The 56771-nt window shown below is 64.8% G+C and carries 51 protein-coding genes, 2 pseudogenes and 1 riboswitch (2 of these 54 only partly in view); of the genes and pseudogenes, 22 read left to right on the plus strand and 31 right to left on the minus strand.

The annotated features are described in order from the left end of the window. The 10 genes from ACFSCT_RS11045 to der all read left to right on the plus strand — a co-directional run. On the plus strand, positions 1-782 hold the 3' portion of the coding sequence (locus ACFSCT_RS11045) for a sarcosine oxidase subunit beta family protein (RefSeq protein ID WP_379142723.1). It extends 511 nt beyond the left edge of the window; 782 of the gene's 1293 nt are visible here — the last part of the coding sequence; its start codon lies off the left edge, out of view; the stop codon is at positions 780-782. After that, complete coding sequence (locus tag ACFSCT_RS11050) at positions 782-1114, plus strand: TfoX/Sxy family protein (RefSeq protein ID WP_379142725.1); 333 nt, start codon at positions 782-784, stop codon at positions 1112-1114. The genes ACFSCT_RS11045 and ACFSCT_RS11050 overlap by 1 nt, the downstream gene beginning before the upstream one ends. Positions 1115-1123: 9 nt before the next feature. Then, positions 1124-1447 (plus strand): sarcosine oxidase subunit delta, encoded by a 324-nt coding sequence (locus ACFSCT_RS11055; RefSeq protein ID WP_379142728.1) that lies wholly within the window; start codon positions 1124-1126, stop codon positions 1445-1447. Beyond that, positions 1444-4401, plus strand: coding sequence for a sarcosine oxidase subunit alpha family protein (locus tag ACFSCT_RS11060; RefSeq protein WP_379142730.1), 2958 nt, complete (start codon positions 1444-1446; stop codon positions 4399-4401). The genes ACFSCT_RS11055 and ACFSCT_RS11060 overlap by 4 nt, the downstream gene beginning before the upstream one ends. Continuing rightward, positions 4394-4912, plus strand: a complete 519-nt coding sequence (locus tag ACFSCT_RS11065) for a sarcosine oxidase subunit gamma (RefSeq protein ID WP_379142731.1) — start codon at positions 4394-4396, stop codon at positions 4910-4912. Before ACFSCT_RS11060 ends, ACFSCT_RS11065 begins: the two co-directional genes overlap by 8 nt. Positions 4913-5025: 113 nt before the next feature. After that, positions 5026-5451 carry a hypothetical protein gene (locus tag ACFSCT_RS11070; protein WP_379142733.1) on the plus strand — a complete coding sequence of 142 codons (426 nt, stop codon included), beginning with the start codon at positions 5026-5028 and terminating at the stop codon, positions 5449-5451. Between the two features lie 85 nt (positions 5452-5536). Next, complete coding sequence (locus ACFSCT_RS11075; RefSeq protein ID WP_379142734.1) at positions 5537-6136, plus strand: superoxide dismutase; 600 nt, start codon at positions 5537-5539, stop codon at positions 6134-6136. 198 nt (positions 6137-6334) lie between these two features. Next, positions 6335-7090 carry a tetratricopeptide repeat protein gene (locus ACFSCT_RS11080; RefSeq protein ID WP_379142735.1) on the plus strand — a complete coding sequence of 252 codons (756 nt, stop codon included), beginning with the start codon at positions 6335-6337 and terminating at the stop codon, positions 7088-7090. A gap of 30 nt (positions 7091-7120) precedes the next feature. Beyond that, positions 7121-8476 (plus strand): PQQ-like beta-propeller repeat protein, encoded by a 1356-nt coding sequence (locus ACFSCT_RS11085; protein WP_379142736.1) that lies wholly within the window; start codon positions 7121-7123, stop codon positions 8474-8476. Then, entirely contained in the window at positions 8473-9960 is a 1488-nt protein-coding gene (gene der, locus ACFSCT_RS11090) for a ribosome biogenesis GTPase Der (protein ID WP_379142738.1), read from the plus strand. The genes ACFSCT_RS11085 and der overlap by 4 nt, the downstream gene beginning before the upstream one ends. Before the next feature lie 10 nt (positions 9961-9970). Here the strand turns inward: der and ACFSCT_RS11095 are convergent, their stop codons facing one another. The 4 genes and pseudogenes from ACFSCT_RS11095 to ACFSCT_RS11110 form a co-directional block, all read right to left on the minus strand. After that, positions 9971-10831: a hypothetical protein gene (locus ACFSCT_RS11095; RefSeq protein ID WP_379142739.1), complete on the minus strand. Its 861-nt coding sequence runs from the start codon at positions 10829-10831 to the stop codon at positions 9971-9973. A 148-nt stretch (positions 10832-10979) separates the two neighbouring features. Next, positions 10980-11156, minus strand: a pseudogene (locus ACFSCT_RS11100) (serine--tRNA ligase); the annotation flags it as partial. 80 nt (positions 11157-11236) lie between these two features. After that, positions 11237-12529, minus strand: coding sequence for a serine--tRNA ligase (gene serS, locus ACFSCT_RS11105; protein ID WP_379142741.1), 1293 nt, complete (start codon positions 12527-12529; stop codon positions 11237-11239). A 101-nt stretch (positions 12530-12630) separates the two neighbouring features. Then, positions 12631-13074 (minus strand): thioredoxin domain-containing protein, encoded by a 444-nt coding sequence (locus ACFSCT_RS11110; RefSeq protein WP_379142742.1) that lies wholly within the window; start codon positions 13072-13074, stop codon positions 12631-12633. 467 nt (positions 13075-13541) lie between these two features. Here ACFSCT_RS11110 and ACFSCT_RS11115 point away from each other — a divergent pair, with 467 nt between their 5' ends. Both ACFSCT_RS11115 and phnN read left to right on the plus strand, forming a co-directional pair. After that, complete coding sequence (locus ACFSCT_RS11115) at positions 13542-14141, plus strand: HAD family hydrolase (RefSeq protein ID WP_379142744.1); 600 nt, start codon at positions 13542-13544, stop codon at positions 14139-14141. A gap of 191 nt (positions 14142-14332) precedes the next feature. After that, entirely contained in the window at positions 14333-14884 is a 552-nt protein-coding gene (gene phnN, locus ACFSCT_RS11120; RefSeq protein WP_379142745.1) for a phosphonate metabolism protein/1,5-bisphosphokinase (PRPP-forming) PhnN, read from the plus strand. Here phnN and ACFSCT_RS11125 read toward each other — a convergent pair. Next, positions 14872-15579 (minus strand): DUF1045 domain-containing protein, encoded by a 708-nt coding sequence (locus ACFSCT_RS11125; protein WP_379142747.1) that lies wholly within the window; start codon positions 15577-15579, stop codon positions 14872-14874. The genes phnN and ACFSCT_RS11125 overlap by 13 nt on opposite strands. Positions 15580-15635: 56 nt before the next feature. On the opposite strand from ACFSCT_RS11125, the gene ACFSCT_RS11130 reads away from it, so the two are divergent. Next, positions 15636-16820, plus strand: a complete 1185-nt coding sequence (locus ACFSCT_RS11130) for an alpha-D-ribose 1-methylphosphonate 5-triphosphate diphosphatase (protein WP_379142749.1) — start codon at positions 15636-15638, stop codon at positions 16818-16820. A 118-nt stretch (positions 16821-16938) separates the two neighbouring features. On the opposite strand, the gene nrdF is transcribed toward ACFSCT_RS11130, so the two are convergent. From nrdF to ACFSCT_RS11200, 14 genes are all read right to left on the minus strand, one after another. After that, positions 16939-17910, minus strand: coding sequence for a class 1b ribonucleoside-diphosphate reductase subunit beta (gene nrdF, locus ACFSCT_RS11135; RefSeq protein WP_379142751.1), 972 nt, complete (start codon positions 17908-17910; stop codon positions 16939-16941). A gap of 8 nt (positions 17911-17918) precedes the next feature. Continuing rightward, positions 17919-20051, minus strand: a complete 2133-nt coding sequence (gene nrdE, locus ACFSCT_RS11140) for a class 1b ribonucleoside-diphosphate reductase subunit alpha (RefSeq protein ID WP_379142754.1) — start codon at positions 20049-20051, stop codon at positions 17919-17921. Continuing rightward, complete coding sequence (gene nrdI / locus ACFSCT_RS11145; protein WP_379142756.1) at positions 20033-20449, minus strand: class Ib ribonucleoside-diphosphate reductase assembly flavoprotein NrdI; 417 nt, start codon at positions 20447-20449, stop codon at positions 20033-20035. Before nrdI ends, nrdE begins: the two co-directional genes overlap by 19 nt. A 4-nt stretch (positions 20450-20453) precedes the next feature. Further along, the gene (gene nrdH / locus ACFSCT_RS11150; RefSeq protein WP_379142758.1) at positions 20454-20675 is read right to left on the minus strand and encodes a glutaredoxin-like protein NrdH; all 222 of its coding nucleotides are present in this window, start codon (positions 20673-20675) and stop codon (positions 20454-20456) included. Positions 20676-21057: 382 nt separating this feature from the next. After that, a complete protein-coding gene (locus tag ACFSCT_RS11155; RefSeq protein ID WP_379142760.1) occupies positions 21058-21813 on the minus strand; it encodes an ABC transporter ATP-binding protein in 756 nt (251 codons plus the stop codon). Then, entirely contained in the window at positions 21810-22787 is a 978-nt protein-coding gene (locus ACFSCT_RS11160; protein ID WP_379142761.1) for a FecCD family ABC transporter permease, read from the minus strand. Before ACFSCT_RS11160 ends, ACFSCT_RS11155 begins: the two co-directional genes overlap by 4 nt. Then, positions 22784-23590, minus strand: coding sequence for an ABC transporter substrate-binding protein (locus ACFSCT_RS11165; protein ID WP_379142763.1), 807 nt, complete (start codon positions 23588-23590; stop codon positions 22784-22786). Before ACFSCT_RS11165 ends, ACFSCT_RS11160 begins: the two co-directional genes overlap by 4 nt. Next, the gene (locus ACFSCT_RS11170; protein ID WP_379142764.1) at positions 23584-25479 is read right to left on the minus strand and encodes a TonB-dependent receptor plug domain-containing protein; all 1896 of its coding nucleotides are present in this window, start codon (positions 25477-25479) and stop codon (positions 23584-23586) included. The genes ACFSCT_RS11165 and ACFSCT_RS11170 overlap by 7 nt, the downstream gene beginning before the upstream one ends. A 123-nt stretch (positions 25480-25602) precedes the next feature. Further along, a riboswitch (cobalamin riboswitch) is annotated at positions 25603-25801 on the minus strand. A gap of 135 nt (positions 25802-25936) precedes the next feature. Beyond that, entirely contained in the window at positions 25937-26845 is a 909-nt protein-coding gene (prpB, locus tag ACFSCT_RS11175; protein ID WP_379142766.1) for a methylisocitrate lyase, read from the minus strand. 2 nt (positions 26846-26847) lie between these two features. Further along, positions 26848-28026, minus strand: coding sequence for a bifunctional 2-methylcitrate synthase/citrate synthase (gene prpC / locus ACFSCT_RS11180; RefSeq protein ID WP_379142767.1), 1179 nt, complete (start codon positions 28024-28026; stop codon positions 26848-26850). Continuing rightward, on the minus strand, positions 28026-29525 hold the full coding sequence (locus ACFSCT_RS11185) for an MmgE/PrpD family protein (protein ID WP_379142769.1): 1500 nt from the start codon (positions 29523-29525) through the stop codon (positions 28026-28028). The genes prpC and ACFSCT_RS11185 overlap by 1 nt, the downstream gene beginning before the upstream one ends. Next, a complete protein-coding gene (locus tag ACFSCT_RS11190) occupies positions 29497-29919 on the minus strand; it encodes an acyl-CoA thioesterase (RefSeq protein ID WP_379142772.1) in 423 nt (140 codons plus the stop codon). Before ACFSCT_RS11190 ends, ACFSCT_RS11185 begins: the two co-directional genes overlap by 29 nt. Then, positions 29897-30136 carry a hypothetical protein gene (locus tag ACFSCT_RS11195; RefSeq protein ID WP_379142773.1) on the minus strand — a complete coding sequence of 80 codons (240 nt, stop codon included), beginning with the start codon at positions 30134-30136 and terminating at the stop codon, positions 29897-29899. The genes ACFSCT_RS11190 and ACFSCT_RS11195 overlap by 23 nt, the downstream gene beginning before the upstream one ends. Before the next feature lie 138 nt (positions 30137-30274). Next, positions 30275-31885, minus strand: a complete 1611-nt coding sequence (locus ACFSCT_RS11200) for an isocitrate lyase (RefSeq protein WP_379142776.1) — start codon at positions 31883-31885, stop codon at positions 30275-30277. A gap of 245 nt (positions 31886-32130) precedes the next feature. On the opposite strand from ACFSCT_RS11200, the gene ACFSCT_RS11205 reads away from it, so the two are divergent. From ACFSCT_RS11205 to ACFSCT_RS11215, 3 genes are all read left to right on the plus strand, one after another. After that, the gene (locus ACFSCT_RS11205) at positions 32131-33498 is read left to right on the plus strand and encodes a short-chain fatty acyl-CoA regulator family protein (RefSeq protein WP_379142779.1); all 1368 of its coding nucleotides are present in this window, start codon (positions 32131-32133) and stop codon (positions 33496-33498) included. Between the two features lie 179 nt (positions 33499-33677). Beyond that, a complete protein-coding gene (locus tag ACFSCT_RS11210) occupies positions 33678-34910 on the plus strand; it encodes an aromatic ring-hydroxylating oxygenase subunit alpha (protein ID WP_379142781.1) in 1233 nt (410 codons plus the stop codon). Positions 34911-34974: 64 nt separating this feature from the next. Next, the gene (locus tag ACFSCT_RS11215) at positions 34975-35985 is read left to right on the plus strand and encodes an FAD-binding oxidoreductase (RefSeq protein WP_379142895.1); all 1011 of its coding nucleotides are present in this window, start codon (positions 34975-34977) and stop codon (positions 35983-35985) included. A 323-nt stretch (positions 35986-36308) separates the two neighbouring features. Here the strand turns inward: ACFSCT_RS11215 and metH are convergent, their stop codons facing one another. The 5 genes and pseudogenes from metH to ACFSCT_RS11235 form a co-directional block, all read right to left on the minus strand. Continuing rightward, positions 36309-40079, minus strand: coding sequence for a methionine synthase (gene metH, locus ACFSCT_RS11220; protein ID WP_379142782.1), 3771 nt, complete (start codon positions 40077-40079; stop codon positions 36309-36311). Between the two features lie 202 nt (positions 40080-40281). Continuing rightward, a complete protein-coding gene (locus ACFSCT_RS11225; RefSeq protein ID WP_379142784.1) occupies positions 40282-41238 on the minus strand; it encodes a substrate-binding domain-containing protein in 957 nt (318 codons plus the stop codon). Positions 41239-41266: 28 nt separating this feature from the next. Next, complete coding sequence (locus ACFSCT_RS11230; protein WP_417629388.1) at positions 41267-42256, minus strand: ABC transporter permease; 990 nt, start codon at positions 42254-42256, stop codon at positions 41267-41269. After that, positions 42245-42421 (minus strand): annotated as a pseudogene (locus ACFSCT_RS19545) (ABC transporter permease subunit); the annotation flags it as partial. The gene ACFSCT_RS11230 and the pseudogene ACFSCT_RS19545, both read right to left, overlap by 12 nt. Before the next feature lie 128 nt (positions 42422-42549). Next, positions 42550-44109 (minus strand): sugar ABC transporter ATP-binding protein, encoded by a 1560-nt coding sequence (locus ACFSCT_RS11235; RefSeq protein ID WP_379142787.1) that lies wholly within the window; start codon positions 44107-44109, stop codon positions 42550-42552. Positions 44110-44279: 170 nt separating this feature from the next. Between ACFSCT_RS11235 and ACFSCT_RS11240 the strand changes: the two genes are divergently transcribed. Continuing rightward, positions 44280-45320 carry a LacI family DNA-binding transcriptional regulator gene (locus ACFSCT_RS11240; protein ID WP_379142789.1) on the plus strand — a complete coding sequence of 347 codons (1041 nt, stop codon included), beginning with the start codon at positions 44280-44282 and terminating at the stop codon, positions 45318-45320. A 31-nt stretch (positions 45321-45351) separates the two neighbouring features. Here ACFSCT_RS11240 and ACFSCT_RS11245 read toward each other — a convergent pair whose 3' ends face one another. The 3 genes from ACFSCT_RS11245 to ACFSCT_RS11255 are packed head-to-tail and all read right to left on the minus strand — an operon-like array spanning position 45352 to position 48192. Then, positions 45352-45975 carry a DUF1349 domain-containing protein gene (locus ACFSCT_RS11245; RefSeq protein ID WP_379142792.1) on the minus strand — a complete coding sequence of 208 codons (624 nt, stop codon included), beginning with the start codon at positions 45973-45975 and terminating at the stop codon, positions 45352-45354. Positions 45976-46010: 35 nt separating this feature from the next. Continuing rightward, positions 46011-46760, minus strand: coding sequence for an IclR family transcriptional regulator (locus tag ACFSCT_RS11250; RefSeq protein ID WP_379142794.1), 750 nt, complete (start codon positions 46758-46760; stop codon positions 46011-46013). 16 nt (positions 46761-46776) lie between these two features. Next, complete coding sequence (locus ACFSCT_RS11255) at positions 46777-48192, minus strand: formimidoylglutamate deiminase (RefSeq protein WP_379142796.1); 1416 nt, start codon at positions 48190-48192, stop codon at positions 46777-46779. A gap of 244 nt (positions 48193-48436) precedes the next feature. Here ACFSCT_RS11255 and ACFSCT_RS11260 point away from each other — a divergent pair, with 244 nt between their 5' ends. From ACFSCT_RS11260 to ACFSCT_RS11270, 3 genes are read left to right on the plus strand one after another with little or no spacing between them, the layout of a single operon-like run. Next, positions 48437-49417, plus strand: a complete 981-nt coding sequence (locus tag ACFSCT_RS11260; protein ID WP_379142798.1) for a TAXI family TRAP transporter solute-binding subunit — start codon at positions 48437-48439, stop codon at positions 49415-49417. Then, the gene (locus tag ACFSCT_RS11265) at positions 49417-49920 is read left to right on the plus strand and encodes a DUF1850 domain-containing protein (protein ID WP_379142800.1); all 504 of its coding nucleotides are present in this window, start codon (positions 49417-49419) and stop codon (positions 49918-49920) included. Before ACFSCT_RS11260 ends, ACFSCT_RS11265 begins: the two co-directional genes overlap by 1 nt. Further along, positions 49917-52151 carry a TRAP transporter permease gene (locus ACFSCT_RS11270; RefSeq protein ID WP_379142801.1) on the plus strand — a complete coding sequence of 745 codons (2235 nt, stop codon included), beginning with the start codon at positions 49917-49919 and terminating at the stop codon, positions 52149-52151. Before ACFSCT_RS11265 ends, ACFSCT_RS11270 begins: the two co-directional genes overlap by 4 nt. 117 nt (positions 52152-52268) lie before the next feature. Here the strand turns inward: ACFSCT_RS11270 and speB are convergent, their stop codons facing one another. Beyond that, the gene (gene speB, locus ACFSCT_RS11275; protein ID WP_379142803.1) at positions 52269-53240 is read right to left on the minus strand and encodes an agmatinase; all 972 of its coding nucleotides are present in this window, start codon (positions 53238-53240) and stop codon (positions 52269-52271) included. 358 nt (positions 53241-53598) lie between these two features. Next, positions 53599-53790: a hypothetical protein gene (locus tag ACFSCT_RS11280; protein ID WP_379142805.1), complete on the minus strand. Its 192-nt coding sequence runs from the start codon at positions 53788-53790 to the stop codon at positions 53599-53601. A gap of 25 nt (positions 53791-53815) precedes the next feature. Between ACFSCT_RS11280 and ACFSCT_RS11285 the strand changes: the two genes are divergently transcribed. Beyond that, positions 53816-54196: an RraA family protein gene (locus ACFSCT_RS11285; protein WP_379142807.1), complete on the plus strand. Its 381-nt coding sequence runs from the start codon at positions 53816-53818 to the stop codon at positions 54194-54196. A gap of 514 nt (positions 54197-54710) precedes the next feature. After that, positions 54711-55718: a tRNA dihydrouridine(20/20a) synthase DusA gene (gene dusA / locus ACFSCT_RS11290; RefSeq protein WP_379142809.1), complete on the plus strand. Its 1008-nt coding sequence runs from the start codon at positions 54711-54713 to the stop codon at positions 55716-55718. On the opposite strand, the gene ACFSCT_RS11295 is transcribed toward dusA, so the two are convergent. Together ACFSCT_RS11295 and mazG are read right to left on the minus strand one after the other, a co-directional pair. After that, positions 55702-56610: a phosphotransferase gene (locus ACFSCT_RS11295; RefSeq protein ID WP_379142812.1), complete on the minus strand. Its 909-nt coding sequence runs from the start codon at positions 56608-56610 to the stop codon at positions 55702-55704. The two genes, dusA and ACFSCT_RS11295, sit on opposite strands and share 17 nt — an antisense overlap. After that, positions 56594-56771, minus strand: the 3' end of a protein-coding gene (gene mazG / locus ACFSCT_RS11300; protein WP_379142814.1) for a nucleoside triphosphate pyrophosphohydrolase. Its footprint extends 620 nt past the window's final position; only the last 178 of its 798 coding nucleotides appear in the window; the start codon falls outside the window, past its right edge; the stop codon is at positions 56594-56596. The genes ACFSCT_RS11295 and mazG overlap by 17 nt, the downstream gene beginning before the upstream one ends.

The raw sequence follows: 56771 nt of genomic DNA on the forward strand, positions 1-56771 counted from the left end.
TGGTCCCGATCATCAACATCGACGGGCCGCGCTATCCGGTTCTGGGGGCGCTGTATCAGGCGCGGGGCGGCACCGCGCGGCACGACGCGGTGGCTTGGGGCTATGCCCGCGCCTGCGCCGAAATGGGCATGCATATCATCCAGAACTGCGAGGTGAACGGCATCCGCACCGAGGGCGGCCGCGTCACCGGCGTCTCGACCACGCGGGGCGAGATCGGCTGCGAGAAGCTGACGCTGGTCGCGGCCGGCCATTCCTCGGTTCTGGCCGAGATGGCCGGATTCCGCCTGCCGATCGAATCGCTGGCCCTGCAGGCGCTGGTCAGCGAACCCATCAAACCCTGCATGGATGTCGTGGTCATGGCCAACACGGTCCACGGCTATCTGTCGCAATCCGACAAGGGCGAGATGGTGATCGGCGGCGGCACCGACGGGTTCAACAACTATACCCAGCGCGGGTCGTGGCAGCATGTCGAGGAAACCGTCCGCGCGCTGGTCGAGACGTTTCCGATGATCTCGCGGCTGAAGATGCTGCGGCAATGGGGCGGGATCGTCGACATGACCGGCGACCGCTCTCCGATCCTGTCGACCACGCCGGTCGGGAACATCTTCGTCAACTGCGGCTGGGGGACGGGCGGGTTCAAGGCGATCCCGGGTTCCGGCTGGGCCATGGCCGAACTGGTCGCGAATGGCGCGCCGGGCCCCTTGGCGGCCGATTTCGGCATGAACCGGTTCCGCGAGGGGCGGTTCATCGACGAATCGGTTGCCGCCGGGGTGGCGCACTGATGGCGCGGGACGCGGGGCTTGAGGAAATGATGCGCGCCGATCTGGGCGACCTGCCGAACCTGCGCGAGCAGGCCATGTTCGGGGGGCTGTGCTTCATGATGAACGGCAACATGGTCGCCTGCATCCACAAGGGCACCGGCCTTTACCGCGTCGGCGATGCGGGCATGGCGCAGGCGCTTGCGGTGCCCGGCACCACGCAGGCGATGATGGGGCAACGGGTGATGAAGGGCTATGTCTATCTGGACGTGGATCACCTTGACGACGATGACACCCGCGCCGCGCTGACCGGCATAGCGATTGATTTCGTGCGCGGACTGGACCCGAAGGAATAGGCGGACACCATGCTGACACTCACCTGCCCCTATTGCGGCGTGGCGGCCGAGGAAACCGAGCTGTCCCCAGGTGGCGAGGCGCATCTGAAACGCTTCGGCCCGGGATCCTCGGATGAGGAGTTCGAGGGCTATATGTTCGCCCGCGCCAACCCGAAGGGCGTGCATTTTGAACGCTGGCGCCATGCCTATGGCTGCGGCAAGTGGTTTCTGGCGGCGCGCGACACCGCGACTTTGCAGGTGTTCGGCACCTATGCCGCGCAGACCCCCGGCCCGACCCCCGAAATCCTCGCGGCGATCCGCGCTGTCCGTCCCGACTGGAACCCCGAGCTATGAGTGACAAGGTCAATAACCGGAATACGCGCGGCGCCCATCGTCTGCCCGGCGGCGGGCGGCTTATCGACCGGCGGCATGTCCTGACGCTGTCCTTCAACGGCCGTCCCCTTACCGGCTATCGCGGCGACACGCTCGCCTCGGCGCTGATCGGGTCGGGGCAGATGCTGATGGGGCGGTCGTTCAAGTATCACCGGCCGCGCGGTCCGCTGGCCTCGGGCGCGGAAGAGCCGAATGCCCTGGTCGGGCTGGGCGTCGGGCCAAGGTTCGAGCCGAACCAGCGCGTCACCACCACCGCGTTGCGCGACGGGATGCAACTATTCAGTCAGAACCACTGGCCCACACTGGAATTCGACGTGGGCGCGATCAACGCGCGGCTGTACCGTTTCCTGCCGGCGGGTTTTTATTACAAGACCTTCATTCATCCGCGGTTTGCGTGGAAGCATGTGTTCGAACCGGTGATCCGCCGGTCCGCCGGTCTGGGGCGCCCTCCGGTCAGCCCCGATCCCGACCATTACGAGCAGGCCTATGATTTCGTCGATACGGTGGTCGTCGGCGGCGGCGTGGCCGGGCTTGATGCGGCGGCCAAGGTGGCCCGGCAGGGTGGCCGGGTGCTGGTGCTGGAGCAGAACGATTGGTGGGGCGGCCGCGCGCCGGTCGATCAGGGCGAGGCGGGGGCTCAGGTCGTCGAGGCGCTGCTGGCCGAGTTGCAGGGCATGGCCAATGTGACCTTGCGCCGCAACACCATGGCGACCGGTCTTTATGATCACGGCTATCTGCTCGCCGCCGAAAGGATTGCCGATCATGACCCCGATTCGGGGCTTCCCCGGCAACGGCTTTGGCGGATCCGCGCGGGTCATGTCATCACCGCCACGGGCGCGCTGGAACGTCCGCTGGCCTTCGTCGGAAATGACGTGCCGGGCGTGATGCTGGCCAGCGCGGTCCGGGATTATCTGGTGAACTGGGGTGTGGCGCCGGGCGCGCGGATCGCCGTTGTCACCAATAACGACGACGCCTATCGCACCGCGCTTGCGGCGCTGGACGCGGGTCTTGAGGTGCCGGTCGTCGTGGACGCGCGCCCGAACGCCAGCGGCGCCTTGCCCGAAATGCTGCGCGCCCGGGGGGTGACCGTGCTGACCGGCAGCGCCGTGGCCGGCGTCCGGGGCGGCAAGGGGGTGACCGGGATCACCATCTGCGCGCAGGACGGTGACGGCAAGACCATCACCCAGACGCTGGAATGCGATGCGCTTGCCATGTCGGGCGGCTGGTCCCCGGTCGTGCATCTGTGGAGCCATTGCGGTGGCAAGCTGAACTGGGACGAGACCGCGGCGATGTTCGTCCCGGACCCCGCGCGCCCACCGCTTGGCGCCGACGGGCGCGGCATGGCAAGCGCGGTCGGGGCCGCCGCCGGCGATCTGGCCCTGGCCGGTCTGATCGCGCAGCCTGACGAACAGCCCACCATGCCGGTCTGGGTCATGCCGGCCCGCGCGCCGGTCAAATCGCGCTTCAAGATGTGGCTGGATTTCCAGAATGACGTGAAGGTCAGCGATGTCGAGCTTGCTGCGCGTGAAGGCTATGCCAGCGTCGAACACACCAAGCGCTATACCACGCTGGGCATGGCGACGGATCAGGGCAAGACCAGCAATATCAACGGGTTGGCCATTCTTTCGCAAAGCCTGAACCAGCCGATCCCGGCCACCGGCACGACGACCTTCCGGCCACCCTATACGCCGCTGACCTTCGGCACCATCGCGGCCGATGCGCGGGGCGATGTCTTTCAGCCGCTGCGCAAGACGCCGATGGACGCCTGGCACACGGAGCACGGCGTCAAATGGGAACCCGTCGGCCATTGGCGCCGGCCCTATGCCTATCCGGCGCGGGGCGAGGCGGTGCATGACGCCGTTGCCCGTGAAATCGGCGCGGTGCGGGGTGGTGTCGGCACGCTCGACGCCTCGACACTGGGCAAGATACTGGTCAAGGGCCCAGATGCCGGGCGTTTCCTCGACATGATCTATACGGGTCTGGTGTCCGGCATCCCGGTCGGCAAATGCCGCTATGGGCTGATGTGCAGCGAAAACGGCTTTCTGATGGATGACGGCGTGGTCGTGCGCCTGTCCGAGGACAGCTGGCTGTGCCACACCACCACCGGCGGGGCCGAGCGCATTCACGCGCATATGGAAGACTGGCTGCAATGCGAATGGTGGGACTGGAAGGTCTATACCGCCAACCTGACCGAACAATTCGCCCAGATCGCCATCGCCGGCCCCAAGGCGCGCGAGGTGCTGGAACGGCTGGGCGGCATGGATGTGTCAGCCGAGACCCTGCCGCATATGGGCTGGGCCGAGGGTATGCTGGCGGGCGTGCCGGCGCGGATCTATCGCATCAGCTTTTCGGGCGAATTGTCGTTCGAGATCGCGGTCCCGGCGCGGCAGGGTCTGGCGCTGTGGAACAAGATCCACGAGGTCGGCGCCGACCTGGGCGTCACCCCTTACGGCACCGAGGCGATGCATGTGATGCGCGCCGAAAAGGGCTTCATCATGATCGGGGATGAAACCGACGGCACGGTCATTCCGCAGGATCTTGGCCTGAACTGGGCGATCTCGAAGAAGAAGGCGGATTATATCGGCAAGCGTGCGCAAGAGCGGTCGTTCATGGCCAGCCCTGAGCGCTGGCGGCTGGTCGGTCTGGAAAGCATGGATGCGCGGATGATCCCCGATGGCGCCTATGCGGTGGCGGATGGGCATAACGCCAACGGCCAGCGCAACACGCAAGGGCGCGTGACCTCGACCTATCATTCACCCACACTCGGGCGGCCGATCGCCATGGGGCTGGTCCGGCGCGGCCCCGAACGTATCGGCGAGGTGCTGGAGTTTCCGCAGCCAAACGGCGAGTCGGTGCGGGCGCGGATTGTCGATCCGGTGTTCTACGACAAGGAAGGGACCCGCGCGAATGGCTGAACCGTTAGCGAATGTCAGCGATTGGCTGCCCCCGGCGATGATCCAGATCCGGGCCGATCTGTCGCGCGCCGGCGACGCCATCGCCGAGGCTGCGGGCGTCGCGGTGCCGGGGCCGACCCGCTATGCCACCGGCGGCGACCGCTGGCTGGGCTGGATGTCGCCCGATGAATTGCTGTTCATCCTGCCCGCCGATCAACGTGCGGCGGCACTGGCGGATCTGGGCGACGCGCTGGCGGGCGAACCTGCGCTGGTCGCCGATGTGACAGATATGCGGGTGGGCTTCGCCATCGACGGTCCCAAGGCCGCGCAGGTGCTGGCCAAGCTTTGCCCCGTCGATTTCGCCGCGCTACCCGCGGACGGCCTGCGCCGCACCCGCGCCGCCCAAACGGCCTGTGCGCTGTGGCCCGAGGGGCAGGGGTATCGGCTGATCTGTTTCCGCTCGGTCGGGGATTACATGCGGACCGTCTTGACCAATGCCGCCATGCCGGGCACCGATCTGGATCCGCGCTGAGCTTTGCGGCCCCCGGGTCCCGCGTCCCCGCTCCCGCGCCCCCGACCGACGGCCTTGCGTCCGGACGATCAGCGTGATCTGTTGCCGCATCTGCTGAGCCGCAAAGGTCCAAGATGCTGCGCCGGATCGTCGCCACAACCGCCCTGACCACGATGTTTTTCCTTCACGGCCAGTCCGTTACGGCGGCTTCCGCGCGTCCGCTGGTTTATTTTTGCCAGTTGGTCGAACAGGGGCGCAGCGGTTGGGTGCCCGATTTTCTTGCGGTCAGCCACACGCCCAACGGCCGCATCGTGGTGCAGGACCCAATCATCCAGTACTATCAGAACGCCCCCATCGAGGCGCGCATCGTCGTTGATAACACCGTGCGCCGCACCTATGCGTGGAGCCTGCGCGGCACCCGCGACGACACCGGCCAGCGTGCGACCAGCCTTGATTATCGGCTGACCATCCAGAAGGCCGGGGGGGCCGCAAGTTTATCCGTGATTCCACGGGGCTATGACAATTCCATGCAAGGACGTGGCAATTGCATTGCACAATGAGCAAGGAACTACCCCCCATGCCCGGCGTTTGCCTTGGGAACCCGCCGCGGCGTAACTTTTCATCCCAGACCCGAAAGGACATATCATGGCTTTCACGCTTCCCGATCTTCCCTATCCTCACGATGCGCTTGCAGCGGGCGGCATGTCCAAGGAGACGCTGGAATATCACCACGACAAGCACCACAAGGCCTATGTCGACAAGCTGAACGAGCTGATCGCCGGGACCGAGTGGGAAAACAAGTCGCTGGAAGACATCGTCACGGGCACCTTCCAGAAGGGCGCCGTGGCGCAGAACGGCATCTTCAACAACGCCAGCCAGCATTGGAACCACAGCCAGTTCTGGGAAATGATGGGTCCGAATCCGGAGCCGATGCCCGAAAAGCTGGAAAAGGCGATCGTCGACAGCTTTGGCTCGGTCGATGAGTTCAAGAAGAAATTCGCCGAGGCCGGCGTCGGTCAGTTCGGTTCCGGCTGGGCCTGGCTGGTCCAGAACCCCGATGGCAGCCTTGCGATCACCAAGACCGAAAACGGCGTGAACCCGCTGACCTCGGGCCAGAAGGCGCTGCTTGGCTGCGACGTGTGGGAGCATTCCTATTACATCGACTTCCGCAATGCCCGGCCGAAGTATCTGGAAAACTTCCTGAACAAGCTGGTGAACTGGGAAAACGTCGCCAGCCGCATGTAATCCAGCCGCATGTAAATCGAACGCACGCGCGATTCTGGGGCCTGCCGGTGTCGAACCGGCGGGCCCTTTGCATACGGGGGCGAAGTCTTTGGTGTGCGGTCGTTTTGCGCGCGGCATTGGCAAAAGCCGCTGGTCAAGTATAAGGGGGAAAAGAGTCGGTGTTTCAGCCGGCAGCTAGACTATGGACGGCGGAAACGGATGGCGAACCAGAACGACAGTTTCATCGACGAGGTGACCGAGGAGGTCCGCCGTGACCGTTTGTATGCGCTTTTCCGCCGTTACGGCTGGATCGCTCTGGTCGTGATCCTGGCCATCGTCGCCGGATCGGCCTGGTCGGAATGGTCCAAATCGCGCGCCCGCGCCGCGGCACAGTCATGGGGCGATGCGGCGGTGACCGCGCTCGAATCATCCGACCCCGCGACGGCGCTGGCCGGGCTTGACGCGTTGGACGGCAAGGGGCGGCGGACGATGGGCGAGTTGTTGGCCGCAGGCGCGGATGTCGATGCGGACAAGACAGCCGACGCGGCCGCCAAGCTTGAGGCGCTGGGCGCCGACGCCAATAGCGATCCGCTGCTGCGCGAACTGGCGCGGCTGAAGCTGGTGATGATGAATGGCGAGACCATGGACCCGGCCGAACGCGACCGGATCCTGACCGAGCTTTCGGCGCCGGGTCAGCCCTATGCCCTTCTGGCGCTGGAGCAAAAGGCCGTGGCGCTGACCGCCGCCGGCCGCACCGATGATGCGGTGACGCTGCTGCGCCAGTTGCGGAACATGGACGGCCTGACCCCCGGCCTGTCGCGCCGGGTGAACGAACAGCTTATGGCGCTTGGCGCCAATGATGCACCCGATGAAACCGCGGATGCCGCCGATGGCACCGGTCCCGACGTGGTCACGACCTCTGGCGCGCCGATCGACGGCTCGGCGACCGCGCCCGCACCCAAGAACACCCCCTGACCATCCGCCCGATCCGAGGAAACCCTCCAGATGAGTCCCGTGTCCATGTTCAAGTCCCGCAAGCTTCTGCACTCTCCGGCGCTTTTGGCGGGGTTTGCGGGTGTTGTGCTGTTGTCCGCCTGTCAGGAACGCGAGATCATCCTGCCGGGGCAACGGCTGGATCCCCGCACGGTGACCTCGCCCGACGGGCCGCCCGTCGAGGGCGCGGCGGCCGCCCCGATGACCCAGGCGATGCTGCCGGCGGCGCAGAACGCACCCGACGCGGTCAGCCGCGCCGGCACGCCGTCGCATGTGGCGGGCAACCGCGCGATCGGCGGCGGGGCACAGTTGATATGGTCCGCGCCGGTCGGGCAGCCGGATGACCGCCGTCACCGGATCACCGCCGATCCGGTTGTGGCGGGCGGCATCGTTTATGCCATGGACAGCCGCGCCCGCGTCACCGCGACCGCGACCAATGGCGGCCGGGTCTGGCAGACCGATCTGACGCCTACGGGCGAAAACCCCGACAGCGCCTCGGGCGGCGGGCTCGCCTATGAAAACGGCCGGGTCTTCGCGACGACCGGCTTTGGTGAGCTGGTGGCGCTTGATGCCCGCTCGGGCGGGATTGCCTGGCGGCAGCGCACCGGATCACCCATCGGCGGCGCGCCGACCGCCGAACGTGGCACGGTCTATGCCGTGGCGCGCGATTCAAGCGGCTGGGCGGTGCGTGAGGCCGATGGCAAGGTTCTGTGGCAGGTCAGCGCCAGCCGCGCCCAGTCGGGTGTGACAGGCGTGCCGGCGCCTGCCGCCGATGGCGATCTGGTGGTCTTTCCCTTCTCGACCGGTGAGTTGATGGGCGTCGGCAGCGACGGCCAGCAGCGGTGGGTCGCCGATGTCGCGGGCTCGCGCATCGGACGCGCGATCTCGCTGTTGCGCGACATGACGGGTGAGCCGGTGATCAGCGGCGGCCGGGTTTACGCCGCAACCTCGTCGGGCCGGATCTATGCGTTTGACCGGCAGACCGGCGAAACCATCTGGACCGCACGCGAGGGGGCGAATAGCGCGCCGCTGGTGACCGGCAACGCGGTCTATGTCGTCAACGATCAGGCGCAGCTTGTCCGGCTTGACGCCGCCACCGGCGGCCGGGTCTGGGCGATCGACCTGCCCTATTACACCGATGCGCGGGTCAAGAAGCAGGACCGGATAACCGCCAGCTATGGCCCGATTCTGGCCGGGAACAGGCTGTTCGTCGCCTCGTCTGACGGGCAGTTGCGGATCTTCGACCCGACCAGCGGCGCGCCATTGGGTGCCGCCGCGATCCCCGGCGGCGCCGCCACCGCGCCGGTCGTGGCCGGACAGACGCTTTACGTAACCGGCCGGGACGGCAACCTGCACGCCTTCCGATGAGCTTCACCCTTGCCATCGTCGGGCGTCCCAACGTCGGGAAATCCACCCTTTTCAATCGGCTGGTGGGCAAGAAACTGGCGCTGGTCGATAACCAGCCGGGCGTCACCCGCGACTTGCGCGAAGGCGCGGGGCGGTTGGGCGACCTGCGGTTCATCGTCGTGGACAGCGCCGGGCTGGAGATGGTCGACGACGACAGCCTTCAGGGCCGGATGCGGCGGCTGACCGAGCGTGCCGTGGACGAGGCCGACGTTTGCCTGTTCGTGATCGACGCGCGGACCGGGGTCACCGCGGCGGACGAATATTTCGCCGAAATCCTGCGCCGCCGTGCCCGCCATGTCATCGTTGCCGCCAACAAGGCCGAGGGCAAGGCGGGCGAGGCCGGCGCGCTCGAGGCCTATGCGCTTGGTCTGGGTGAGCCGCTGCGGATCAGCGCCGAGCATGGCGAGGGCATGGACGACCTGTATCGCGCGCTGGTCCCGCTTGCCGATCGGTTCGCCGCCGACAACGTCCTGCAGGAACCTGAAACCGACGTCGATCTGCCCGAGGGCGGTGATTTCGATGACGAGGACGATTCCGAGGCGTGGCGTCCCACCGCCGACCGCCCCCTGCAACTCGCGGTGATCGGGCGCCCGAACGCGGGCAAATCGACCCTGATCAACAAGATCATCGGCGAGGATCGTTTGCTGACCGGGCCCGAGGCCGGCATAACCCGCGACGCGATCAGCGTCACCACCGATTTCATGGGCACGCCCATGCGGATCTTCGACACGGCCGGCATGCGCAAAAAAGCGCGGGTGGTGGACAAGGTTGAAAAGCTGTCCGTCGCCGACGGCCTGCGCGCCGTCCGCTTTGCCGAGGTGGTGGTGGTCCTGCTGGATGTCGAGGTTCCGTTTGAACAGCAGGATCTGCGCATCGCCGACTTTGCCGAAACTGAGGGCCGCGCGGTGGTGGTGGCCGCCAACAAATGGGATCTGGAAGAGGACAAGCCGCAAAAGCTGAACGAGCTGCGTGAGGCGTTCGAACGGCTTTTACCGCAGCTTCGCGGTGCGCCCCTCGTGACCGTCTCGGCCCGCACCGGCAAGGGGCTCGACCGGCTGCACAGCGCCATTCTCAAGGCTTACGAGGTGTGGAACCGCCGCATCTCGACCGCGAAGCTGAACCGCTGGCTGGAGGCGATGACCGAGGCGCACCCGCCGCCTGCGCCGGGCGGTCGGCGGATCCGGTTGAGGTACATGACGCAGGTCAAGACCCGGCCGCCGGCCTTCGTGGTCATGTCCACCCATGTGGACAAGCTGCCGGAAAGTTATGAGCGCTATCTGATCAACGGACTGCGGGCGGATTTTGACATGCCGGGCACGCCGATCCGGCTGCATTTCCGCGATCAGGGAACGAAAAACCCCTATAAGGCCAAGGCCAACAAGATCAGCCAGTCCGGCGCGCTGTCAAAGCACAAGGACCGGCAAAAGCCCAAGGGCAGCGGCTGACGGTCGCCGCCTAGCTGCTTTCGCGCACCAGCACGACACCCATCGCGGCAACCCCAAGCACGGCGGCGGTGGCTTGGGTAGGGTCCGTCTGCATGGTGGCGGCGGCGATGACCACCAGCACCAGCATCACGGTGATGATGATGCTGGGCACGCCGCCGGTCAGGATCTGGGACAGGATCACGCAGATCGTTGCAAGAGCGACGCAAGCCATGATCGCGATATTCGTGTCAACGCCCATCCGGGTGATCATCAGACTGGCCAGCGCGGCAAAGCCGACGACCACCGTCCAGCCGGCGAAAATGCCGACGCTGATCGTGTGCCGTGCCTCGGTGTCGGTGCGGACGCCGCGGATCGCCGCCGCCAGCGCGAAGGTCATCGCCACCATCGCCAGCACGGTTCCCAGCACGTCATAGCCGTTCATCGCCACGCCGGGCCATAGTGCGGACAAAAGCATCGCGACGACGAACTGGGCGTTTTTCGCCTGGGCATGAAAAACCCCGCCGAAGCCCTGCCGGATGCCCTCGACCGAATTGCTGAACCAGGTTGAAAGCGAGGGGTTGGGCGAGGCCGATTTCCGCGCGGCCGAGGCGACGGGCAGTTCGACCTCGGTCCAGTTCCGGGCGGCACGCCACAGAACCGCCACATGCGTCGCCAGCAACAACAGGATGAACGCGCCTTGCGGGCGAAGGAACAGGTTCCAAAGCTGCGGATCGGCGGTGCCGCTTTGGTGGCCCCCGCCCAGATCGCTCATCAACAGGCCGCTTTGCGTCGGCGTCATGATGATTTCAAGCTGATCGGTGCTTAGACCTTCGGGCGGTGCGGTGGCATAAAACAGCCCGCTGACCGTAAAGATCAGCGCCGCTATGATCATCAGAAGTGAGTCCCATCTGCCCATCCCACGAAACGCCGGCCCGGCAGTTCGGGTTTCGCCGTTCCGAAGGAAAAACTAACATAGATTAATTCACATTATTTTGTGACCGGATTGCCGCAGGTTGCGAAGGGTCGTTAGCGCGGCACATTCAGGCCAGCGCACCCTCGGACATCAGGGTGGTGGCCCCGCCCAGATAGGGGTGCAGCGCCGCCGGCAAGGCGACCGAACCGTCGGCCTGCTGGCCGTTTTCCAGCACCGCGATAAGCGTGCGTCCGACCGCCAGCCCCGAGCCGTTCAGCGTGTGGACGAACTCGGGCTTGCCGCCGGCCGAGGGGCGATCGCGGGCGTTCATCCGCCGCGCCCACGGATTGCCGCAGGTTGCGAATGGCCGTGGGCGCGGCGATTTCAGGCCAGCGCGCCCTCGGCCGTCAGGGTGGTGGCCCCGCCCAGATAGGGGTGCAGCACCGCCGGCAAGGTGACCGAACCGTCGGCCTGCTGGCCGTTTTCCAGCACCGCGATAAGCGTGCGTCCGACCGCCAGCCCCGAGCCGTTCAGCGTGTGGACGAACTCGGGCTTGCCACCGGCCGAAGGACGATAGCGGGCGTTCATCCGCCGCGCCTGAAAGTCACCGCAATAGCTGACGCTGCTGATCTCGCGATAGGTGTTCTGCCCGGGCAACCAGACCTCCAGATCATGGGTGATGCGGGCGCTGAACCCCATATCGCCGGTGCACAGGACCATGGTGCGATAGGGCAGCTCCAACGCTTCCAGCACATCCTCGGCGCAGCGGGTCATGCGGGCGTGTTCGGCCTGACCCGATTCGGCATCGGTGATGGACACCATTTCGACCTTTTCGAACTGATGCTGACGCAGCATGCCGGCGGTATCGCGTCCGGCGGACCCCGCTTCCGATCGGAAGCATTGGCTGTGCGCGGTCATCCGGCGCGGCAGGCTTGCCTGATCGACAAGATCGCCGTGCACGGTGTTCGTCAGCGTGACCTCGGAGGTCGGAATAAGCCACCAGCCTTCGCGGGTCTGATAGCTGTCTTCGCCGAACTTGGGCAGTTGGCCGGTGCCGCGCATCATCTCTTCCAGCACCAGAACCGGCGCCCAGGTCTCGGTCAGGCCGTGGCGGGTGATGTGCATATCCAGCATGAACTGACCCAGCGCGCGATGCAGCCGCGCAACCGCGCCTTTCAGCACCACAAAGCGCGCGCCGGACAGTTTGGCGGCGGTGGTGAAATCAAGGCCGGGCACCGCGCCGGGAATTTCGTAATGCTCAAGCGGAGTGAAATCAAAATTCCGCGGCGTGCCCCAGCGGCGCAGCTCGACGTTGTCGCTTTCGTCCTGTCCCACCGGGACCTCCGGCAGCGGGGCGTTCGGGATCTCCATCAGCCGGTCGGTCAGCTCGGCGTCAAGCGCGGCCGCTTCGGCCTGCATGCGGGCGATGGTGTCCTTCTTCTCGGACACCTCGGCGCGCAGCCGTTCGAACGCCGCCTCATCGCCGCGACCCTTGGCCGCGCCGGCTTCCTTGCTGAGACGGTTCTGATCGGCCTGCGCGGTTTCGGCGGCGTTGATCCGTGCCCGCCGGTCCTGATCCAGCGCCAGCAACCCGGCGGACATCGGCGAAAGACCGCGGCTGGCCAAGGCGGCGTCGAAAGCGGCGGGGTTTTCCCGGATGGCGCGGATATCGTGCATGACAGACCTTTCAGTTCCCGTTGCCTGCGCAATAGCGCAAGGATAGCCGGGGAAAAAGGGGGCAGGCGGCCTTGGCCGCCTCTGACCGCGCCTGACCGCCCCTAGCCACCCCGGCGCGCGCGCGGCAGGGCCGCGCCGGATTCGACCAGCATCTGGTCCAAGAGCGGCCAGAACCGCTTTTTGCCGACGTAACCCTCGATCCGCGAGACCTCCATATTGTTGCGCAGCAGGATGAAGGTCGGGGTGATCCACGGGCGCGAGGCAAGCACGATCCCGTCCGGCCACGGCCCGTCCAGATCGACGCGGCGCAACGGGGCGATCCTGCCTTGGGCCGAGCGCGGATAGTCCGGGCCGATCTCGGCCTCCCACCGCAGGCAATAAACGCAGCCGCGCCGATCGACCATCAGCAATTGCAGGTCCGTTTCGGCGTTCTGGGTGGCCGGTGGCGTCGCCCGGTCCCTTGCGGCAAGCGGATGCGGCCAGACGGCCAGAAGCACGGCGAAGGCTGCGGCGAAAACGGTGACAAACGGGATTGGGCGCGGCATGAGACGGTCCTGACGGATGCGCTGCACCATAGGCCGGTGACCGATGTCGTGCAAGCAAGCGGTGTCGCGCCTTGGGGGGCGGTCGCAGGTTCATGACCCACGGGGCCGGCCCGTGCGTTTGCTGCGCTTGCCCGGTATGGCAGTGGGCGGTCTGCCCTGCCGTCCTGTCGGCCGGGCCCCAAGTCCTGCCGCGCATATCAAAGCTGCGCACGGAACGGATCGCCGGGGCGCATGACGGGCGGGGCCCCGGGGTGGCGCGTTGGGGCGTCAGCCTGATGACGCCCCCGCACCCAACTCACCGCTTACCGGCACAGAATAAGCGTAACTCGTTACGGGAATATAAACGCCGCCGGAATTCTGAAACAGTATTAACAAATCACCAACGTCGGCCGGGACGTATTGCCGCACCCCGTTACCGGCACGTAAGGTGCGCTCATCGCAGCGTCGGGCAAAAGGAAAACCGGTCGATGAACATCGTTTTCGATATCGGCAACGTGCTGATCAAATGGGACCTGCACCGCGCGTTTCAGGACCATTTCGAGACACCGCAGGCCATCGACCTTTATCTGGCGGAAATCGGCTTTGCCGACTGGAACCTTGAACAGGACCGGGGCCGAAGCTGGGCCGAGGCGAATGCCGATCTGCGTGCCCGCCATGGCGAACGCGCCTTTCCCGCCACCGAATATTCAAGCCGGCACGCCCAGACCATTCAGACCCCGGTCGCCGGGACATGGGCGCTTTTGGATCGGTTGGCGGCGCGCGGTCATCCCCTTTACGCCATCACCAACTGGTCGGCCGAAAGCTGGAAAGACGCCGAGACGCTTTATCCGCGCCTGAAGGACGTGTTCCGCGACGTGGTGATCTCGGGGCGCGAGCGGCTGGTCAAGCCGGATCCGGCGATCTATCGGGTTCTGCTCGACCGGAACGGCCTGAACGCCGCGGAATGCCTGTTCATCGACGACAGCGCAAAGAATGTCGCCGGCGCCAAGGCCGTGGGCATGGATGCGGTTCAGTTCACCACGCCCGAGGTTCTGGAGGATGATCTGAAGCAGCGGGGTCTGCTGTGATCGCGGTCGCGCTTGCCGCGCTGTCCGGCGTCCGTGTCCCGATGCCGGAATGATCCCGTGCCCGAACGCCGCATGATGACCCAGACGCCCCGTAACATGGGCCTGCCGAACCCGGCGCCCCTGTTCACCGGGATCGCAGACGATCGGTCTGTCATGCGGCGGTTCCGGGCCAGTCCCGCGCCGGGGGTCCGGTGACCGCGCCGGGCCGCTCCTTCGCCATCGTCGGGCCGTCCGGCGTCGGCAAGGATACCCTGCTGGCGCGGGTGGCGCCGCTTTGCCCCGATCTGATCATCGCGCGCCGGGTGATCACCCGTCCCGAATCGGCGGGCGGAGAGCCGTTCGAGGGCGTCTCGCAGGCCGAGTTCGACCGCCGCCGCGCTGGCTTTGCCCTGACCTGGGCCGCGCATGGGCTATGTTACGCGATTCCGGCCGATCTGCGCCGGGCGCAACTGGCGGGACACCGGATCGCCTTCAACGGATCGCGGCGGATGCTGGCGCAGGCGGCGGTGACATTCGCGCCCCTGACCGTGATCGCCGTCACCGCCCGCCCCGAGGTGCTGGCCGCGCGGCTGGCGGCGCGCGGGCGCGAGGATGCGGCGGCTATCGCCCAAAGGCTGGAACGCGCGGACATGCGCTTGCCGGATCTGCCCGGGGTTCCGGTCGTCAACATCGACAACTCGGGCGACGTGGACGCGGCGGTTCGCCAGATGCGGCTGGCAATCGACGGGGATCATGCGGGATGAGCGTTCCCGCCCTCCAAATTGAACCGCTCGATCAGGTGAAAGCGCCCCGCGGTGTCCTCGCCCATCAGGCTGACGGCGCTGATCGGGTGGGGGTCGGGCAGCATCGGGCGCAGGATCGGCGCCAGTGCCCGCGCCACGCGCTCGCCGGTTGCGGCGCTGACCGGGCCGGTCAGGGTCATATGAAACTGGAACGCCTCCATCACATAGGGATAGCCCCATTCATCCAGATAGGCGCGTTGCCGGGCGCTGAGCCGTTCGGGATCGCGCCGCGCGATCTCGGCCTTTGTCAGGGGCGCGCGCAGATGGTCGAGGTCGCGGACCAGATCGGCCGCCAACGCCTGCAACGCCGCGCTTTCGCGGGCCGGGATAAGCGCCAGAAAACCCTCGATCTGCGCAAGGTGCAGCCCGCCATGAAGTGCTACGGGCGAAAGCCCTGCGCAAACTTTGGCCATGGCGGCGATGACATCAGCGGCGGTGATACCTTCCGCCGGCCGGAACGGTGCCTTCAGCGTGGCGTGGAAACCGTATTTGCGCGGTGTGGCCGTCAGATCGGCGATCGGCGCCGGCAGCGCGGCGATATCGGGATGCGCGGCGGACCTGCCGTTTTGGGCGTCCCACCCCAGCCAGGCGGCGCCGAAATTCGCCAATGCACCCGGCGGAGGGGTGTAGTAAACCGCAAGCCGCCTATAAGTCATGTCATGCTCCGCCCGTCGGATCGTGGATAAGTCAATTGCTGCCCAAGGATGCCGCTATGCCAGACCAACGTCCCGTCAATTCCGCCGGCAAGGACGAGACCGTTTTTGCCAACGCCCGGCTGGTCCTGCAAGACCGGGTGTTGGACGGGGCGGTGACGATCAGCGATGGTCTGATCACCGACATCCGCAAGGGCGGCGCGGTGCCGCCGGGTGCGGTCGATTGTCAGCGCGATTTCATCGCCCCGGGCATGGTCGAGTTGCACACCGACAACCTTGAGCGTCACCTTCAGCCCCGGCCCTCGGTCCACATGCCGCATGCCGCCGCGATTCTGGCCCATGACGCCGAACTGGCCGGGGTCGGGATCACCACGGTTTTCGACGCGATGCGGGTCGGATCCATGAACAGCGGTGGCCGGGCCGCCAAGACCGATTATGCGAAATACGCCCGCGGGCTTGCCACGGAACTGTTGGCGGTGCGGGCGACCGGCGCGCTGCGGATAAGCCATTTCCTGCATCTGCGGGCCGAGGTCTGCTCGGAAACCCTGGTCGAGGAGCTTGACGAATTCACCGCCGAGGACCGGGTCGGCCTGATCAGCCTGATGGATCACACCCCGGGCCAGCGTCAGTATCGGGACGTCTCCAAGCTGGCCCAATATGTGCAGGGCAGGTTCGGGCTGAACGATGAGGAGTTCGAGGCGCACGTCGGCTTTCTGCATGGGTTGCGCAAAACCTATGGCGACGCGAATGAGGTCGCGGCCATTGAGGTGGCGCGGAAATTCGGCGCGGTTCTGGCCAGCCACGACGACACCACCGACGATCAGGTTACGGCCAGCGCCGCACAGGGCATCCGGCTGGCCGAATTCCCGACCACGGTCGAGGCGGCAAGGGCCTGTCATGCGCAGGGTATCCAGATCATCATGGGGGCGCCGAACCTTATCCGGGGCGGATCGCACAGCGGCAATGTCGCGGCGATGGAACTGGCCAAGCTGGATCTGCTGGATATCGTATCATCGGATTACGTGCCTTCGGCGCTGTTGTCCTCGGCGATCATGCTGGCGGGCGTCTGGGACGATCTGCCCCGCGCCATCGCCAGCGTGACCGCCAACCCTGCGGATGCGGCGGGGCTTGCCGACCGTGGCCGGCTGGAGGTCGGAAAACGCGCCGACCTAATCCGTTTCGGCATGTTTGAAAACACGCCCGTATTGCGTGAAACCTGGGTTCAGGGGCGGCGGGTGGCCTGAGCGCCCAAGAAACGAAAAGCGCCGGCGATCATCTGCCGGCGCTTTCGCATGGGGTGCGGGCGGTTGCCGCGGGCCCGGAAATCGGCCCGGAAGTCGGCGGCCTCAGAAATCCGTGCTCTCAGAAATCCCAGTCTTCATCCTCGGTCGCGACGGCCTTGCCGATGACATAGGACGAACCCGAGCCCGAGAAAAAGTCATGGTTTTCGCTGTCGGGCGACAGGGCGGCAAGAATCGCCGGGTTGACCTCGCAGGCGCCGGGCGGGAACAGCGCCTCATAGCCCAGATTCTGAAGCGCCTTGTTGGCGTTGTAATGCAGGAACGCCTTCACATCCTCGGCCAGCCCGATGCCGTCATAAAGTTCCTCGGTATATTTGGCCTCGATGTCGTAGAGATCGAACATCAGCGAGAAGGCATATTCCTTTAGCGCCTCGCGCTCGGATGCCGGCAGACGCTCCAGCCCGCGCTGGAATTTATAGCCGATGTAATAGCCGTGGACGGCCTCGTCCCGGATGATCAGGCGGATCAGGTCGGCGGTGTTGGTCAGTTTCGCGCGGCTCGACCAGTACATCGGCAGGTAAAAGCCCGAATAGAACAGGAAGCTTTCAAGAAAGACGCTGGCGATCTTGCGTTTCAGCGGGTCGGCGCCGGCGTCATATTCGTTCAGGATCAGCTTGGCCTTGGCCTGAAGATGGACGTTTTCTTCGGACCAGCGGAACGCCTCGTCGACTTCCTTGGTCAGACACAGCGTCGAGAAGATCGAGGAATAGGACCGCGCATGCACCGCCTCCATGAAGGCGATGTTGGTCAGAACCGCTTCCTCATGCGGGGTAACCGCATCCGGCAGCATAGCGGGCGCGCCGACCGAGTTCTGGATCGTGTCCAGAAGCGTCAGCCCGGTGAACACGCGGATGGTCAGGGCGCGTTCCTCGGGGCGCAGCGTCGCCCAGCTTTGCACGTCATTCGACAGCGGCACCTTTTCCGGCAGCCAGAAGTTGACGGTCAGGCGGTTCCAGACCTCCAGATCCTTGTCATCCTCCAGCCGGTTCCAGTTGATGGCGCGCGGAACGGGCTTGATTGCGATGTCTTTCATGGATGGCCTCACAACGTGCAGGAAACGCAGCCCTGAACCTCGGTCCCCTCAAGGGCGGACTGGCGCAGGCGGATGTAATAGATGGTCTTGATGCCCTTCTTCCAGGCGTAGATCTGGGCACGGTTGATGTCGCGCGTGGTCGCGTCGGCCGGGAAGAACAGGGTCAGCGACAGGCCCTGATCGACGTGCTCGGTCGCGGCGGCATAGGTGTCGATGATCTTTTCGGGCCCGATCTCATAGGCGTCGCGATAATAGTCGAGATTGTCGTTGGTCATGAAGGCGGCCGGGTAATAGACGCGGCCGATCTTGCCTTCCTTGCGGATCTCGATCTTCGACACGATCGGGTGGATCGAGCTGGTCGAGTTGTTGATATAGCTGATCGAGCCGGTCGGGGGCACCGCCTGAAGGTTGCGGTTGAACAGCCCGTCCTTCATCACCGCCTCTTTCAACGCCGCCCATTCGGCGCGGGTGGGCAGCGTCACGTCCAGCCGTTCGAACAGGGCCGCCACTTCCTCGGTCTCGGGTAGCCAGTCGCGGTCGGTGTATTTGTCGAAGAACGAGCCGTCGGCGTATTTCGATTCCGCGAAGCCCTTGAAGCTCTCGCCCCGCTCGCGCGCGATGGCGTTCGAGGCCCGCAGCGCATGATAGGCGATGGCGGCGAAATAGCAGCTTGTGAAGTCGATGCCCTCGGGCGAGCCGTAATGAATACGCTCACGCGCCAGAAACCCGTGCAGGTTCATCTGGCCAAGCCCGACCGCATGGGCGTCGTCATTGCCCTTGCGGATCGAGGGCACGCTGTCGATCGCCGACATTTCCGACACCGCGGTCAGCGCCCGGATCGCGGTTTCCACGGTCTGACCGAAATCGGGGCCGTCCATGGTTGCGGCGATGTTCAGCGACCCGAGGTTGCACGAAATGTCCGAGCCCATCTTGGCATAGGACAGGTCGTCGTTATATTCCGACGCCTCGTTCACCTGCAGGATCTCGCTGCACAGGTTCGACATGGCGATGCGGCCGGCGACCGGGTTGGCGCGGTTCACCGTGTCCTCGAACATGATGTAGGGATAGCCGCTTTCGAACTGGATCTCGGCCAGGGTCTGGAAGAACTCGCGGGCGTTGATCTTGCGCTTGCGGATGCGCTTGTCGTCGACCATCTCGTCGTATTTCTCGGTCACCGAGATGTCCGAGAACGGCACCCCATAGACCTTTTCGACATCATGGGGCGAGAACAGATACATGTCCTCGTTCCGCTTGGCCAGATCGAAGGTCACATCCGGGATCACCACGCCAAGCGACAGCGTCTTGATGCGGATCTTTTCATCGGCGTTTTCGCGTTTGGTATCAAGGAAACGCAGGATGTCGGGGTGATGCGCGTTCAGATAGACCGCGCCCGCGCCCTGCCGCGCGCCAAGCTGGTTGGCATAGCTGAACGAATCCTCCAGCAGCTTCATCACCGGAATGACGCCCGAGGACTGGTTCTCGATGCCCTTGATCGGCGCGCCATGTTCGCGGATGTTGGTCAGCATCAGCGCCACGCCACCGCCGCGCTTGGACAGTTGCAGCGACGAGTTGATGGCCCGACCGATCGATTCCATATTATCCTCAACCCGCAGCAGGAAGCACGAGATCAGCTCGCCCCGCGACTTCTTGCCGGCGTTGAGGAAGGTGGGGGTGGCGGGCTGGAACCGGCCGCTGATGATTTCGTCCATCAGCCGCATCGCCAGATCTTCGTCGCCCTGCGCCAGGGCCAGCGCGACCATGACGACGCGATCCTCATACCGTTCAAGGAAACGCTGCCCGTCGCGGGTCTTCAGCGTATAGCTGGTGTAATATTTGAACGCGCCGAGAAAGGTCGGAAAGCGGAACTTGCGGGCATAGGCCGCATCCCAGATCTTGCGCTGGAAATTGCGCGAATACTGGTCCAGCACCTCGGCTTCGTAATAGCCCTCATCGACCAGATAGCCCAGCTTTTCGTCAAGGCTGTGGAAAAACACCGTGTTCTGGTTGACGTGCTGAAGGAAATACTGCCGTGCCGCCATCCGGTCGGCATCGAAGCGGATTTTCCCCTGTTCGTCATACAGGTTCAGCATCGCGTTCAGCGCATGGTAGTCCAGCGTCTCGTTTACGCGGTTGTCAAGCATTCCGTCCCCCAGAATTTCGCCAGCCCCGCACGCACGCGGGCAATGTCAGTCTCGGTCCCGGCCAGTTCGAATCGATACAGCACCGGGACATTGCATTTTTCAGAGATCACCCGCGCCGCCAATCCGTAGGTCGCGCCAAAGTTTCGGTTGCCGCCGGCGATGACACCGCGCAGCCCGGCGCGACGGTCGGGATTGTTCAGAAACCGGATGACTTGTTTCGGTACCGCCCCGCGCCCCTCGCCGTCGGCATAGGTGGGCGTGATCAGGACATAGGGGCCCCCGGGCATCGGCATGGGCTGGTCCGGGTCGATGGGCAGGCGCTGTGCGGGAAGGTCCAGTGCGTTCACGAAGCGCGCTGTATTGCCCGACCGCGACGAGAAATAGACCAGCCCGCCCACGGCCCTAGCTGATCCGGCCGATAAGATCGGGACGGAATCCCGACCAATGTTCTTCGCCGGCGACCACGACGGGCGCCTGCCGGTAACCCATTTCACTGACGCGGGTATAGGCGTCGGAATCAACGGTAAGGTCAACCACGTCAAAGGTCAGCCCACGCGCCTCGAGCGCACGGGTGGTGGCGGTGCATTGTACGCAGGCCGGCTTGGAATAAACTGTGATGGTCATTGCTCGATGTCCCCTGTCCTCATCTGGGCGGTTGACGGGCCATGAATGGGGTCAGAATACCGCCCCTTCACGCTGCTCGAAAGGCCCACCGCCTTATGGTTGCTCATTTTTGTCATGGCGGTTACTCAACGCGCGACTCGGGTCCTGTGTCCGTCTGCCGCTGTCGACCACAACACAACCAATACGCATGATGGTAACGCGGCTGTCAATATCTTGATATATGTGGGGTCGATTTTTCCGGTGGACAAGTGCCGCGTGGATACAATTTGCGGGTCCCGCCGACTCGCATCCACCTGTCCAAAGGCAGGTTCCCCGGCACCGCGTCCCCCCGACGGGTCGGCAAGGAAAGCGCCCCGGCACGGGCGAATCTAGCGGCCGGATTTCACGGTTTTATGACGCTCAGCGGCAGAAAAGCAGGCCCATCCGGCGTATCGGCGAACGCGCCCGAGATGCCAAAGACCTGCGCCAGCAGATCCGGGGTCAGCACAGCGGCGGGTGACCCATTTGCAACAACCCGGCCGGCATTCATCAAGACCAGTCTTGTGCAGTACCGCGCCGCCAGCCCCAGATCATGCAGCGCAACGATGACGCAGCGGCCCTCGGCCGCCAGATCGCGAAAACATTGCATGGCGCTTATCTGATGCGCGGGATCCAGCCCCGAAATCGGCTCATCCGCCATCAGGACCGGCGTGTCCTGTGCCAAGGCGCGGGCGATCAGGACCCGCGCCTGCTCGCCCCCCGACAATTCGGTCACGCGCCGGTCGCGCAGATCGCCGATGCCCATCCGGGCCATCGCCGCCGTGACCTGGGCGGGGTCGGCGTCGGGGCGGCGGTGCGGAATGCGGCCCAGCCGGACCAGCGCTTCGACCGTCATCGGCCAGACCGCGTCCCGCGACTGGGGCAGCCATGCCGCCGTCAGCGCCCGCCGGGCCGGGGGCAGGGCGGCGATGTCGCTGCTGCCGTTGCAGGCGATCAGGCCAAGTGCTGCACGCATCAGCGTGGTCTTGCCGGCGCCATTCGGCCCGATAAGTCCGATCAACTCGCCGCCCTGAACGGCAAGGCTGACGCGATCCACCACGACACGATCGCCGCGCCGGACCGTGATGTCGCGCAGGTGAAGGGGGGGCTGCGCGCTCATGCCTCGCCCCGCGATTGCCGCCAGATCATGTGCAGAAACACCGGCGCCCCGACCAAGGCCATGACCACGCCCAGCTTGAGATCACGTTCCGGCAGGACCAGCCGCACCGCGATATCGGCGGCCACCACCATTGCCGCCCCGCCAAGCGCCGAGGGCAACAGCAGCCGCCCCGGTTCTGCGCCCGTGGCGCGGCGCAGGATATGCGGCACGACCAGCCCGACAAAGCCGACCGCGCCCGCGACGGCGGTCGCCGCCCCGACCATCGCCGCCACCCCCAGCACCAGACGCAGCCGCAGCCGGCGCAGGTTGATGCCCAGTGACGCCGCCGCATCCTCGCCCAGCGTCAGCGCATCCAGCGCCCGTCCGCAGCCCATGAGCAAAGCCGCGCCAAGCGCCACGACCGGTGCTGCGATCGCCACATGAAGCCACGACCGGTCGGCGAGCGATCCCATCATCCAGAACACGATCTCATTCGCCGCGAAAGGGTTCGAGGACAGGTTCAGGACCAGTGCGGTCGCCGCCGCCGCCAGTGCGGAAATGGCGACCCCGGCAAGGATCAGCGACAAGGAACCGCCACCCGGCCCGGCCAGCGCCATGACCAGCCCGACGGCGATCACCGCGGCCAGCAACGCCGACAGCGGCAGGGCCAGCGCGAAGGCGGCGGCAAAGCCGGTCTGCAGCGCGATCACCGCCCCAAGCGCGGCCGAGGCCGACACCCCGATCAGGCCGGGTTCGGCCAACGGATTGCGCAAATACCCCTGCATGACCGCGCCCGACAGGCCAAGACAGGCCCCGACCATAAGGCCAAGCACGGCGCGGGGCAGGCGTATCTCGCGCATGACCAGCGTCAGCGCGCCCTGATCGCGGAACAGCGCGCCAAGGCTGTCGGCCCAGCCGACCTGTGCCGGACCGATCAGGACCGACGCCAGCGCCAGCGCCGCGCACAAAACCGCAAGCCGCAGGTTCAGGCTCATCGCGCCAGCCCGGCCACGACCTCGGCCAGATGCGGCAGACCGCATATCCAGTCGCGGTCCGGCACCACCCGGCGCTCGGCCGTCAAACCGGCCAGTGCGGGATGATCGAGCACGCCTTCCGCCCGCGACGGTTGCGCATAGCGGCTGCCGGTCACGATCAGATCGGGGTCGGCCAGCACCAAAAGCTCCAGCGGCAGGGAACCGCCATAGGGGCGCCCCAACTGATCGGTCAGCAGGGTATATCCGGCCCGGCGCAGCACGTCGCCCGGCAGCGATCGCCGCCCCGCCGCAAAGCCGTTCGCGGCATAGGTCGTGGCCAATCGCGGCGCAGCCTTCGGCACATCGGCCAAAGCCGAGTCGAAATCCGCCAGAACCTGCGCCGCCCGTTCCGGCCGGCCCAGCAACGCGCCCATGCGCAGGATGCCGTCGCGCAGATCGGCGATGGAATTGACCGAGGGCACGGTTTCGACCCGGACACCAAGCCGGGTCAGCATCTGGACGGCTGCGGTCGCCGAATAGGGCTCGGCCAGAACCAGATCGGGGGTCAGCAGATAAACCTCTTCGGCGCGGCCGTGATTGACCGCCAGCTCACGCGCCTGATCGGCCATCAGCGATAGCTGCGGGTCGCGCGCCAGCGCCGAAACCGAAACGACCTGTCCCGGCGCCGCGATCAGCATTGCAAGCTGATCGGTGCAAAGGTTCATCGACACGACACGGTTGGGCGCATCAGGCGCGGGGGCATCGGCGAGTGCCGCCGATACGCCCGTCAACAGAACCGCAACCGTGATCGCCAGTCTTACCATCTCGCCTCAAGGCCAAGGTAGGCCGCGCGGCCCCGCGTCGCATAGCCCCAGGTCTCGGAATACTCCTTGTCGAACAGGTTCGTCACCCGGGCCGTGATCCGGGCGCGTTCGTTCAGGTCATAGCCGACCGCAAGATTGACCACCGTATAGGACGGCAGTTCCTTGGTCCCGTAGGTGCCGAAATACTGGTTGTCGAAATTGCCCGAGACATAGCGCAGATCACCGGCCAGATGGCCCCGCCCGGCGGCGAAGCTGTAATCCGCGCTCAACCCCAACTCGTGCCGGGGGCGCAGAACCTCGACCGAGCCGTCGTTGTTACGGGCGTGCAGATAGGTATAGCTGGCGCCAAGGGCCAGATCGTCGGTCGCCTGATAGCGGCCCGAGATTTCGACGCCGCGGCGTTTGCTGGTGCCGGTCTCGTTGTAATAGTCGGCGCCATTGGCCAGCGGCACGCCGGTATAGGTGATCTCATCCTCCAGATCGTCGTGGAAATAGGTCACGTCGATCAGGCCACGACCACCGGCAAACTGCGCCTCGACCCCAAGGTCGAAGCCGCGGTTCTCCTCGGGGCGAAGGTCGGGGTTGCCGATTGTGCCAAAGCCGCCGAACAGTTCGGTATAGCTGGGGTTGACCACGCCTTTCCCCGCCGAAGCATGCAGCCGCACCCCGGTGTTCGGGACATTATAGGACAGGCCGAGCGACCATGTGGTCGCATTCTTGAAAACATCGTTGTCGTCGTGGCGCAGGCCGGCCTGCACGTCCAGCGCATCGAAGCTGCCGCGATATTCCAGCGCGACCGAGTTCGTGCGCCGGCGCTGATCGGTGGCGACGCTGTTTTCGTCGCGCTTGCGCTCCAACCCGAAGGAAACGGTCTGGTTCGCGGCGTCGACCGGACCGTCGATCCCGTAAATCGCCCGGTATTTCCACGAATCGGTGCGCGATTTTGCCGCGTCTCCGCCGTTCTGGGCAAGGCTGAAGCGGGTTCGGTCAAAGGACAGCCGGTGGCTCAGGCGGCCGTTCAGCGTCTGCGCCTCAAGATAGATCTGGCCGGTAAACTCGTCGCGCTCGGCGCTGTCATTGCTGTCGATGACGTATTGGTCGGCGGTCTGGGCGGTCCAGGAATTGCCGTCGTAATCATATTCCTCGTCCACGCGGCGGGCGCTGAAGCCCAGCTTCACACCGTCGGCGATCAGATAATCGGCCGCCAGACCAAGCGTGCGGCGGCGGATGCCGTCCTTGTCGCCGCCGGGATCGCCCGAATAGTCATAGCCCTGATCGTCGCGGGCGCTGACCGAGAAATCGACGCCGCCGCGTTCGTTGCGGGTGCTGGCATAGGCCGAGGCGCCCCAGCCCGCGCCGATTTCCACCGCCGTCCCGGCATGGGTGCCGGTCGCGCCCTTGCGGGTGATGATGTTGATGACACCGGCCGAGGCGTCAGCGCCGTAGAATACCGACTGCGGCCCGCGCAGAACCTCGATCCGGTCGATATTCGCGGTTTCCAGCCCGGTCAGGAAATATTCGCTGTCGCCGGCGGCGGCGCGGACGCCGTCGATCAGAACCAGCGTGTGATTGCCCTCGGCGCCGCGAATGCGGATCTGGGTATTGCTGTCGCCGGCGCCGGTGATGGCGACGCCGGGCACATATTCCAGCGCCTCGCGCACGGTCCGAAACCCATGCTTCTGGATCTGATCGGCGGTCAGGACGCTGTTGGCGCGGCCATAGGCATCGGCGGCGATGGGCGACAGCCCGCCGCTGATGATGATTTCTTCCAGCACCACCGTTTCGGGTGGGGCGGTTTCCGGCAGGATGCCTTGCTGGCCCATGGCGGCGACAGGCAAAAGCACGGCCGGCAACAGCACGAGCGGGATGGACAGATAGGTGCGTTTCATGGGCAATTCCCCCGTGTTGCGGGCGGCGCCCGCGTCAAGACATGTATCCTTGGGGAAAACCCCGCAGACAGGTGCATGTCACCGCTGCGGTAGATCCGCTTTCCGCGCGCGCCCCGCGCCCGGAAATGGGTGAGTGTTCGGGCAGGTCTCCTGACTCGCGGGTCATCGCTTGGCCGGCCTTCCCGGTTTCCCAGTGGCTTCGTCGGCTTCGCTTACCGCCTACAGTTGCGGGGGCAGTCACGGATAAGGGCTGGGCCCGGTTCCCCGTGTTCCCTTTTCATCCGGCGGGATCGCCGCCGGAACCTGAACGCCGGTCACAATGCGAAGGCGCCGGAGAAGGTCAAGCCCGCCCCGGCACCGATGCCGTGAAACCCGAGGCGGCTGTTGCCGCTATCCCTCAGTCAGCCCTCCAAATGCAGCCGTCCAACGTCAGCCGTCCAACGTCAGCCGCCTGAAGTCAGCCATCCGAAGTCGGCAGGACGGTGGCGACGATGCCGGCGTCCAGCGCCTCGTAATCGGCAAGGCCGATCAGGTCGTAAAGCTCGGCCCGGGTCTGCATCTGGTCAAGCAGGCCCTTGGTCTCGCCATGTTCCGCGAGATAGGCGAACAGCTTTTCCTGCGCCTTGTTGGCGACCCGCAGCGAGGTGACGGGCCAGATCACCATCTGATAACCCATGTCCTGAAATTCCTGCGCGGTCAGATAGGGCGTGCGGCCGAACTCGGTCATATTGGCCAGCAGCGGCGCATCGGGAAGCGCGTCGCGGAAGGCCTTGAACATGTCGATGGTGGTCAGCGCCTCGGGGAAGATCGCATCGGCGCCGGCGTCCATATACATGCGCGCCCGCGCCACCGCGCCGTCGATCCCTTCGCTGGCGGCGGCGTCGGTGCGGGCGATGATCACCAGATCGCGCCGCGCCTTTGCGGCGGCCGCGACCTTGGCCGCCATGTCCTGCGCCGAGGCGAGCTTCTTGTCGTTCAGATGGCCGCATTTCTTGGGCAGGATCTGGTCTTCCAGATGCACCGCCCCCGCGCCCGCGCCTTCGAACACGCGGACCATATGCATGACGTTCAGTGCCTCACCATAGCCGGTGTCGCCGTCGACCAGCACCGGCAGGCCGGCGGCGCGGACCACCTGCCGGATGAAGAAGGCGACCTGGTCGACGGTGATGATGCCAAGATCGGGCAAGCCCATCTGCGCGGTCATCGCTGCACCCGAAAGATAGACCGCCTTGAACCCCGCCGCCCGGGCCTGAAGCGCCGCCATGCCGTTATGGGTGCCGGGCAGCCGCAGGATCCCGGGCCCGTTCATCAGCTCGCGGAACCGCCGGCCGGCGGGGATTTCATCGGTGGGAACCAGATAGGTCATGGTTATTTCTTTCCCTTGCCCGATTTCTTGCCGCGCTTGTCCATGGGCACGAACTTGCGGTCCTCGGGGCCGGTGTAATTGGCCGAGGGGCGGATGATCTTGCCGTCCTCGCGCTGCTCGATCACATGCGCGCCCCAGCCGGCGGTGCGCGCGATGACGAAAATCGGGGTGAACATCGACACCGGCACGCCCAGCAGGTGATAGCTGACGGCCGAGAACCAGTCGAGGTTCGGGAACATCTTCTTTTCGGCGTCCATGACGGTTTCGATGCGTTCGGCCACGTCGAACATCTTGCGGCTGCCCTGTTCGTCGGCCAGACCCTTGGCGACCCGCTTGATCACGGCGTTGCGCGGATCGGCCACGGTATAGACCGGATGGCCGAAGCCGATGATGACCTCTTTCTCGGCCACGCGGCGGCGAATGTCGGTTTCCGCCTCATCGGGGGTTTCGTAACGTTTCTGGATTTCCGAAGCGACCTCGTTCGCACCGCCATGCTTCGGCCCGCGCAGGGCGCCGATGCCGGCAACGATCGCCGAATACATGTCCGAGCCGGTGCCGGCCACGATCCTTGCCGCGAAGGTCGAGGCGTTGAATTCATGCTCGGCGTAAAGGTTCAGCGTGGTGTTCATCGCCTTGATATGCGCGGCCGAGGCGGGCTTGCCGTGCAGTAGATGCAGGAAGTGGCCGGCGATGGTTTCGTCGTCGGTTTCGACCTCGATGCGGCGGCCGTTCTGGGAATAATGGAACCAGTACAGCAGCATCGAGCCCTGCGAGGCGATCAGCCGGTCGATGATGTCGCGCGCACCCGGTGCGTTATGGTCGGGCACCTCGGGCAGCGCGCAGCCAAGCGCCGAGACGCCGGTGCGCAGGACGTCCATCGGATGGGTGGCGGCCGGCAGCGCCTCGAGCGTTTGCCGGACCACCACGGGCAGGCCGCGCAGGCTGCGCAGCTTGGCCTTGTATTCGGACAATTCCTCGCGGGTGGGCAAGGCGCCGTGGATCAGCAGATAGGCGACTTCCTCGAATTCGGTCGCCTCGGCCAGTTCAAGAATGTCATAGCCGCGATAATGCAGGTCGTTGCCGGTCTGGCCGACGCTGCACAATGCCGTGTTGCCGGCCACCACGCCCGAAAGCGCGACGGATTTCTTGGGTTTGCGGATCTGCGTTGCGTCGTCAGCCATCATTTCCTCCCGTAATCAAAGATGCCGCGCGGGCGCGGCTCGCCCAGCTTGGCCGCGTCGACCGTGAAGTTCAGCACCGACAGGTCGGTAAGCCCGGCCAGCCCTTCGGCCGCGTCCAGGAACCGCTTTTGCGCGTCGGCGGACAGCACGCCCTCGGAAAGCGTCAGGAACTTCTGCTTGTAGTTTTCGCGGACAAAGGGCCGGGCGCCGCCGGGATGGGCGTCGGCCAGCGCCAGTTCGTCCTCGATCACGCTGCCGTCCTGCATGGTGACCACGACGCGACCACCGAAGGCCTTGTCGTTGACGTCATGGTAACGCTTGGTCCATTTCGGGTCCTCGACGGTCGTGATCTTGTGCCACAGCGCCACGGTTTCGGGACGGTTGGCGCGTTCGGGCGCATAGGATTTCTCGTGGTGCCAGCCACCGTCCTCGAGCGCGACCGCGAAGATGTACATGATCGAGTGGTCCAGCGTCTCGCGCGAGGCTTTGGGGTCCATCTTTTGCGGGTCGTTGGCGCCGGTACCGATCACGTAATGGGTGTGATGGCTGGTGTGGATGACGATGCTTTTCACCTTGGACAGATCGCCGATCTTCGGGCCCATGCGGCGGGCAAGGTCGATCAGCGCCTGACTCTGATATTCGGCCGAGTGTTCCTTGGTATAGGTGTCAAAGATCGCGCGCTTCGCCTCGCCCTTGCCGGGCAGGGGTACGCTGTATTCGGCCTTGGGACCGGACAGCATCCACGCGATGAAGCCGTCCTCGCCCTCCCACGCCGGGCTGGGCGCGCCTTCGCCGCGCAGCACGCGGTCGACGGCCTCGATCGCCATCTTGCCCGCAAAGGCCGGCGCATAGGCTTTCCACGACGAAATCTCGCCCTTGCGGGACTGCCGGGTGGTGGTGGTGACATGCAGCGCCTGCTGGATCGCCTGATAGATCACCTCGACCGGCAGACCCATCGCGGTGCCGATCCCGGCGGCGGCGGAAACGCCGAGATGGGCGATATGGTCGATCTTGTGTTCATGCAGGCAGATGCCCTTGACCAGATTGACCTGCACCTCATAGCCGGTGGCGATGCCGCGGATCAGCGCCTTCCCGTCCAGACCGACATGCTGGGCGACGGCAAGGACCGGGGGAATGTTGTCGCCCGGGTGGCTGTAGTCGGCGGCAAGAAAGGTGTCGTGAAAATCCAGCTCGCGCACGGCGGTGCCATTCGCCCAGGCCGCCCATTCGGGCGATACCCGTTCCGACACGCCAAAGACGGTCGAGCCGGGCGAATAGGGATGCGCCAGCGCCTGCGCGCGGGCCGAGGCGACGGGGCGGCGTGCGACCGAAGCCGCCGCGACGGCCGCGTTGTCGATGACCCGGTTGATGATCATCTCGGTGACGTCATCGTCCACCGCCACCGGATCGGCGGCGATCTCGGCGAATTTCCAGGCAAGCTGATCCTCGCGGGCCAGGTTTTCGGCGGACTTATAGGTGCGGAGTTTGTGCATCTGCATCGTGAGCATCCCTAATCGGCGTGGGCCGGCCGTCACTGCCGACGGCGACCATCTCGAACCGGCCTGTAATTGCCGGACGGCGGGTTCCAGTCAACAGGTCTTCGGCTTCGGCCACCACCTCGACGGTCATCGAGCATCGTCCCTTGCGGACGACGGTGCCGGTCAGGCACAGCGCCGCGCCCACCGCCACCGGATCGCCGAACCGTATGTTTTCACTGGCCGCAAGCACGATGTTGCGGCCCGAGAACCTGCTGGCGGTGATATACGCCGCCTTGGCCATCATGGAAAGACCGGCGCCCGCGAACAGTGTCCCGTAATGGTTCGACTGTTCGGGGAACACCATCTCGACAAGCGTCGAGCTTTCCGGCCGGTCACGAGGCGGCGCTTGCAGCATCTGCTTCTTTCTGCCGGATGGTCGGGACCACCTGATCGCCCCAGCTGCCGGCGCCGTCGTGATAGCGCGACACCCGGATGATCTCGACCGAGACGCCTTTGCTGACCGCGCGCTGCACGGCTTCGTTCAGGCGGTGGGTGGCTTCGGCGACGCGCTGGATCGCACGGTCCTGTTCTGACGCGGCAGGAAGGTCGATGCGCTGGAACTGGTCGGTCATGGAAAGTCCTCCTGATGATGGATGTCGTTTGGCACGTCCCCGGGGGCTGTTTCCGCCCCGACGCGCGGCCGGGGCGGAGATGATGTCCGAACGGGGACCTACTCGGGAACGTTACGTCCGGTCTGAACCCGGAACCGGTTACTCGGCCGCGAACTGGTTCATGGTGTTGGCATGACCGCCGGCCTTCAGGGCGCGGTCGCCGCCGACCATTTCCTTGAACGTATCGCCAAGGTCCGAGCCGACCTCGTGCTGGTGCTTGACCGCCGAGATGCCGCGCCGGATTTCCTCGCGCTGAACGGTCTTGACGTAAGCCAGCATCTTGTCCTCGCCGAAGTAGCCGCGCGACAACTCGTCCACCGATTTCGCGGTCAGGTGGAAGGTCGGCAGGGTGATCAGGTTGTGGAACACGCCGGCCAGGGTCGAGATGTCGTGCTGGAAGCGCTGCAGGCGGGCGTCCGCCTCCTGTCCCAGTTCGGTCGCGTCGAACTCGGCCTTCATCAGCTCATTGCCTTCGGGATAGTCGGCTTCCTTGATCTTGCCGTCACGCAGCCACTCGGCCCGGACCTGCTTGCGCAGGTTCAGCGTCCAGTTGAAGCTGGGTGAGTTGTTATAGACCAGCTTGGCGTTCGGCACCGACTCGCGGACCTCGTTCACCATCCCGGCGATTTCGGCGACGTTCGGGGTGTCGGTCTCGATCCACAGCATGTCGGCGCCGCCTTCGGTCAGGTTGGCGATGCAATCCTCGATCACGCGGGCGCGGCCCGAGCCTTTCTTGAACGGGAACAGCCCGTTCGGCAGGCGCTTCGGCTTGACGAATTCACCGTCCAGCATGATCGCCAACTCGCCATCGCGAACCGGGTTCGCATCGCTGATCGCCTCGGTATCCAGCCATTTGATGTATTCCGAGGCCAGATCGCCCGGCTGCTGGCTGACCGGAACCTTCTGCGTCAGACCGGCGCCAAGGCTGTCGGTGCGGGCGACGATGACGCCTTCGTCAACGCCCAGTTCCTCGAAAGCCAGACGGCAGGCGCGCAGTTTCTCGATGAAATCCTCGCGCGGCACGGTGACCTTGCCGTCCTGGTGGCCGCATTGCTTGGCGTCCGAGACCTGATTCTCGATTTGCAGGCAGCAGGCGCCGGCCTGGATCAGTTCCTTTGCCAGCAGATAGGTCGCATGTTCGTTGCCAAAGCCCGCGTCGATATCGGCGATGATCGGAACGACATGGCTTTCGAAATTGTCGATCGCCTCGATCGCCTTCTTCTCGGCCACCGCGTCGCCAGCGTCGCGGGCGGCTTTCAGATCCTTGAACAGGTCGTTCATCGCCACTTCGTCGGCCTGACGCAGCGACACATAGATCTCGCGGATCAGGTCGGCGACGGCGGTTTTCTCGTGCATCGACTGGTCGGGCAGGTGGCCCCAGGTGTTGCGCAGACCGGCGACCATCCAGCCCGACAGATAGACATAGGCGCGCTTGGTGGTGCCGCGCAGGCGCTTGACCGATTTGATCATCTGCTGGGCATGGAAGCCCGACCAGCAACCGAGCGACTGGGTGGACAGCGTCGGATCGGCATCATAGGCCGCCATGTCGGCGCGCATCACCTTGGCCATGTCGCGGGCGATATCCAGATGGGTGTCATAGCTGTTCTGCAGCTTCAACTGCACGATATCGTCGACGGAAACGCCGCCGCTGGTCTGGCCCGAAGGATAGCGCTTGGCCACTTCGGCGCGGATTTCGGCATAGGGTTTCATTTCTCGTCCTCCTGTCGGGTCTTGAGCCACTCGGGATCGGGGCCGAATGGCGAGAAAATCGGAAAGCCGGGCGGGACCGGCTCGGGCGGTGGTGACTGCGGCGGTGGTGTCGGTTTTCGCATCTTCGCAACCTGCGATGATTTGCTGCAGTTGCACAATTTATGCCGCAATTGAAAAACTATGAAAACGCCAGAAAAGGCGTATAATGGCGAAGGGGATTGGACGAATTTGCGAATGTTGCGAATATGAAAAAGGCTTTTGTCGGTGGGCGATTGCGGCAGTTGCGCGAAAGCCGGGGGTTGTCGCAGGTGGCGTTCGCCGAGGCGCTGGGCGTATCGCCCAGCTATCTGAACCAGATCGAGCGCAACCAGCGCCCGCTGACCGTTCAGGTGCTGCTGAAGGTCAACGACCAGTTCGGCGCCGACAGCCAGTTCCTTAGCGACGAAGGCGATGCCCGGCTGCTGGCCGAACTGCGCGAGGTGTTTCAGGGCGCGGAAGACGTGTCCCCCGCGGATCTGCGGACGCTGATCGACAACATGCCCGGTCTGGCGCGGCATACCGTCCAGCTTTACCGGCAGGCGCGGGACGCGCAGGACCGCGCCACGGCGCTGGCGCTGGGGGCGGGCGATGCCGCCTCGGCGCCGACGGCATATGAAGAGGTGCGGGATTTCTTCTATCATCACCGCAACCATTTCGATGCGCTCGACCGGGCGGCCGAATCGCTGTTCCACCGGGCTGGCCTGACCATCGGCGCGACGGCCGAGGGGCTTGCCCGCTATCTGGCCGACGCGCATGGCGTTTCCCTGCACCAAAGCCCCGACCCGGGCGTGCTGCGCCGGCGCGATGGCGACCGGCTGACGCTTTGGCAGGGGCTGAACGCCGGGCAGCGCGCCTTTCAACTGGCCACCCAGATCGCGTTGATCGAAGCCGCCCCGCTGATCGACGCGGCGCTGGAGGGGTGGCGGTTTTCGGGGTCGGTGTCATACGAACTGGCGCGGATCGGTCTGGCCAATTATTTCGCCGGCGCTTTGATGATGCCCTATGAGGTGTTCTGGCGCACGGCCGAGGAACTGGCCTATGACATCGACGCAATCGGCGGACGTTTCGGGTTCGGTTTCGAGGTCATCTGCCACCGCCTGTCCTCGCTGCAACGCGAGGGGCTGCGCGGGGTGCCGTTCTTCTTTCTGCGGGTCGACCGCGCTGGCAATATCTCAAAGCGGCAATCCGCCACCGATTTCCATTTCTCGCGGACCGGCGGGTCATGCCCGCTGTGGCGGGTCCATGCCGCGTTCGACCACCCGGGCGAGATCCTGACCCAGATCGCCGAGATGCCGGACGGGCGGCGGTATTTCTGGGTGACCCGCACGGTGATCTCGCGGCCCCGGAAATACGGCACGCCGGGCAAAAGCTTTGCCGTGGCGCTGGGGTGCGACATCGCCCATGCCGGGCGGCTGGTCTATGCGACCGGCCATGACCTGAGTGCGGCGGGAACCCCGATCGGACCGGCCTGCAAGACCTGCCCGCGCGAACGCTGCGCGCAGCGCGCCTTTCCGATGCTGGGGCAATCGCTTCGCATCGACCCGCAGGCGGCGAAATTCGTGCCCTATTCCTAGGGTGACGCGCGCCGGTGACCGTGAGCGGGCCAGCCGGCATGCGCATGTCCGAATCTTTTGCTATCCTGTCGCAAACAGACCAAATCCGGCGCGTTGCTGGATTATTCTATGCGGCAGGATTTCGTCAGCCCGAACCTCGGCTGACACACACCCTCGTCTCTGGAACGACAGGCAGCGCCATGACCCAACCACTGCAAACCGCCGAGTTGATCGCCGCCCGCAAGAAGGATCACGCATTGCCGCGCGATCTGTACTGCGGGCAGACCGCATTTCAGGACGATCTGGAACAGATCTGGTATCGCGAATGGCTGTTCGCCGGGCCGGCGTGCGAGCTGGTGAAACCCGGCGATTACATCACCTTCAACGTCGGTCAATATCCGGTCATCGTGCTGCGGGGCAGTGACGGGCGGATAAGGGCATTCCACAACGTTTGCCGGCATCGCGGCCAGCGGCTTTGTGCCAAGGCGCAGGGCTCGAACCCGAAACTGGTCTGCCCCTATCATCAGTGGACCTATGATCTTGACGGTAAACTGCTGTTCGCGCGCGACATGGGCGCGGAGTTCGATGCCAGCCAATACGGGCTGAAGCCGGTGCATTGCGTCGATATCGGCGGCATGATCTTCGTCAGTCTGGCGCAGGTGCCGCAGCCGGTCGCCGATCTGGCCAAGAACCTTGCCGCCTATGCGATGCCCTCGGGGCTTGGCGATGCCAAGGTCGCCCATTCCTCGACCATCGTGGAAAAGGGCAACTGGAAGCTGGTGATGGAGAACAACCGCGAATGCTATCATTGCAGCGGCTCGCACCCGTCGCTGTGCCGCAGCTATTCCGACGATCCGCTGATGACGGTGATGGAGGGGCCGCAATCCGCCAGCAGCGAGATTCTGCGGCATTGGGACCGCTGCGACGCCGTCAACCTGCCGGCGCGCTTTGTCAACGCCCCGGACATGCAGTGGCGGATGGCGCGGGTGCCGCTGATGGACAACGCCGAAAGCTTCACCATGTCGACCAAGGCGGCGGTCAACCGGCGCATGGGCACGATCCCGTGGAACGACGCCGGCAGCCTGATGTTCTATCACTTCCCGTCAAGCTGGAACCACTTCCTGCCCGACCACGCCATCGTTTTCCGCATTCTGCCGATCAGCCCGACCGAAACCGAGGTGACGACGAAATGGCTGGTCCACAAGGATGCGGTCGAGGGCAAGGATTACGATCTTCAGCAACTGACCGAGGTCTGGCTGGCGACCAATGACGAAGATCGCCGCGTTGTCGAGGAAAACCAGTACGGCATCAACAGCCCCGCCTATGAACCGGGCCCCTATTCCCCCACGCAAGAGGCCGGGGTGATTCACCTGATCGACTGGTATTGCGGGTTGATGGCGCAGCGTCTGGCGCCCCCGATGGCGGCGGAGTAGGGCCTTGATACAACAGGCTTACGGCTCGGCCCCCTGGGCTGACAGCGAACCGCTGGAATGCGCCATGATCGTGCCGGAAACGGCGGACACCGCCACGGTCACCTTTCGGTCGCCTTCGGGCGCGTGGTTCGACTATCAGCCCGGTCAGTTCGTGACTTTCGAGCTGCCGGTGCCCGGGGGCGTGGTGCACCGCACCTATACGATCTCGTCAAGCCCGTCGCGGCCGCTGTCCATCTCGATCACGATCAAGGCGCAGCCCGACAGCATCGGGTCGCGCTGGATCATCGACCAGTTGAAGCCGGGCATGCGGATCAAGGCCTATGGCCCGGCGGGGATTTTCAGTTTCCTGCGCCATCCGGCAAGAAAATATCTGTTCATCTCGGCGGGTTCGGGCATCACGCCGATGATGTCGATGACCACCTGGTCATGGGACAGCGGCGAACAGCCCGACATCGTGTTCGTCCATGCCGCGCGCCGGCCGTCGGACATCATCTTCCGCGAAACGCTTCAGCATATGGCGAACCGCGTGCCGGGGCTGCAACTGCATTTCACGGTTGAAGAGCATGACGCCTTTCGTTCGTGGCAGGGCTATCGGGGCCGGCTCAGCCAGATCATGCTGGGACTGATGGCGCCCGACTATCTTGACCGCGAGGTGTTCTGCTGCGGTCCCGAGCCGTTCATGCAGGCCGTGCGCGATATGCTGATCGCGCTTGGCTTCGACATGGATCGCTATCATCAGGAAAGCTTTCAGGCCCCGATCGAAACCGAAGCCGAGGCGCCGGTCCTGCATGACGTGGTGCCGGACGATGCGGCGACCGCCGAGGTGGTGTTTGCGAAATCCGGCAAATCCGTGCCCTGTTCGGAAACCGATACGGTTCTGGCGCTGGCCAAGTCCAACGGGCTGAACATCCCCTCGGGCTGCACCTTCGGCCTGTGCGGCACCTGCAAGATCAAAAAGACCGAGGGCGAGGTGCATATGGTCCATAACGGCGGCATTTCGGACGACGATATCGCGGCGGGCTATATCCTCGCCTGCTGTTCGCATCCGATGGGCCGGGTGGTGGTCGAGGTTTAGCGCAGCCTCGCCGACAACCCGCCCAGCGGAAGCGCGATCGGCCGCATCGGGCGCCGCGATGGTTGGCGCGCGATCCCGGATGGACCGGAAAACAATCGACGTGGTTCCCGCCACCGCGCAGGGACAGGCCGACGTAACGCCACGCGCCCGCCCCCGCAGGCCACGCGAGCCAAGACCGTGGTCGCATCGGCGGGGTGGCCCTGACGGGGTGGGGCGGGCAGGGGCAACGGTGCGGCCGCAACGGTTTGGCAGCAACGGCGCGGCAGTAAAGGCGGGGGCAAAGACGGCAGCGACGGCCCGGTGGGTGCGGCGGGGCGCCCCGCTCAGGCCGCCGCGCTTTTCGGCGTATAGTTCAGGATCGGGCCAAGCCAACGTTCGACCTCGCGCAGCTCCATGCCCTTGCGCGCGGCGTAATCACGAACCTGATCCTCTTCGACCTTGGCGACGCCAAAGTAATATGCCTCGGGATGGCCGATATAGATACCCGAGACCGAGGCGCCGGGCCACATCGCGAAACTTTCCGTAAGTTCGACGCCGGTCGCGTTGGTGGCGTCCAGAAGCCGGAACAGCGTAGTCTTTTCGGTGTGATCGGGCTGGGCCGGATAGCCGGGGGCGGGGCGGATGCCGGCATAGGGTTCGCCGATCAGATCCTGCGGCGCGAAGGTCTCATCCGCCGCATAACCCCAGTATTCTCGCCGTACCCGTTCGTGCAGCGCCTCGGCCAGCGCCTCGGCGTAACGGTCGGCCAGCGCCTGCGCCATGATCGCGGAATAGTCGTCGCCCTGCGCCTTGAAACGGTCGGCGATCGCCTGTTCCTCGGCCCCCGCCGTCACCACAAACCCGCCCAGATAGTCGCGCCCCGCCGGTGCCACGAAATCCGACAGCGCCACATTGGGCCGCCCATCGCGTTTGGTCATCTGCTGGCGCAGCGTGAAGAAGGTGGCGAGTTCCTTGTCGCGGTTCTCGTCGGTGAACAGGCGGATATCGTCGCCGACCGCATTGGCGGGCCAGAAACCGACCACGGCGCGGGGATGGAACCATTTCTCGTCGATGATCCGCTTCAGCATCGCCTGCGCGTCCGCAAACAGTGCCCGCGCCGCCTCGCCCTGCTTTTCATCGTCAAGGATACGCGGATAGACGCCCTTCATCTCCCATGTCTGGAAGAACGGGGTCCAGTCGATATAGCGCGCCAGATCGGCCAGATCCCAGTCGTCGATGATCCGGGCGCCAAGGAATTGCGGGGTCTTGGCGGCAAAGCCGGTCCAGTCCACGGGCACCGCATTGGCGCGCGCGTCGGCCAGCGGCAGGCGCCGCTTTTCCAGCTCGGCCCGGGCGTGCTTTTCCGCGACTTCGGCATATTCGTCGCGGATCTTCGCGACATAGCTTTCCTTTTGCCCGGACAGCAGCGCCGAGACGACACCCACCGCGCGGCTGGCGTCGGTGACATAGATCGCCTGATCGCGGACAAAGCGCGGGCTGATCTTGACCGCCGTATGCACGCGGCTGGTGGTGGCCCCGCCGATCAGCAGCGGAATGTCGAACCCCTCGCGCTCCATTTCCGAAGCGACGTGGACCATTTCGTCAAGCGAGGGCGTGATCAGACCGGACAGGCCGATGATGTCCACGCCTTCGGCCCGCGCGGTCTCAAGGATCTTGCTGGCGGGGACCATGACGCCAAGGTCGATGATCTCGTAATTGTTGCAGGCCAGCACGACGCCGACGATGTTCTTGCCGATGTCGTGAACGTCGCCCTTGACCGTCGCCATCAGGATCTTGCCGGCGGCCTTGTGCACCTCGCCGCCGTTCAGGCGCTTCTCTTCCTCCATGAACGGCAGCAGATGCGCCACGGCCTGTTTCATCACCCGGGCCGATTTCACCACCTGCGGCAGGAACATCTTGCCCGACCCGAACAGATCGCCGACCACGTTCATGCCGGCCATCAGCGGACCTTCGATGACGTGAAGCGGGCGTTCGGCGGCAAGCCGGGCTTCCTCGGTATCCTCGTCGATATATTCGGTGATGCCGTTGACCAGCGCGTGCTCCAGCCGCTTTTCGACCGGCCATTCGCGCCATGTCAGGTCCTTCTCGCGGGTCTTGGTGCCGCCTTCGCCCTTATACCGCTCGGCTATTTCCAGCATGTTTTCGGTCGCGGTGCCGCCCTTGGCCGGCGTGCGGTTCAGAACCACATCCTCGCAAGCCTCGCGCAGTTCGGGGTCGATCTGGTCATAGACGGCAAGCTGACCGGCATTGACGATGCCCATGTCCATGCCGGCCTGAATGGCGTGATACAGAAACACCGCGTGCATCGCCTCGCGTACCGGCTCGTTGCCGCGAAAGCTGAAGGACAGGTTCGACACACCGCCCGAGATATGGGCGTGCGGCAGGGTCTGGGTGATGCGGCGCGTGGCGTTGATGAAATCGACGCCATAGTTGTCATGTTCCTCGATCCCCGTCGCGATGGCAAAGACGTTGGGATCGAAGATGATATCCTCGGGCGGGAAATCGACCTCGTTCACCAGCAGTTCATAGGCGCGTGTGCAGATTTCGACCTTGCGGTTTTCAGTATCGGCCTGCCCTTGTTCGTCAAAGGCCATGACCACGACGGCCGCACCATAGGCGCGACACAGCCGGGCGTGATGCAGAAACGCCTCCTCGCCTTCCTTGAGGCTGATCGAGTTGACGATCGGCTTGCCCTGAACGCATTTCAGCCCGGCCTCGATGATGTCCCATTTCGAGCTGTCGATCATCACCGGGACGCGGGCGATGTCGGGCTCGGCCGCGATCAGGTTCAGATAATCCACCATCGCCTGTTTCGAATCGATCAGCCCCTCGTCCATGTTGACGTCGATGACCTGGGCGCCGTTCTCGACCTGATCGCGGGCCACATCGAGCGCCGCCGCATAATCGCCATTGGTGATCAGCTTGCGGAACCGCGCGCTGCCGGTGACGTTCGTCCGCTCACCCACGTTCACGAAGGGGATTTCCTGGGTCAGGGTAAACGGCTCCAGCCCCGAAAGCCGCATATGGACGGCCGGTTCGGGCAGGGCGCGGGGCGGGTATTTGCCGACGGCCTCGGCGATGACGCGGATATGTTCGGGGGTCGAGCCGCAACAGCCGCCGACGATGTTCACCAGCCCGTCGCGGGCAAAACCCTCGATCTGCCGGGCCATGAATTCGGGCGATTCGTCATATTGCCCCATCTCGTTCGGCAGCCCCGCGTTCGGATAGGCGCAGACCAGCGTATCGGCGACACCCGACAGTTCGGCCAGATGCGGGCGCATGGCATCGGCGCCAAGCGCGCAGTTCAGCCCGACGGTCAGCGGGCGCGCATGGCGGACCGAGTTCCAGAAGGCGGTCGGGGTCTGGCCCGACAGCGTGCGCCCCGACAGGTCGGTGATCGTGCCCGAGATCATCACCGGCAGGCGCAGCTTCTTTTCCGCAAACACCTCTTCGCAGGCGAAAATCGCGGCCTTGGCGTTCAGCGTGTCAAAGATCGTCTCGATCAGGATGATGTCGGCGCCGCCGTCCATCAGCCCGCGGATCTGTTCCGCATAGGCCTCGCGCAGTTGATCGAAGGTAACGGCGCGGTAGCCGGGATTGTTCACATCCGGGCTGATCGAGGCGGTGCGGTTCGTCGGGCCAAGCGCGCCGGCCACAAAACGGGCCCGCCCATCCTCGGCCGTGGCGCGGTCCAGCGCCTTGCGGGCGATGCGGGCGCCGTGGAGGTTCAGGTCATAGACCGCATCCTTCATCCCGTAATCCGCCTGCGCGATCCGGGTCGAGGAAAACGTGTTCGTCTCGACGATATCGGCGCCGGCCTTGGCATAGCGGTAATGGATTTCCTCGATCGCCTCGGGCTGGGTCAGGATCAGAAGATCGTTGTTGCCCTGCTGGGGATGGTCGCCGCCATGCGCCATGCCCATCGCCTGATGACAGGCGCAGCCCGCGCCATGGCTGTGCGCGCCGGTAAAGTCATCCTCGGAAAAGCCAAGCTGCTGAATCTGCGTCCCCATCGCCCCATCCAGAATAAGGATGCGGTCGCGCGCGGCGTCGCGCAGGCGGTCGAAAACGGGCGAAAGCGGCAGGCTGGACATGGCGGACACCGGGGGGTTCGTTTCGGACAAGCGGTTAGTATAGGGACGATCATGCGCAAGAAAAAGATCGCGGCGCCGCCGACAGGCAAGCGCCGCGAACCCTTACGCCCCGCCGGCCGCCCGGGCCAGCGGTTTATTCGCCGCATTTCTGGCAGCAAAGCCCCCGCCGCCCGGAGCTGACCGGCCGGCAGGGTGGCGTGACCTACAGGCCTTTTTCCTTCAGCACCGCGTCGGCGTTTTCCTTGGTGATCTTTTCGGTCGGCAGGGTGATGGTCTTTTCCACCTTCTCGCCGTTCAGGAACTTGATCGCCTGCCGCAACCCCTCGGCCCCGGGGGTGGCGTAAAGGAAGGTCGCGGTCAGCTCGCCGTTCTTGACCCAGGTCACGCCCTCGGCGGGCAGCGCGTCGATGCCGATGAACTTGATGTCCTTTTCGCGCCCGGCGTCCTTGGCCGCCAGATAGGCGCCATAGGCCATCGGGTCGTTATGGCCATAGACCAGATCAATATCCTCATTATTGCGCAGGGCCGTGGCCATGATGTTATAGGCCTGATCCTGCTTCCAGTCGCCCGACTGCTGATCCAGCAGGTTCTTGATGCCGGGTTCCTTGTCGGTGAATTCGTGGAAGCCCTCGGACCGGTCATGGGCGGGCTGAGTGCCAAGACCGCCCCAGATCTCCACGACATTGCCTTCGGCCTTGCCGGGACCGCCCAGCAATTCGACCGCATATTCACCCGCCGCGCGGCCGATCAGCTTGTTATCGCCGCCGACGAATTGCGTATATTGGTCGGTATCCACGTTCCGATCCAGAACGAAGACCGGGATACCGGCGTCGATGGCCTGTTGTACGACGCCGGTAAGCCCCGCCGATTCCTTGGGCGAGATCAGCAGCGCGTCGACCTCTTGCCGGATCAGGTTCTCGACATCGGCGACCTGTTTCTCGGTCTTGTCCTCGCCGTCGGTGATGATCAGGTTCACGTCGGGGTATTTTTCCGCCTCGGCGATGATGTCCTTGTTGAACTGGGCACGCCAGGGCTCGATCGTGGTGGCCTGGCTGAAGCCGATGTTCCATTTCTTGTCCTGCGCGACGGCAGGAGACAGCAATGCGCCTGTCGCAAGCGTGGTCGCAACAGCGGCCAGCATCAGATCACGACGTTTCATCTTGGACTTCCTCCACTATGGTTAACGACTAACTGTCCGGTGGCGGCCTTTCCGCCACCCCGTCCTTCGGCGCAGGCCGTGCAAGGGGCCAGCGCACAAAGCCGAATAGGTCGGCAAGGCTGCGTTCCTGAACCAGAACCGTGCCGACGATGATCAGGCCCTTCAGCACAAGCTGAAGGTTCGAGTTGATGTTGTGAAGTTGCAGGATGTTCGACAAAAGCCCGAAGATCAGCACCCCGCAGAACGTGCCCGCCATGGAGCCGCGCCCGCCCATCAGGCTGGTGCCGCCGATGACGACGGCGGCGATGGCGTCAAGCTCCAGCCCCGCGCCGGCGTCGGGTTTGCCCTGACGGTACTGGGCCACGTAAAGCACGGCGGCGATCCCGGCCAGCAGGCCCGACGCGGCATAGGTCGCGATCTTGACCTTGCCCGCCGCGATCCCCGACAGGCGCGCCGCTTCCTCATTCCCGCCGATGGCATAGATGTACCGCCCGAACGGGGTCAGCCGCAGGATCGCGCCATAGATCACGATCGCGGCGATGAAGAACAGCCCCGGCACCGGCATGATCCCGAAGACGAGCGAGCGCAGCCGGTCAAACTCGGCCACCGCGTTGGTTCCGGTATAGACCGGCAGGACGGCGTTGTTCTGCCCGGCGGTCAGCCGTGCGATACCAAGTGCGGTGACCATCATGGCAAGGGTGACGATGAAGGGTTGCAGCCGGCCCCCCACGATCAGGATGCCGTTGATCGCCCCGAAGCAAAGCCCAACGACCGGCGCCACGATCAAGACCCCCATGACGCCGAACCGGGTGGGGACCTGCGGCACCAGGAACCACAGCAGCAACCCCGCGAATGCCGCCCCCACGATCAGCGGCAGGACCCATCCCCGCATGTTGTCCAGCCGGATGTCGCGCCCGACATCCTGACCCAACCGGGCCTTTTCCATGTTCGCGAACAGGAACCTCACGACGGAAAAGCCGATGAACAGCGCCACCAGCGCGACCATCGGCAGGCCCATCAGCACCGCCGGTGTCGGTCCCTCGACGGTCAGCAGCATGGCGGTGACCACGCTGCAGATGGCCATCAGCGACCCCACCGACAGGTCGATCCCGCCGGTGATGATCACCGCCGTCATGCCCGTCGCGATCAGCCCGATGATCGAGACCTGACGCAGCACATCCAGAAGGTTGCCATAGGACAGGAAGATGTTGTGACCCTTGGAACTGATCGGCGAGAACAACACCCCGAGCAGGAATATCGCGATCAGGCCCCAGTAAAGTTTGGTCCGACCAATCAGGTGCCACAGCGATTTCATGCCGCATCCTCGCGCGCTTTGGGGGCGGCAAGCTGCATGACCCGCTCTTCGCTCGCCTCGGCCCGGGTCAGGGTGCCGGTCTGACGGCCCTCGGACATGACGACGATGCGGTCGGAAAGCAGCAGTAATTCGGGCAACTCGGAACTGACCACGATCACGCCAAGCCCGTTGTCCCGCGCAAGCCGGAAGATCAGGTCATAGATTTCGCGCTTGGCGCCCACGTCGATGCCGCGCGTCGGCTCGTCCAGCAGCAGGATGCGCGGCTGGGTCGCCAGCCATTTGCCGATGACGACCTTTTGCTGATTGCCGCCGGACAGGTTGCCGGTCTCTTGCGCGATGCTGCTGCACCTGATGCCCAGCGTCTCGACGGCGTCGCGGGCCAGCGCCCGTTCGCGCGGGAAGGCGCGGAGGCCGAACATTGCCAGACGCGCGACAAGGGGCAGGGCGATGTTGTCGGTAATCGAGGCGTTCAGATGCAGCCCTTGGGTCTTGCGATCCTCGGTCACGAAGGCCAGTCCCAGCCGGCGCGCGTCGCGCGGGTTGCGAATCTGGGCCGGGGTGCCGTTCACCGCGATGGTGCCGCCGGCCATGCCTTCGGCGCATCCGAACAGCGTTTCCAGAATTTCGGTCCGCCCCGCACCCAGCAAACCGCCGATGCCAAGGATTTCGCCCGCCTTAAGATCGAAGCTGACGCCCTTCAGCACGCTCTGCCAGCCCTGCCGGTCCGGCTTTCTCAGCGTCAGGTCGCGTACCGAAAGCACGGTCTGGCCATCGGGATCGGCGGGGGGATAATCGGCGGCGATCATCTCGCGCCCGACCATGGCGGAAATGATCCTGCCCTCGGTCAGTTCCTGCACCGGCTGGGTCAGCACATGGCGCCCGTCGCGGAACACCGTCACGCGGTCGGACAAAAGCATCACCTCGTCCAGCCGGTGCGAGATATAGGCGATCGCGACGCCTTCAGCGGCAAGCTGTCGGACGATGCGGAACAGACGCTCGCACTCGGCCGGGGACAGGGCCGAGGTCGGCTCGTCCATGATCAGGATGCGGGCGTTCAGGGACAGCGCCTTCGCAATCTCGACCAACTGCCTTTCGCCGACCCGCAAGGTGCCGATCCGCGCGTCCGGGTCGAGGTCGATCCCCAGCCGGTCAAGCAACGCACGTGCGGCACGCAGCGCCGCGCCCCGGTCGATGAACAGCCCCGCGATCCGTTTCTCGCGCCCAAGAAAGATGTTGTCCGCCACCGACAGCTCGGACACCAGGTTCAGTTCCTGATGGATGATCGCGATGCCCGCCGCCTCGGCCTGACGGATATTGGCGAAACGCACGACCTTGCCGTCAAGCCGCACGGTGCCGTCATAGTCGGGATAGACGCCCGACAGGATCTTCATCAGCGTTGATTTGCCAGCACCGTTCTCGCCCATCAGGGCGTGAATTTCGCCCCGCCAAAGCTCAAACCGCGCATCCGAAAGCGCGATCACGCCACCGAAACGCTTGCCGATCCCCGTCGCCGAAAGCACGGGATCGGCCGAAGCTTTTGCTTGAACCTCGGTCACAGCAGCGATGGCCTCCCCTCCACCTTACCGTCAGGCGTTACGCTAATCTAAACGTTTCGGCCGAGTCAACGAACTTGGCTTGCGGCAGGCGTCGATCCGGCCAAACTTGATTTTGAACCGGGGTTTCACTAGGGCTGATTGCAGGGGAGGGGGGCGAACAGCATCGGGACATGGATCAGGTCCAACGCCGCAAAAAGGGCGCGAGCGCGCCGACCATGATCGACGTGGCGCGGACGGCCGGCGTCTCGATCGCCACGGTCTCGGCCTATATGAACCGTTCGGCGCGGGTCAGCGACGAATTGACCCGGCGGATCGAGGCCGCGATCGGCGCGATCGGATATGAACGCAACGCCATCGCCCGCAGTCTGAAGACCGGTGCCACGCACACGATCGGCCTGACCGTGGCGGATATCCGCAACCCCTTCTTCACCGATGTGGTGGCGACGATCCAGCAGGTGCTGAACAGCGCCGGCTATGCGGTCATGCTGTGCAGCAGCGACGAAAACACCGCCCGGCAGGACGAACAGATCAAGCTGTTGCTGGACCGCATGGTCGACGGGCTGATCATCGCGCCGGCCGGCGATGACGCGGTGATGACGCGGCTGGTCAAGTCGACCCGCAAGCCTGTCGTCCTGATCGACCGCCTGAACGCGGGGCTCGACGTGGACGCGGTGGTGATCGAAAATGCCACCGCCGTGTTCGAGGTGATCCGCTATGTCATCGACCTTGGGCATCGGCGAATCGGCTTTGTCTCCGGCCCCTCGGTGGCCTCGACCGGCCGCGACCGGCTGGCCGGGTATTACGAGGCGCTGCGCCACGCCGGTATCGGCTTTGACCAGATGCTGGTCTGCAATGGCAATTTCCGTGAGGATGACGGCTATCGCGCCGCGATGCGGCTGTTGACCCAGCCTGACCGGCCCACGGCGATCTTCTCGGCCAACAACCTTATGGTGATCGGCGCGCTTCGCGCGATCCGGGATCTGGGGCTGTCCTGCCCCGATGACGTATCGGTTGCCTGCATCGACGATTTTTCCTGGGCCGATGTGTTCAGCCCGCAATTGACCGCCGTCGCCCAGCCGGTGAAAGAGATCGGAGAGCAGGCCGCCCGGCTTCTGCTGGAACGGCTGTCGGGTGTCGCGCCGCCCGAGCCGCGGCTGGTCCGGTTGCAGGGCGAACTGATGGTGCGCGGCTCTTGCGCGCCGCTTAGCTGACCCCGCGACTGACCTGCCGTCAGCCAAGCCGCTAATCGGCGTGAAGCTGACGCGGGATCGCCGGGCCGATGCTGATATCGCGGAAGGTCGCGGTGAATCCGGCCCGCTGGGGCGAGCATGCCATGACACCGGCCTGCGCGTCGGTGTCCTGAAACGGCGCAAGCCGCGCCATCCGCCAATCCGCCCGGCCAATGGCATATTGCACCCGGACCGAGGTTCCATGCCGGGTCAGCCTGACACGCAACTCATCCTGTGGCGTGGCATCCGGTAGCGGGATCACGGACCAGTCCGAAACCTGCCGCGTCACCACGACCGAGAAATGCATCATCCCGTCGGTGTATTCGATGCCGGTCTTGATCCAGTTCCGTTCATCAAGATACAGCATCAGCCCGGCCTGATCATACAGCGTCTCGTATCGGCCGGTCACCCGCGCCTCGAGGGTGAAATCGCCGGCGACGGGCGCGATCCAGGCATGACCGCTGTTGCGCCGGAAACCGTAGAACGTGGTCTGCCAGAAATCGGTTTCGGCATCGGTGGTCAGCACAAGCCGGCTTTGATCGCCGGACCATGTCGCGGGTTCGTTCAACCACTGAAAACGCATCGGCAGGTCACCTTTGTTGCGGGTTTCTTCGGGCGTCGCGCGGCGCAGGACCATTCCGCCGGAAACCGGCGCCACGGCGGCGCTGACGCTTATAGCATTTTCGAGATGGTCCGCGCGGTATCCAGCAGTTTTTCCGTCAAGGCCGCCGGCTCGCGTATCTGCATCTCATGCGCCGACAGGTTGACCGCGCCGACATATTTTCCATGGCGCGAGACAAGCGGCGCCGCGATGGAATAGGTCCCCGACGCCAGATGCGACGGCTGGGCGACATAACCGCGCGCGCGGTCGTCCGGTAGAAGGCGCTGCAACGCGGCCAGCGATTTCGGCGCATCGGGGATAAGCGAGGTAAAGGCGTAATCCGCGAAACGCCGCGCGATCTCGGCCGGGGGCAGATCGCTCAGCAGAACCCGCCCCATCGTGGTCAGCGCCGCCGGAAGCCGGGTCCCGACGGGCACGTTCGACACCATCGAGCTGTCGGAAAGCGCGCGGTAGATATAGATGATCTCGACCCCTTCCAGCACCGCGACATGGGCGGAAAGACCTGTATCGTTGCGCAGTTGTTCGGCCGGTCCGCGCGCGATCTCGTACACGTCCAGCGAGGACAGATAGCGATAGCCCAGATCCATCACCCGCGGCGCCAGCCGATAGCGGTTTTCCTGCCGGGTCAGATAGCCTTCGCGTTCCAGCGTCACGACAAAGCGATAGGCGGCGGAACTGGTGACCGAAATGGCCTCGGCGATCTCGGTCAGGGTCATCTCGGGGCGACGATGGTCAAAGCATTGCAGAATGCTGAGCCCCCGGACCAGCGAGTTTGACCTGTAATCGACTTCTTTGCCCATGTCAGCCGCCGCCCGTTCAGGCGGGATCGCCGCGTTCGGCCAGCCGGGCCGAGACGCGGGTCATGGCGGCGGCGTAATCGGCAAGGATCGCGTCCTCGCGCGGGTGGCGGCCGCCCGCGATCACCCGGCGGCCGCGCACGACGACATCGCCGGCATGGAAACCGCGACCGGCGAAGACGTGGAAATCAAGCGCCGATTCGGGCGCGATGGGGCGCATGGCGTCGGGCTCTGGGCTGACCAGTTCGACGAAACTCGCCATGCCGCCCACCGCCATGCCCGCCTCGGGCCGGCCGGCGGCGCGGGCACCGCCCTGAACCGCGCGATTCCACAAATTCGTCGCAACATGCGGATCATCGGCTGATGCGAGCACATTGCGCCGCCGGTCCCGCAGCCGCTGGCTGTATTCCAGCATCTGCAGTTCCTGCGCCGCGACCGTCGAGATGTTGGAATCCGAGCCGATGCCGAAAACCCCGTCCTGTTCCAGAAAAGCGGTGGCCGGAAAAATGCCGTCGCCAAGGTTCGCCTCGGTCAGCGGGCAAAGACCCACCGTCGCGCCCGAGCGGGCGATCATGCCGATCTCGGCATCGGTCAGATGGGTGGCGTGGATCAGGCACCAGTTGCGATCGACCGGGGCGGCATCGAAAAGCTGTTCGACCGGGCGGCGGCCATTCCAGTCCAGCGCATCCTCGACCTCTTTCATCTGCTCGGCCACATGGATATGGACCGGACAGCCGGGCAGCAGGTCGTCGCGCAGATCAAGCAGCGCGGTGATTTGCGCGGGCGTGGCCGCACGCAGCGAATGCGGAGCGATGCCCAGCTTGTGCCCGGCTTCGGCCGCCGGCGCGCGCAATGCCTCGATCATCGCGGCATAACCATCCAGATCCTTGATGAAACGGCGCTGTCCCTCGGTCGGCGGATGGCCGCCAAAGTTGGAATGCGCATAGAAAACCGGCAGATGGGTCAGTTCCAGCCCGGTGTTCTGCGCGGCATCGAAGATCGCGAGCGAAAGTTCCTCGCTGCGGGCATAGGGTCTGCCGTCCAGATCGTTATGGACATAGTGAAACTCGGCGATGCCGGTGTATCCGCCCTTCAACAGCGCCAGATAAAGCCGCGCGGCGACCGCCTGCATATCCTCGGGCGAAAGCGTCAGGGCAAAGAAATACATGATGTCGCGCCACGACCAGAAGCTGTCCACCGGATTGCGGCGGGCTTCGGACATGCCCGCCATCGCATATTGAAAGGCGTGGCTGTGCAGATCGGTGATCCCCGGAACGACCGGGTTTTCATAGACCGGCAGCCCGGACGGGTTATCGTCCTGCACCAGCGCCGCGATGGTACCATCCGGCGCGAACCCGGCCGAGATATTGCGCCGCCAACCTTCGGCGGTCAGCACCTGACGGAAATGCGCGCCCTGCATGGTTTCGGTTGTCATCGGCTAACACTCTCCTTGGTGGCCATGGTCGGGACCTTTGGCGGATCAGCAAGCTTGCGTGCTGAGGATCGTCCGGTGCGTGGCGCGGTTTACGGGGTTCTGGGGCAGCAGAATTTTTGCATGTAAAAACTACTATTGACATGCAAAAAAACTACGTCAAGATCGCATCGCAATCGGTTTGCCCGTCGCCAGCCTTGTTTGCCCATGGCAGGTTGGGCCGGAGCCATGATCACGGAGGATTCCCATGACCTTTTCCCGCCGCCAGTTCCTTGGCACCACCGCCGCGGCCTCGCTTGTCGGCGCCGCGCTGCCTGCCTTCGCGCAGGGGCGCGTCTTTTTCGGTATCGCGACGGGTGGCACCGGCGGCACCTATTACCCGCTGGGCGGGATGCTGGCGCAGCTGATCTCGAACACGGCGGAGCTGCCGGATACCAAGGTCTCCGCCACAGCCGAGACCGGCAACGCATCGGTCGCCAATGCCCAGCTTCTGGGTCGCGGCGATATCGAGTCGGCCTTTGTCGCCGCCGATATTCTGGATCAGGCCTATAAGGGTGTCGGTCAGTTCAAGGACGGCGGGGCGCTGGAAAACCTGCGGGCCATCGGCGCGCTTTATCCCGAAACCGTGCAGCTTGTGGTCCGCGCCGACAGCGGCATCGAAAAGTTCGAGGATCTGAAGGGCAAATCCATCTCCTCGGGTGCGCCGGGTTCGGGACAATGGCAGTTGCTGGGCGATCTGCTTGCGGCTTACGGCATGAAGCGTGAGGACGTGACCGAGGATTTCTCGTCCTTCGCGCAGTCGGTCGACAAGATCAAGGACGGCAACCTCGATGCCTCGCTGATCACGGCGGGTCTGCCGACCTCGTCTGTGACCGATCTGGCCAACGGGCACGAGATCCGCATCGTGCCGCTTGCCGGTCCGGCGATCGCGAAGCTTCAGGAAACCCAGCCCTATTACGCGAACGCGACCATTCCGGCCGGCAGCTACAAGGGCGTCGACGCCGATGTCGAGACGCTGGCCGTCCGCGCGATCTGGGCCACCCATGCCGAGGTGCCGGAGGATCTGATCTATGCCGTGACCAAGGCGCTGTACGAAAACACCGAAACGCTGGCGCAGGTCCATCCGATGGGCAAGCAGATCGCGCTGGACAAGGCGCTGGAAAGCGTCTCGATCCCGGTCCATCCGGGGGCCGAGAAATATTATACCGAAAAGGGCATTGCCAAGTAATGCCCCTCTGCGGGCATCCTGGCGCGACTGGAACGGCGGCTGCGGTCGCCGTTCTGCTTTTGCTGGCCGCCGGACCGCTTTCGGCGGCCGACGGTGGTCCTTGGCTGTGTCTGACCGAAACCCGGGGGCAGGGGCGCGAGGTCGCGCGCTTTCCGCTGGGGCCGCAGGGGCGGTTTGATCTGAGTTTCATTCATTCCGTCTCGCGCACCACGGTGACGGACCGCTACCGCGTCGAAGGCGGCGAGATCATCCAGACATCCGAGGTTTTTCAGGCGCATGGCGCCGGGCTGCCGTCCATCGCCAATGACGTGGACGCGACCGGATGGCGACATGAAAACGGCCGCTTCATACTGGACATGAACCGCCGAACCGGCCCTATTCCGCTGCGCATTCAGGCGCAGTACAAGAACACCCTTCACACCGCCGGCACCGATATCGCCCTTGCCGATCTGGGGTATCCGGCGCTGACCCTTGACCCGTGCGACGAGGAGAAAACGCATTGACCACAGGCACAACCCCGCACGGTGACCGCACCCCGGACCCGCTGGATACCGACCGCGAAATCACCCCGGATGAGGTCGAGGCCCTTGTCCGGGAATACGATTCCGAATCGAATTTCCGCAACCTCGTCGGGCCGACCGCAATCGTCGTGACGATCGCTTCGGTCGCGCTGTCGCTGTTCCACGTCTACACGGCGGGCTTTGGTCTTTTGAACGAGGTTATGCACCGCACGATCCACCTGACCTTCGTCATGGGGCTGATCTTTCTGGTGTTCCCGCGCAAGCGCGCCCGGCCGGACGGTCGGATCTGGGTCGAGTCGCTGATTTTCGCCGGGTTCTATCTGTATCTGCTTTACGCCATCGCCATGGCGCTGCCGCCCAGCATGACGAAGAACATCTTCATCGCCGTCATGCTGGTCCTGATCGGGCTGACCCTGCCGATCAACCCCAAGGGGGCGCAACCGGAAAAGGTGGGGCTGCGCGACTGGATCTTTGCGGCCTGCGGCGCGGCCTTTTCGGCCTATCTGTCGATATTCTTCAAATACATCTTCATCGAGAACGTCGGTAATCCGCCCGAGCCGGTCTATATGATGGGGCTGCTCGCCATCGTCATGACGCTGGAGGCGACGCGCCGGACCATGGGGCCGACGCTGGCCTATATCGGCATCGGCTGTCTGCTTTATGCGCTGCTCGGGCCGTATCTGCCGGGTATTCTGGCCCATCGCGGCTATTCGGTCACTCGCATCGTCAACCATCTTTATGTCGGGACCGAGGGCATTTATGGCGTCGCGGTCGGCGTGGTCGCCACCTATGTCTTTCACTTCGTCCTGTTCGGCATCCTTGCGCAGATGAGCGGGCTGGGTCAGTTGTTCATCGATCTTGCCACGATCATCGCCGGCCGCGCCTCGGGCGGGTCGGCGAAGGTTTCGGTCGTGTCCTCGGGGTTTTTCGGGATGATCTCGGGATCGCCCATCGCAAACACGGTCACGACCGGGGCTTTCACCATTCCCCTGATGAAGAAATCGGGATTTTCGGCCCGATTCGCCGGCGCGGTCGAGGCCTCGTCCTCCTGCGGCGGCCAGATCACCCCGCCGATCATGGGGGCCTCGGCCTTCGTGATGACCGAGATGCTGGGCATCCCCTATAACGAGCTGATCCTGATCGCCATCGTGCCTGCCTGCTTCCACTATATCGCCATCCTGCTGATGGTGCATCTGGAGTCGAAAAAGCTGGGCCTCAAGGGCCTTTCCAAGGACAAAATCCCGCAGTTCGGCGCGGTCTTGGCGCGGTCGTGGCACCTGTTCATCCCGCTTTGCGTCATGGTCGCGATGCTGCTGATGCAATACACTCCGTTCCTGGCCGCGTTCTGGGGCATCATTCTGACCATCGTCTGTTCGTATATCCCGCTGGTGATGCGGGCGCTTGGGAATTCCACGATGGACACCGACACCGTTCTGACCCCGCCGCGTCTGGTGCGCGGGTTCGAGGACGGGGCGAAATTCGCGCTTGCCATCGGGGCCGCCTGCGCCTGCGTGGGGTTCCTTTTGGGCATGACCACGTTGACCGGGCTTGGCTTCAAATTCTCGGCCGCCGTCGTCCAGCTTGCCAACGACGTGGCAAGCTTCGTGGTCGGCATCGACTTCACCGGCCTTTTCTCGGAACGCGGTCTGGCGCTGTTCTTCGGTCTGGTCTTCGTGGCGATTGCCTGCATCATCATGGGGGCGGGGATCCCGACGACGCCGACCTATATCATCCTCGCCTCGATCGCCGCGCCGGCGCTGACCGAATTCGGGGTGCCGCTGATCGCCACGCATTTCTTTGTGTTCTATTTCGGGGTTCTGGCGGATGTGACGCCGCCGGTGGCGCTTGCGGCCTATGCGGCGGCGGGTCTGGCGCGAAGTGACCCGATGGCGACCGGCATGACGGCATTCCGGCTGTCGATGGGCAAGGCACTGGTGCCGTTCATGTTCATCTACGCGCCCAGCCTCCTGTTCGTCGACTTCACATGGAGCCAGTTCATCACCGCGCTTCTGTCCGGCCTGCTTGGCGTCCTGGCCTTGTCGGCCGCCTATATCGGCTGGTTCCGCCGCCCGCTGGTGCTGTGGGAGAAGATCCTGCTGACCATCGGCGGCCTGTTCCTGATCTCGACCCATTGGGGCGCGATCGCGGCGGGAGCCTTGATCGTGCTGGCCATCCTGTTCCGTCCGGTCAGGCTGCAGGGCAGCCCGGCCTGAGACGGCGCGGTTTCGGAACAGACGCGGCGATGGGTTCCCGTCGCCGCGTCTGCCCCAAGGGCCGATCCCGTGCCCCCGCCGAGGTCATGAAATTAGGAGGGCGGCGGCGCGCCCCACTCAACCCTTTCGCGCATGCATGATGCGGCCCACGGTGTTCATCAGAAGCTGCGCGGCAAGGATCGAGGTGGTCTGCGTGTGGTCATAGTCGGGGGCGACCTCGACCAGGTCGACGCCGACCACGGTTCCCTGTTTCACCAGCCCCGCGATCAGTTCCAGCACTTCATAGTAAAGAAACCCGCCGTGAGAGGGGGTTCCGGTGCCGGGCGCGATCGAGGGGTCAAAGCCGTCGATGTCGATGGTCAGATAATAACGTGCACCGGTGGGGATGCGGGCCAGCATCGCCTCGGTTCCCATCGACCGGACCTGCCGCACCGATTGGATGTCCGACCCCATGGCGCGCGCCGCCTCATAACCGTCGCGGGCGGTGGACGACACGTTGCGGATACCGATCTGGCTCAGCCCGCTGACATAGGGTTTTTCGGCGGCGCGACGCATCGGATTGCCGTGGCCGTACCGCACGCCGTGACGCTCATCGACGAAATCGAGATGCGCGTCGATCTGCACGACATGCAGGGGGCCGTTCTTCGCGCAATCCTCCTCGAACGCATTGATGCAGGGGATGTTGATCGAATGATCGCCGCCGATCACCACCGGAAGCGCCCCCGCCTGCAGGATCTTGCGCACGCCGAACGCGATGTTGGCGTGGCTTTTCATCGTGTCGGTGTGAACGATGTCGGCGTCGCCGATGTCGACGATGCGCACCTTGCCCGGCTCGAGATAGGTGACGTCGTCCTCGTGGTCATAGGCGCCGGCGTGGCCAAAGGCAAAAAGCGTCGATGCCTCGCGGACGCTGCGCGGCCCCATGCGCGCGCCGGATCGCCACTGGGCGCCGAAATCGAACGGCGCGCCCATGATCGCCACATCGGCGTCGATGCGGTCCCAGTCCTCGACATAGGGATATTTCCCGAAGGTGCAGATGCCGACGAAGGGCAGGTTGAGCCTGCCGCTTTCGTATCCGTGCTGTGCCATCTTCCTCTCCTTACTGCTCCACCCGGACGGGCGCGGGATATTGAGGCCTATCTACCCGACTGGGAGCATTCCCGCCATCCGCGGTAACCGCCGGCGCAAGGGCCGCGATCCGTTCGACCGGCGCGAACCGGACGCCGCCCCCCTGTGCGGTGATCGTTCCAGAACGCGCATCGCAACATTTCGTCGTATGACCCGGCCATTGGCGAAGGGATGGATCACGAGAACCCAAGGGCCCGCCGTGCCGACGGGGGCACCTCGACTTTCGGCGCGAACAGTGCCGAGCACACCCCGGGCGCGCGGATTGGCATCATGTAGTCCAAATCCATGGATTGGGCATATTGCAGCCAGACGTGCAACCTCAACGCGAGGGGACCCCGATCAGCGAGCCGCCTTCGGCATTGATCAGACAGGGAATATCGTGGCCCATCAGGGAGGCCTCATACCGAAAGCCGCCTTCAATCAGCAACTCTGCGGAATCGTTCGAGAATTTGTAAAGCGGCACGCGCCTCCCCCCTTGGGCGCGGCCCGGTTGCGCGCGCGATGCCATCATCTTCGGCGACATCCTTTGCGAGCACATGAAATATCGAGACGTCGCGGCCTTGGTGACCGGCGGCGTGGTGCGCGACCTTGAAGGTGTTCTGGAGACCGGCCTGTCGGTATGGGCCTCCGGCACGACGGCGCCGCCGTCAGTTGCCGGTATGACATTCGTCAATTGGCAGGAGCCCGTCAGCTGCGGCGGCGTTGCCATCTTCCCCGACGACCTGATCGTCGCGGATCGCGATGGTGCCGTTGTCATTCCGGCGGCGATGATCGACGACGTGCTGCAGAGCGCGCGTGAGCAGGAACGACTGGAGGGTTGGATTATCAAGGAGGTGCGAAACGGCGCTATCCTTCCCGGCTTGTATCCCCCCAATGCAGAGAATCGCGCACGGTACGAAGCAGATTCGCGGGACTAATCGGCGCCGATTTTAATCAGGGCAACGCCGAGGTTACCTGCGGCCGGCTTTGCAGAGGATGAACCGGGTCGGTGCGAAGGCAACGAAATGGGTGAACGTTTGCCGCGTAGCTACGTCACCCGCGATTGTTGATGCCTAAAAATGCGGGATATCGGAAAGGGTATCGCGGGTCCTCGCACGTTTGAACCGCGACGTTTCCCGCGGCCGGTCTTCGTGTTGCTTCAGCGGGCGAGAGACCTATCGCGGCCAGTGAAGTTGAGACTTGCTTCGCGCCGGATTTGAATTGGCGAGGGCTTCAAGCGCGCCACATTCTCCGAACCGATCTTGCCGCCGTGCGTTGTGACAAGCTGCGCCGGCCATGCTACAGGTGCGTCCCTGCGTGAACGGTTTACGCCGCTGCTCATATCCGCTCAGCATTGCCTTCGGTGGCGCCGCATTTTGTGCACCGCCTTGGGAAGGGCCAAATGAGAGCCGAAATCCGGCAAGAACGAAATTGATGAATTCGGACTGAATATTGGAAACGGAACAAAAATCTGAGGTCGCCATAGCAGGGCGTCTCTCTGTCGCGCCGATGATGGACTGGACCGACCGCTATTGCCGGGTGTTTCACCGGCGGCTGTCGGCGCGGGCGCTTTTGTATACCGAGATGGTGACGGCGCAGGCGGTTATTCACGGCGACCGGCAGCGGCTTCTGGGCTTTGATGCGGCCGAACAGCCGGTCGCGTTGCAACTGGGCGGCTCGGACCCCGCTGAACTGGCCGAGGCGGCGCGGATCGGGGCCGATGCGGGCTATGTGGAGATCAACCTCAACTGCGGCTGTCCCAGCGACCGCGTGCAATCGGGCTGCTTCGGTGCGGTGCTGATGAAGTCGCCCGATCTGGTGGCCGAATGCGTGGCGCGGATGATCAAAGCCTCACCTGTCGAGGTGACGGTCAAATGCCGCATCGGCGTGGACGCGCAGGAACCGGAGCAGGTATTGCCGGCCTTTATCGCCCAAATGCGCGATGCCGGCGTCCGCCGGATAGCCATTCACGCGCGCAAGGCGTGGCTTCAGGGTCTGAGCCCCAAGGATAACCGAGAGATCCCTCCGCTTAACTATCCGCTGGTCCACCGTATGAAGGCGGATTTCCCCGATCTTGATCTGTCGATCAACGGCGGCATCGACAGCATGGATGCGGTGCGGGATCATTTGCGGGTCATGGACGGGGTGATGGTGGGGCGCGCCGCCTATCATCAGCCATGGCAAATACTGGGGCAGGCCGATCTTCTGTGGGGGCAAAACCCGCCCTTCGACGATCCGGTCGCCGTGGCGCAGGACATGCGCGATGTCATCGGCGCCCATGCCGCGACGGGGGCGCCGATGCACCGCTATACCCGCCACATGCTGGGCCTGTTTCACGGCATGCCCGGCGCGCGCGGCTGGCGGCGGCAATTGTCCGAGGGCGCGGCGCGCGCCGCCGACCGGGCAAGCGCGCTTGCGGTCTATGATGCCGCACTGGCCGAGGTCATGGTGCCTGCCTGATCCAATCCTCCATCGCGCGGGCAAGGATCGTGCGGCGCGCGGCGTTGTGGCTGGCTGCGGTGTAATAAGCCAGCATCATCACCCCGATCAGATAACGCAGAACGGGGCGCTGATCGTCGGCAAGCAGTCCTGGTACCGACAAAAGTGCGGCGTGATCGGCGGTGTCGATGCCGTCGGTCACCTCGGATCCCGGTTGCGTGCGGCGGCTTTCCAGCCAGACCAGAAGCCGCGCCGCGTCGAGCGCCACCGGAATTTCGGATCGCGCCGCCAGATCAATCCCGGTCATACGGTCGCGGGCCGCGTCCCAGAACAGATTGTCGGGGGTCAGATCGCCATGCGATGCCCCGCGTTCGACGCCGACTCCGTGCAGGTGCAGCGATTCGATGCGAAGCTGTTCGACGAAGGCCACCAGCAGGGCGTGCCGGGGAATGTGGCGCCCCGCCACGGCCAGCCGCCGCTCACTCAGGCGCAGCCAATAGGTCGCGCTGAACGGCTTGCGCTCGAGGGATTGGGCGACCAATCGCAGCAACCAGATGCCGACGCGGGCGATCAGGCGGTCGCGTTCGGCGCGGTCGGCGGCGATCAGGGCCTCGGCCACGGGCTGGCCGGGCGCGGCGTCAAACACCAGATAACCTTCGTCCGGCGCGATCCGCAGGGGCAGGGCGACGGCATCCCGCCCCTGACCCAGCGTCGCGGCGGCCGATGAAAGCCGCTCGGCGATCGCGCGGACTTTTGTGGCCCGATCATCGCCGTAGAACTGTTTCAGATAGGCGGTGCGGCCGTCCAGCAGGATCTCGCACACCAGATGACCGGGCCGGTCGCGCAGCAGGCGCAGGAATTTGCCGCCCTTCAGGTGCGGCAGATCGCGGTCACCCTCAGGCCCGTTCGGCAAGTTTGGCCTCGTTCCACAGCCGGTCCATTTCGGCCAGATCGCTGTCGCGGGGTTCGCGCCCCTGACGGGCGAGCGCGTCCTCGATGGCTTCGAAGCGGCGGGTGAATTTGGCATTGGCACCGCGCAACGCGGCCTCGGGGTCGATGTTCAGGTGCCGGGCC

It is taken from the genome of Paracoccus pacificus (genome assembly GCF_042680785.1).
Lineage (GTDB): Bacteria > Pseudomonadota > Alphaproteobacteria > Rhodobacterales > Rhodobacteraceae > Paracoccus > Paracoccus pacificus.

Bases quoted from the DNA above. Each gene is read 5' to 3' on its own strand.
- ACFSCT_RS11230 (WP_417629388.1), bottom strand. From the start codon at position 42,256: ATGGGCCTGCCGATGGTCGCGCTGGTGGCGCTGTTCATCGGCTTTTCC.
- ACFSCT_RS11190 (WP_379142772.1), bottom strand. From the start codon at position 29,919: ATGCTGCAAGCGCCGCCTCGTGACCGGCCGGAAAGCTCGACGCTTGTC.
- ACFSCT_RS11160 (WP_379142761.1), bottom strand. From the start codon at position 22,787: ATGAGCCTGAACCTGCGGCTTGCGGTTTTGTGCGCGGCGCTGGCGCTG.
- metH (WP_379142782.1), bottom strand. From the start codon at position 40,079: ATGTCCAGCCTGCCGCTTTCGCCCGTTTTCGACCGCCTGCGCGACGCC.
- ACFSCT_RS11115 (WP_379142744.1), top strand. From the start codon at position 13,542: ATGAACATCGTTTTCGATATCGGCAACGTGCTGATCAAATGGGACCTG.
- ACFSCT_RS11125 (WP_379142747.1), bottom strand. From the start codon at position 15,579: ATGACTTATAGGCGGCTTGCGGTTTACTACACCCCTCCGCCGGGTGCA.
- ACFSCT_RS11195 (WP_379142773.1), bottom strand. From the start codon at position 30,136: ATGACCGACCAGTTCCAGCGCATCGACCTTCCTGCCGCGTCAGAACAG.
- ACFSCT_RS11205 (WP_379142779.1), top strand. From the start codon at position 32,131: ATGAAAAAGGCTTTTGTCGGTGGGCGATTGCGGCAGTTGCGCGAAAGC.
- ACFSCT_RS11080 (WP_379142735.1), top strand. From the start codon at position 6,335: ATGGCGAACCAGAACGACAGTTTCATCGACGAGGTGACCGAGGAGGTC.
- nrdF (WP_379142751.1), bottom strand. From the start codon at position 17,910: ATGAAAGACATCGCAATCAAGCCCGTTCCGCGCGCCATCAACTGGAAC.
- ACFSCT_RS11255 (WP_379142796.1), bottom strand. From the start codon at position 48,192: ATGACAACCGAAACCATGCAGGGCGCGCATTTCCGTCAGGTGCTGACC.
- ACFSCT_RS11280 (WP_379142805.1), bottom strand. From the start codon at position 53,790: ATGATGGCATCGCGCGCGCAACCGGGCCGCGCCCAAGGGGGGAGGCGC.
- ACFSCT_RS11110 (WP_379142742.1), bottom strand. From the start codon at position 13,074: ATGCCGCGCCCAATCCCGTTTGTCACCGTTTTCGCCGCAGCCTTCGCC.
- ACFSCT_RS11165 (WP_379142763.1), bottom strand. From the start codon at position 23,590: ATGGTAAGACTGGCGATCACGGTTGCGGTTCTGTTGACGGGCGTATCG.
- serS (WP_379142741.1), bottom strand. From the start codon at position 12,529: ATGCACGATATCCGCGCCATCCGGGAAAACCCCGCCGCTTTCGACGCC.
- ACFSCT_RS11265 (WP_379142800.1), top strand. From the start codon at position 49,417: ATGCCCCTCTGCGGGCATCCTGGCGCGACTGGAACGGCGGCTGCGGTC.
- ACFSCT_RS11060 (WP_379142730.1), top strand. From the start codon at position 1,444: ATGAGTGACAAGGTCAATAACCGGAATACGCGCGGCGCCCATCGTCTG.
- ACFSCT_RS11210 (WP_379142781.1), top strand. From the start codon at position 33,678: ATGACCCAACCACTGCAAACCGCCGAGTTGATCGCCGCCCGCAAGAAG.
- nrdE (WP_379142754.1), bottom strand. From the start codon at position 20,051: ATGCTTGACAACCGCGTAAACGAGACGCTGGACTACCATGCGCTGAAC.
- ACFSCT_RS11075 (WP_379142734.1), top strand. From the start codon at position 5,537: ATGGCTTTCACGCTTCCCGATCTTCCCTATCCTCACGATGCGCTTGCA.
- nrdH (WP_379142758.1), bottom strand. From the start codon at position 20,675: ATGACCATCACAGTTTATTCCAAGCCGGCCTGCGTACAATGCACCGCC.
- ACFSCT_RS11065 (WP_379142731.1), top strand. From the start codon at position 4,394: ATGGCTGAACCGTTAGCGAATGTCAGCGATTGGCTGCCCCCGGCGATG.
- ACFSCT_RS11240 (WP_379142789.1), top strand. From the start codon at position 44,280: ATGGATCAGGTCCAACGCCGCAAAAAGGGCGCGAGCGCGCCGACCATG.
- ACFSCT_RS11250 (WP_379142794.1), bottom strand. From the start codon at position 46,760: ATGGGCAAAGAAGTCGATTACAGGTCAAACTCGCTGGTCCGGGGGCTC.
- ACFSCT_RS11095 (WP_379142739.1), bottom strand. From the start codon at position 10,831: ATGATCATAGCGGCGCTGATCTTTACGGTCAGCGGGCTGTTTTATGCC.
- speB (WP_379142803.1), bottom strand. From the start codon at position 53,240: ATGGCACAGCACGGATACGAAAGCGGCAGGCTCAACCTGCCCTTCGTC.
- ACFSCT_RS11285 (WP_379142807.1), top strand. From the start codon at position 53,816: ATGAAATATCGAGACGTCGCGGCCTTGGTGACCGGCGGCGTGGTGCGC.
- ACFSCT_RS11245 (WP_379142792.1), bottom strand. From the start codon at position 45,975: ATGGTCCTGCGCCGCGCGACGCCCGAAGAAACCCGCAACAAAGGTGAC.
- ACFSCT_RS11155 (WP_379142760.1), bottom strand. From the start codon at position 21,813: ATGAGCGCGCAGCCCCCCCTTCACCTGCGCGACATCACGGTCCGGCGC.
- ACFSCT_RS11055 (WP_379142728.1), top strand. From the start codon at position 1,124: ATGCTGACACTCACCTGCCCCTATTGCGGCGTGGCGGCCGAGGAAACC.
- der (WP_379142738.1), top strand. From the start codon at position 8,473: ATGAGCTTCACCCTTGCCATCGTCGGGCGTCCCAACGTCGGGAAATCC.
- ACFSCT_RS11260 (WP_379142798.1), top strand. From the start codon at position 48,437: ATGACCTTTTCCCGCCGCCAGTTCCTTGGCACCACCGCCGCGGCCTCG.
- ACFSCT_RS11170 (WP_379142764.1), bottom strand. From the start codon at position 25,479: ATGAAACGCACCTATCTGTCCATCCCGCTCGTGCTGTTGCCGGCCGTG.
- prpC (WP_379142767.1), bottom strand. From the start codon at position 28,026: ATGGCTGACGACGCAACGCAGATCCGCAAACCCAAGAAATCCGTCGCG.
- ACFSCT_RS11070 (WP_379142733.1), top strand. From the start codon at position 5,026: ATGCTGCGCCGGATCGTCGCCACAACCGCCCTGACCACGATGTTTTTC.
- ACFSCT_RS11215 (WP_379142895.1), top strand. From the start codon at position 34,975: ATGATCGTGCCGGAAACGGCGGACACCGCCACGGTCACCTTTCGGTCG.
- prpB (WP_379142766.1), bottom strand. From the start codon at position 26,845: ATGACCTATCTGGTTCCCACCGATGAAATCCCCGCCGGCCGGCGGTTC.
- ACFSCT_RS11050 (WP_379142725.1), top strand. From the start codon at position 782: ATGGCGCGGGACGCGGGGCTTGAGGAAATGATGCGCGCCGATCTGGGC.
- ACFSCT_RS11130 (WP_379142749.1), top strand. From the start codon at position 15,636: ATGCCAGACCAACGTCCCGTCAATTCCGCCGGCAAGGACGAGACCGTT.
- ACFSCT_RS11085 (WP_379142736.1), top strand. From the start codon at position 7,121: ATGAGTCCCGTGTCCATGTTCAAGTCCCGCAAGCTTCTGCACTCTCCG.
- ACFSCT_RS11225 (WP_379142784.1), bottom strand. From the start codon at position 41,238: ATGAAACGTCGTGATCTGATGCTGGCCGCTGTTGCGACCACGCTTGCG.
- ACFSCT_RS11200 (WP_379142776.1), bottom strand. From the start codon at position 31,885: ATGAAACCCTATGCCGAAATCCGCGCCGAAGTGGCCAAGCGCTATCCT.
- ACFSCT_RS11185 (WP_379142769.1), bottom strand. From the start codon at position 29,525: ATGCAGATGCACAAACTCCGCACCTATAAGTCCGCCGAAAACCTGGCC.